52 protein-coding genes, 1 tRNA gene and 1 other RNA gene (1 of these 54 running past the window's edge) are annotated in these 55,506 nt (G+C 74.2%); 24 read left to right on the top strand and 30 right to left on the bottom strand.

The annotated features are described in order from the left end of the window. Positions 1-40: 40 nt before the first annotated feature. Positions 41-802, bottom strand: coding sequence for a bifunctional DNA primase/polymerase (locus E0L36_RS03970; RefSeq protein ID WP_180927438.1), 762 nt, complete (start codon positions 800-802; stop codon positions 41-43). A 605-nt stretch (positions 803-1,407) separates the two neighbouring features. Here E0L36_RS03970 and ddaH point away from each other — a divergent pair. Continuing rightward, positions 1,408-2,217 (top strand): dimethylargininase, encoded by an 810-nt coding sequence (gene ddaH / locus E0L36_RS03965; RefSeq protein WP_374705486.1) that lies wholly within the window; start codon positions 1,408-1,410, stop codon positions 2,215-2,217. A 126-nt stretch (positions 2,218-2,343) separates the two neighbouring features. Here ddaH and E0L36_RS03960 read toward each other — a convergent pair whose 3' ends face one another. The 4 genes from E0L36_RS03960 to E0L36_RS03945 all read right to left on the bottom strand — a co-directional run bounded on the left by E0L36_RS03960 (position 2,344) and on the right by E0L36_RS03945 (position 8,084). Further along, positions 2,344-3,351, bottom strand: coding sequence for a small ribosomal subunit Rsm22 family protein (locus tag E0L36_RS03960; protein WP_308416699.1), 1,008 nt, complete (start codon positions 3,349-3,351; stop codon positions 2,344-2,346). Positions 3,352-3,444: 93 nt separating this feature from the next. Continuing rightward, positions 3,445-4,584, bottom strand: coding sequence for a serine hydrolase (locus E0L36_RS03955; RefSeq protein WP_180927437.1), 1,140 nt, complete (start codon positions 4,582-4,584; stop codon positions 3,445-3,447). After that, on the bottom strand, positions 4,566-5,933 hold the full coding sequence (locus tag E0L36_RS03950; RefSeq protein WP_180927436.1) for a multidrug effflux MFS transporter: 1,368 nt from the start codon (positions 5,931-5,933) through the stop codon (positions 4,566-4,568). Before E0L36_RS03950 ends, E0L36_RS03955 begins: the two co-directional genes overlap by 19 nt. A 498-nt stretch (positions 5,934-6,431) precedes the next feature. After that, positions 6,432-8,084 carry an alkaline phosphatase gene (locus E0L36_RS03945; RefSeq protein ID WP_180927435.1) on the bottom strand — a complete coding sequence of 551 codons (1,653 nt, stop codon included), beginning with the start codon at positions 8,082-8,084 and terminating at the stop codon, positions 6,432-6,434. A 315-nt stretch (positions 8,085-8,399) separates the two neighbouring features. On the opposite strand from E0L36_RS03945, the gene E0L36_RS03940 reads away from it, so the two are divergent. Then, the gene (locus tag E0L36_RS03940) at positions 8,400-9,653 is read left to right on the top strand and encodes a lactate 2-monooxygenase (RefSeq protein ID WP_180927434.1); all 1,254 of its coding nucleotides are present in this window, start codon (positions 8,400-8,402) and stop codon (positions 9,651-9,653) included. A 107-nt stretch (positions 9,654-9,760) separates the two neighbouring features. On the opposite strand, the gene E0L36_RS03935 is transcribed toward E0L36_RS03940, so the two are convergent. Both E0L36_RS03935 and E0L36_RS03930 read right to left on the bottom strand, forming a co-directional pair. Beyond that, positions 9,761-12,061, bottom strand: a complete 2,301-nt coding sequence (locus E0L36_RS03935) for a N,N-dimethylformamidase beta subunit family domain-containing protein (protein WP_180927433.1) — start codon at positions 12,059-12,061, stop codon at positions 9,761-9,763. Beyond that, positions 12,048-13,544: a sodium:solute symporter gene (locus tag E0L36_RS03930; RefSeq protein ID WP_180927432.1), complete on the bottom strand. Its 1,497-nt coding sequence runs from the start codon at positions 13,542-13,544 to the stop codon at positions 12,048-12,050. The genes E0L36_RS03935 and E0L36_RS03930 overlap by 14 nt, the downstream gene beginning before the upstream one ends. 448 nt (positions 13,545-13,992) lie before the next feature. Between E0L36_RS03930 and E0L36_RS03925 the strand changes: the two genes are divergently transcribed. The 5 genes from E0L36_RS03925 to rnpB all read left to right on the top strand — a co-directional run bounded on the left by E0L36_RS03925 (position 13,993) and on the right by rnpB (position 19,712). Next, positions 13,993-14,832, top strand: coding sequence for a DeoR/GlpR family DNA-binding transcription regulator (locus tag E0L36_RS03925; protein ID WP_180927431.1), 840 nt, complete (start codon positions 13,993-13,995; stop codon positions 14,830-14,832). Further along, positions 14,829-16,262 (top strand): FGGY family carbohydrate kinase, encoded by a 1,434-nt coding sequence (locus E0L36_RS03920; protein ID WP_180927430.1) that lies wholly within the window; start codon positions 14,829-14,831, stop codon positions 16,260-16,262. The genes E0L36_RS03925 and E0L36_RS03920 overlap by 4 nt, the downstream gene beginning before the upstream one ends. Next, entirely contained in the window at positions 16,259-17,881 is a 1,623-nt protein-coding gene (locus E0L36_RS03915; protein ID WP_219636092.1) for an NAD(P)/FAD-dependent oxidoreductase, read from the top strand. Before E0L36_RS03920 ends, E0L36_RS03915 begins: the two co-directional genes overlap by 4 nt. Next, complete coding sequence (locus E0L36_RS03910) at positions 17,878-19,131, top strand: NAD(P)/FAD-dependent oxidoreductase (protein WP_180927429.1); 1,254 nt, start codon at positions 17,878-17,880, stop codon at positions 19,129-19,131. Before E0L36_RS03915 ends, E0L36_RS03910 begins: the two co-directional genes overlap by 4 nt. A gap of 187 nt (positions 19,132-19,318) precedes the next feature. After that, an RNA gene (gene rnpB, locus E0L36_RS03905) (RNase P RNA component class A) lies at positions 19,319-19,712 on the top strand. 216 nt (positions 19,713-19,928) lie between these two features. Here the strand turns inward: rnpB and E0L36_RS03900 are convergent. Then, a complete protein-coding gene (locus E0L36_RS03900; protein ID WP_219636091.1) occupies positions 19,929-20,159 on the bottom strand; it encodes a hypothetical protein in 231 nt (76 codons plus the stop codon). Between the two features lie 255 nt (positions 20,160-20,414). Between E0L36_RS03900 and E0L36_RS03895 the strand changes: the two genes are divergently transcribed. Beyond that, positions 20,415-21,356, top strand: a complete 942-nt coding sequence (locus E0L36_RS03895; protein WP_180927427.1) for an alpha/beta fold hydrolase — start codon at positions 20,415-20,417, stop codon at positions 21,354-21,356. A gap of 97 nt (positions 21,357-21,453) precedes the next feature. Here the strand turns inward: E0L36_RS03895 and E0L36_RS03890 are convergent, their stop codons facing one another. The 4 genes from E0L36_RS03890 to E0L36_RS03875 form a co-directional block, all read right to left on the bottom strand. Then, a complete protein-coding gene (locus tag E0L36_RS03890) occupies positions 21,454-21,966 on the bottom strand; it encodes an NUDIX hydrolase (RefSeq protein ID WP_180927426.1) in 513 nt (170 codons plus the stop codon). Positions 21,967-22,041: 75 nt separating this feature from the next. Beyond that, positions 22,042-22,437 (bottom strand): hypothetical protein, encoded by a 396-nt coding sequence (locus E0L36_RS03885; protein ID WP_180927425.1) that lies wholly within the window; start codon positions 22,435-22,437, stop codon positions 22,042-22,044. Positions 22,438-22,579: 142 nt separating this feature from the next. After that, complete coding sequence (locus E0L36_RS03880; RefSeq protein ID WP_180927424.1) at positions 22,580-23,203, bottom strand: hypothetical protein; 624 nt, start codon at positions 23,201-23,203, stop codon at positions 22,580-22,582. Then, positions 23,184-23,426, bottom strand: a complete 243-nt coding sequence (locus tag E0L36_RS03875; RefSeq protein WP_180927423.1) for a hypothetical protein — start codon at positions 23,424-23,426, stop codon at positions 23,184-23,186. Before E0L36_RS03875 ends, E0L36_RS03880 begins: the two co-directional genes overlap by 20 nt. Positions 23,427-23,845: 419 nt before the next feature. Between E0L36_RS03875 and E0L36_RS03870 the strand changes: the two genes are divergently transcribed. From E0L36_RS03870 to E0L36_RS03850, 5 genes are all read left to right on the top strand, one after another. Next, the gene (locus E0L36_RS03870; RefSeq protein ID WP_258015888.1) at positions 23,846-24,682 is read left to right on the top strand and encodes a helix-turn-helix transcriptional regulator; all 837 of its coding nucleotides are present in this window, start codon (positions 23,846-23,848) and stop codon (positions 24,680-24,682) included. Next, a complete protein-coding gene (locus E0L36_RS03865) occupies positions 24,679-24,876 on the top strand; it encodes a DUF397 domain-containing protein (protein ID WP_180927421.1) in 198 nt (65 codons plus the stop codon). The genes E0L36_RS03870 and E0L36_RS03865 overlap by 4 nt, the downstream gene beginning before the upstream one ends. Before the next feature lie 194 nt (positions 24,877-25,070). After that, positions 25,071-25,286 carry a DUF397 domain-containing protein gene (locus E0L36_RS03860; RefSeq protein ID WP_180927420.1) on the top strand — a complete coding sequence of 72 codons (216 nt, stop codon included), beginning with the start codon at positions 25,071-25,073 and terminating at the stop codon, positions 25,284-25,286. After that, positions 25,283-25,501, top strand: coding sequence for a DUF397 domain-containing protein (locus E0L36_RS03855; protein WP_180927419.1), 219 nt, complete (start codon positions 25,283-25,285; stop codon positions 25,499-25,501). Before E0L36_RS03860 ends, E0L36_RS03855 begins: the two co-directional genes overlap by 4 nt. Positions 25,502-25,689: 188 nt before the next feature. Beyond that, positions 25,690-25,905 (top strand): DUF397 domain-containing protein, encoded by a 216-nt coding sequence (locus tag E0L36_RS03850; protein ID WP_180927418.1) that lies wholly within the window; start codon positions 25,690-25,692, stop codon positions 25,903-25,905. Between the two features lie 61 nt (positions 25,906-25,966). On the opposite strand, the gene E0L36_RS03845 is transcribed toward E0L36_RS03850, so the two are convergent. From E0L36_RS03845 to selD, 7 genes are all read right to left on the bottom strand, one after another. Then, positions 25,967-26,482 carry a hypothetical protein gene (locus E0L36_RS03845; RefSeq protein WP_180927417.1) on the bottom strand — a complete coding sequence of 172 codons (516 nt, stop codon included), beginning with the start codon at positions 26,480-26,482 and terminating at the stop codon, positions 25,967-25,969. A 63-nt stretch (positions 26,483-26,545) separates the two neighbouring features. Continuing rightward, positions 26,546-26,728, bottom strand: coding sequence for a hypothetical protein (locus E0L36_RS03840; protein ID WP_180927416.1), 183 nt, complete (start codon positions 26,726-26,728; stop codon positions 26,546-26,548). Beyond that, positions 26,728-27,669 carry a peptidoglycan-binding protein gene (locus E0L36_RS03835; RefSeq protein WP_180927415.1) on the bottom strand — a complete coding sequence of 314 codons (942 nt, stop codon included), beginning with the start codon at positions 27,667-27,669 and terminating at the stop codon, positions 26,728-26,730. Before E0L36_RS03835 ends, E0L36_RS03840 begins: the two co-directional genes overlap by 1 nt. Further along, complete coding sequence (locus tag E0L36_RS03830) at positions 27,669-28,229, bottom strand: hypothetical protein (protein WP_180927414.1); 561 nt, start codon at positions 28,227-28,229, stop codon at positions 27,669-27,671. Before E0L36_RS03830 ends, E0L36_RS03835 begins: the two co-directional genes overlap by 1 nt. Next, positions 28,226-28,771 carry a MauE/DoxX family redox-associated membrane protein gene (locus E0L36_RS03825; RefSeq protein WP_180927413.1) on the bottom strand — a complete coding sequence of 182 codons (546 nt, stop codon included), beginning with the start codon at positions 28,769-28,771 and terminating at the stop codon, positions 28,226-28,228. Before E0L36_RS03825 ends, E0L36_RS03830 begins: the two co-directional genes overlap by 4 nt. Positions 28,772-28,775: 4 nt before the next feature. Continuing rightward, the gene (locus tag E0L36_RS03820) at positions 28,776-29,480 is read right to left on the bottom strand and encodes a hypothetical protein (protein WP_180927412.1); all 705 of its coding nucleotides are present in this window, start codon (positions 29,478-29,480) and stop codon (positions 28,776-28,778) included. A 101-nt stretch (positions 29,481-29,581) separates the two neighbouring features. Further along, entirely contained in the window at positions 29,582-30,607 is a 1,026-nt protein-coding gene (gene selD, locus E0L36_RS03815) for a selenide, water dikinase SelD (RefSeq protein ID WP_180927411.1), read from the bottom strand. Between the two features lie 140 nt (positions 30,608-30,747). Between selD and E0L36_RS03810 the strand changes: the two genes are divergently transcribed. The 3 genes from E0L36_RS03810 to selB all read left to right on the top strand — a co-directional run bounded on the left by E0L36_RS03810 (position 30,748) and on the right by selB (position 33,961). Then, positions 30,748-30,841: transfer RNA gene (locus E0L36_RS03810), tRNA-Sec, on the top strand. A 10-nt stretch (positions 30,842-30,851) separates the two neighbouring features. Further along, positions 30,852-32,162: an L-seryl-tRNA(Sec) selenium transferase gene (gene selA / locus E0L36_RS03805; RefSeq protein ID WP_180927410.1), complete on the top strand. Its 1,311-nt coding sequence runs from the start codon at positions 30,852-30,854 to the stop codon at positions 32,160-32,162. Between the two features lie 2 nt (positions 32,163-32,164). Beyond that, entirely contained in the window at positions 32,165-33,961 is a 1,797-nt protein-coding gene (selB, locus tag E0L36_RS03800; RefSeq protein ID WP_180927409.1) for a selenocysteine-specific translation elongation factor, read from the top strand. Between the two features lie 93 nt (positions 33,962-34,054). Here the strand turns inward: selB and E0L36_RS03795 are convergent, their stop codons facing one another. Genes E0L36_RS03795 through E0L36_RS03785 form a run of 3 tightly spaced genes read right to left on the bottom strand, consistent with a single transcriptional unit; the run spans position 34,055 to position 37,078 of the window. Next, positions 34,055-34,711, bottom strand: a complete 657-nt coding sequence (locus tag E0L36_RS03795; RefSeq protein ID WP_180927408.1) for a response regulator transcription factor — start codon at positions 34,709-34,711, stop codon at positions 34,055-34,057. Beyond that, positions 34,699-35,871 (bottom strand): hypothetical protein, encoded by a 1,173-nt coding sequence (locus E0L36_RS03790; protein WP_219636090.1) that lies wholly within the window; start codon positions 35,869-35,871, stop codon positions 34,699-34,701. Before E0L36_RS03790 ends, E0L36_RS03795 begins: the two co-directional genes overlap by 13 nt. Continuing rightward, entirely contained in the window at positions 35,861-37,078 is a 1,218-nt protein-coding gene (locus tag E0L36_RS03785; RefSeq protein ID WP_180927407.1) for a sensor histidine kinase, read from the bottom strand. The genes E0L36_RS03790 and E0L36_RS03785 overlap by 11 nt, the downstream gene beginning before the upstream one ends. Positions 37,079-37,269: 191 nt before the next feature. Here E0L36_RS03785 and E0L36_RS03780 point away from each other — a divergent pair, with 191 nt between their 5' ends. Both E0L36_RS03780 and E0L36_RS03775 read left to right on the top strand, forming a co-directional pair. Next, positions 37,270-38,208, top strand: coding sequence for a peptidoglycan-binding protein (locus tag E0L36_RS03780; protein WP_180927406.1), 939 nt, complete (start codon positions 37,270-37,272; stop codon positions 38,206-38,208). A 103-nt stretch (positions 38,209-38,311) separates the two neighbouring features. Continuing rightward, positions 38,312-39,277: a peptidoglycan-binding protein gene (locus tag E0L36_RS03775; RefSeq protein WP_258015887.1), complete on the top strand. Its 966-nt coding sequence runs from the start codon at positions 38,312-38,314 to the stop codon at positions 39,275-39,277. Positions 39,278-39,740: 463 nt separating this feature from the next. Here E0L36_RS03775 and E0L36_RS03770 read toward each other — a convergent pair whose 3' ends face one another. Continuing rightward, entirely contained in the window at positions 39,741-40,616 is an 876-nt protein-coding gene (locus tag E0L36_RS03770; protein WP_180927405.1) for a glycosyltransferase family 2 protein, read from the bottom strand. Between the two features lie 583 nt (positions 40,617-41,199). Here E0L36_RS03770 and E0L36_RS03765 point away from each other — a divergent pair. Both E0L36_RS03765 and E0L36_RS03760 read left to right on the top strand, forming a co-directional pair. Then, positions 41,200-42,552 carry a radical SAM protein gene (locus tag E0L36_RS03765; RefSeq protein WP_180927404.1) on the top strand — a complete coding sequence of 451 codons (1,353 nt, stop codon included), beginning with the start codon at positions 41,200-41,202 and terminating at the stop codon, positions 42,550-42,552. Positions 42,553-42,797: 245 nt separating this feature from the next. Continuing rightward, complete coding sequence (locus E0L36_RS03760; RefSeq protein ID WP_180927403.1) at positions 42,798-43,427, top strand: dihydrofolate reductase family protein; 630 nt, start codon at positions 42,798-42,800, stop codon at positions 43,425-43,427. 166 nt (positions 43,428-43,593) lie between these two features. Here E0L36_RS03760 and E0L36_RS03755 read toward each other — a convergent pair whose 3' ends face one another. Beyond that, positions 43,594-44,049 carry a MarR family transcriptional regulator gene (locus tag E0L36_RS03755; protein WP_180927402.1) on the bottom strand — a complete coding sequence of 152 codons (456 nt, stop codon included), beginning with the start codon at positions 44,047-44,049 and terminating at the stop codon, positions 43,594-43,596. 427 nt (positions 44,050-44,476) lie between these two features. On the opposite strand from E0L36_RS03755, the gene E0L36_RS03750 reads away from it, so the two are divergent. From E0L36_RS03750 to eda, 3 genes are all read left to right on the top strand, one after another. Next, positions 44,477-45,973 carry an FAD-binding oxidoreductase gene (locus tag E0L36_RS03750; protein ID WP_258015886.1) on the top strand — a complete coding sequence of 499 codons (1,497 nt, stop codon included), beginning with the start codon at positions 44,477-44,479 and terminating at the stop codon, positions 45,971-45,973. A gap of 229 nt (positions 45,974-46,202) precedes the next feature. Further along, positions 46,203-47,000 carry a peroxide stress protein YaaA gene (yaaA, locus tag E0L36_RS03745; RefSeq protein WP_180927400.1) on the top strand — a complete coding sequence of 266 codons (798 nt, stop codon included), beginning with the start codon at positions 46,203-46,205 and terminating at the stop codon, positions 46,998-47,000. A gap of 148 nt (positions 47,001-47,148) precedes the next feature. After that, complete coding sequence (eda, locus tag E0L36_RS03740; RefSeq protein ID WP_180927399.1) at positions 47,149-47,814, top strand: bifunctional 4-hydroxy-2-oxoglutarate aldolase/2-dehydro-3-deoxy-phosphogluconate aldolase; 666 nt, start codon at positions 47,149-47,151, stop codon at positions 47,812-47,814. Between the two features lie 79 nt (positions 47,815-47,893). Here eda and E0L36_RS03735 read toward each other — a convergent pair whose 3' ends face one another. The 3 genes from E0L36_RS03735 to E0L36_RS03725 form a co-directional block, all read right to left on the bottom strand. Then, on the bottom strand, positions 47,894-49,108 hold the full coding sequence (locus tag E0L36_RS03735; protein WP_180927398.1) for a bifunctional RNase H/acid phosphatase: 1,215 nt from the start codon (positions 49,106-49,108) through the stop codon (positions 47,894-47,896). Then, positions 49,105-49,848: a zinc ribbon domain-containing protein gene (locus E0L36_RS28185; RefSeq protein WP_180928579.1), complete on the bottom strand. Its 744-nt coding sequence runs from the start codon at positions 49,846-49,848 to the stop codon at positions 49,105-49,107. The genes E0L36_RS03735 and E0L36_RS28185 overlap by 4 nt, the downstream gene beginning before the upstream one ends. Before the next feature lie 384 nt (positions 49,849-50,232). Further along, the gene (locus E0L36_RS03725) at positions 50,233-51,141 is read right to left on the bottom strand and encodes a Nif3-like dinuclear metal center hexameric protein (protein ID WP_180927397.1); all 909 of its coding nucleotides are present in this window, start codon (positions 51,139-51,141) and stop codon (positions 50,233-50,235) included. Between the two features lie 278 nt (positions 51,142-51,419). On the opposite strand from E0L36_RS03725, the gene E0L36_RS03720 reads away from it, so the two are divergent. Then, entirely contained in the window at positions 51,420-53,024 is a 1,605-nt protein-coding gene (locus E0L36_RS03720) for a hypothetical protein (RefSeq protein ID WP_180927396.1), read from the top strand. Between the two features lie 66 nt (positions 53,025-53,090). Here E0L36_RS03720 and E0L36_RS03715 read toward each other — a convergent pair whose 3' ends face one another. From E0L36_RS03715 to E0L36_RS03705, 3 genes are all read right to left on the bottom strand, one after another. Beyond that, a complete protein-coding gene (locus tag E0L36_RS03715) occupies positions 53,091-53,948 on the bottom strand; it encodes a MaoC/PaaZ C-terminal domain-containing protein (protein ID WP_180927395.1) in 858 nt (285 codons plus the stop codon). Positions 53,949-54,149: 201 nt separating this feature from the next. Then, entirely contained in the window at positions 54,150-54,890 is a 741-nt protein-coding gene (locus tag E0L36_RS03710) for an SDR family NAD(P)-dependent oxidoreductase (protein WP_180928578.1), read from the bottom strand. A gap of 76 nt (positions 54,891-54,966) precedes the next feature. Next, positions 54,967-55,506 carry the end of an MFS transporter gene (locus E0L36_RS03705; RefSeq protein WP_258015885.1) on the bottom strand. The gene runs 1,050 nt beyond the window's last position, so only the last 540 of its 1,590 coding nucleotides appear in the window; its start codon lies beyond the right edge, outside the window; it ends in the stop codon at positions 54,967-54,969.

The raw sequence follows: 55,506 nt of genomic DNA, 5'->3' as shown, positions 1-55,506 counted from the left end.
GCGTCCTCGCGGGACGATGTTCGGCGGGGGCGGCGGGTGTTCAGCGGGCTGGCCAGGACTCCGCCTCGGCCGCGCCCTCGGCGGCGTACGCGCCGCAGGCGTCGGTCAGCGCCTCCAACAGGGCGAGCGGCTCGGGGAGTTCCGCCACCGTGCTGCCGGGTTCGGGCGGAAGCAGCCAGCGGACGTGCGCCCCGTAGTCCTCACCGGGCAGTACCGAGGGGGGCAGTTCGGCGGGCGGCATCAGGACGTAGCTGCCGCGGCAGTGCCAGCGCAGCCCCGGATGCTCGTCCAAGGTCTCGGGGTGGCAGTCGAGTTCGCAGGGCCACCACTCGTCCTCGTCCTCCGGGGTGCCCCGGGTGGCGGTGAAGAACATCATCCGCTCGCCGCCGGAGAGGGCCACCGGGCCGAGGGGCACCCGCTCGTCCTGGAGCCGGTCGAGCGCCGCCGACCCCGCCTCGGCGGGTACGTCCAGCACGTCGTGCACCTGGCCGGTGGCGGTGATGAAGTTCGCGCGCGGCTCGTTCCGGGCCCAGCGCTCGATCTGCGCGGCGTCGGTGGTGGCCTGGGTCTGCCAGGCGAAGGAGACGGGGTGGCGGCCGGGCGTCGGACAGCCGATCCGCACACAGGAGCAGCCGTACCCGGAGGGATGGGCGGCGGGGGCGAGAGGGTACCCGGCCAGGGCGGCGGCCAGCAGGAGCTCCTCACGAGCGCGGGCCAGCTCGGCCGCGCTCTGGTCCGGTCGGCCGGAGCCCCTGCGGGCGTGCCGGCGCAGCCAGTGGGTGAACCTGCTCTCGCGTTGCATCTACCGCCTCATTCCGCGTCCGCTTCGCAACAGACCGTGGACTGTCGAGGGTACGCAGCGGAGGCCACGCTCAGGACCGAATCCACGGATCGCCGATGACACCCCCCATCCTGCTCCTCCCCGCGGGCGAGTGCGTAGCCAGGTGGGCGTGCGAGCTCCGGACGCCATGTCTCCCGCCCGGCGCCGCTCCGGCGTCCGCCCGCCCGTCGCGCGCCCCTCAACCGCCGCTGTCCAGCGCTTTCCTCCCCGGCGCCGGACCGCGCCCGGGCGGAGGCGCGACCTCCGGCCGGACGCGCGACCACCGTGGCGCTCGTCACATCCGGCCGTCCGCACAGACGTCCCCACCGTCGGCGGAGACCGGGAAGCCGGACGAGGTGGGGCGGGACGGGGTGGGGAAGGGGATGCCGGGGGAGGATGTGGGGGGCGTCTGGCGGGGGCGCGGGTGGACAGGCGCGGACCGTGAGCGGACGGCTCCGAGGCGTCCGTCTCCGAGTGGAGCGGCTATCGGACCATCCGTCCGACATTCGGACCGACTTCTCCGCCACAGGGCCCTCACGGAGGACGATGGGCTCAGCAGTGCGCATCGACCCCGTGAGGAGCCTTCATTGTTCAAGCCCCGCCGCTACCTGATGTGCCGTCCCTCGCACTTCCGCGTCACCTACTCCATCAACCCCTGGATGGATCCCAGCAAGCCGGTGGACCTCTCGCTCGCCCTGGCCCAGTGGGAGGACCTGGCCGAGCGGTACCGCTCGCTCGGTCACGCCGTCGAGGAGCTGGACCCGCGGCCCGAGCTGCCCGACATGGTGTACTCCGCGAACGGCGGCACCGTCGTGGACGGGCGGGTGCTCGGCGCCCGCTTCGCGCACCCGGAGCGCACCGGTGAGGCCGCGGCGCACCGGGACTGGTACCGGGCACACGGCTATCCGGAGGTGCACGAGCCGGAGCACGTCAACGAGGGCGAGGGCGACTTCGCGGTCACCGCCTCCTGGCTGCTGGCCGGGCGGGGGTTCCGCAGCAGCCCGCTCTCGCACGGTGAGGCGCAGGAGTTCTTCGGGCGGCCGGTCATCGGGCTCGACCTGGTGGACCCGCGCTACTACCACCTCGACACCGCGCTCTGTGTGCTGGACGACTCGGTCGACGGGGCGGTCATGTACTACCCGGACGCCTTCTCGCCCGGCAGCCAGGCCACGCTGCGGCGGCTGTTCCCGGACGCCCTGCTCGCCGAGGAGACGGACGCCAGGGAGCTGGGGCTGAACGCGGTGAGCGACGGCCACCACGTCTTCCTGCCGCAGGCCGCCGCAGGGCTCTTCGCCCCGCTGCGGGACCGCGGTTACGAACCGATCCCCATCGACCTCACCGAACTGCTCAAGGGCGGCGGCAGCGTCAAGTGCTGCACCGCCGAGCTACGCGGCTGACCGCACCCCGGCGCGGTGACACGGGCCCAGCGCCCCTCGCCGCGCCCCTTCCCTCCCCCGCCCGGCCTTTCCCGACGCCCTCCCCGCCCCGCGCCGGACTTCCCGAGCGGACTTCCCCGCGCCGGCTCAGACGGCGGGCGGCGGACCGCCGGTGGCGGGACCGGGCGGCCAGGAGTCGCCCCAGCCGATGTTCCGCGCCGCCCGGTAGTCGGCGCCCTGCCGCTTGGTGACGGCGGTGGAGTCCAGCACCCCCTCGGCGGTGCACAGATCCAGCAGCACCTGTCCCTTCCGGACCCGCGGACGTCGCACCACCCGGGCCGGGGCGGGCGTCCCGCCCGCGCGGACGGCGGCGACGTAGCTGAACTTCTCGTCCTCGTACGGCAGCGTGCCGCCCTTGACCCTGCGGTGCAGCGCGGAGCGGGAGACGCGCGCCGCGAAGTGGCACCAGTCGGCGCCGGGCGCGATCGGGCAGGCGACACTGTGCGGGCAGGGGGCCAGCACCCGCAGACCCGCCGCGACCAGTTGCTCGCGGGCGGCCCTGATCCGCTCGAAGCCGTCCGGGGTGCCGGGCTCGATCAGCACCACGGCCTCCCCCGCGGCCTCGGCCGCGCCGCGCACCACGGCCGCGCGGTCCTCCTCGGTGAGTTCGCCGAGCACGTAGCAGGCGGTGACCAGCTCCGCGGTCCAGGGCCGGGCCACCGCGCCGAGCAGCGACCGGCGGCGCCAGTCGGTGTCCCGCACGGCCCGCGCGGTTCCCCGGGCGGCCAGCTCCCCGCCGAGCGCCAGCGCCTCCCGGGCCTGGTCGACCACGCGGGTTTGGCGCGGGCCGTCCCCCCAGGTGGCGGCGGCGGCCCAGACGGCGGCGCCGGTGCCGCCCCCCAGATCGAGGTGGCTGCCGGGGGACCAGGTTCCGGTGCGCCGGGCGAGGGCCCCGAACGCGGCGGAGGCCGCCGCGAAGGTGGCGGGCATCCGGTAGGCGGCGTACGCGATGACGTCGCCGCGGTCGCCCAGCACCGGCTCGTGGAAGGCGCCGCCGCGGTAGCAGGCCATCAGCCGGTCGACGGCCGCCGTCACCCGCCGGGGCGGCAGTCCGTCCAGCAGCGCGGCCAGGGCGCCGCGCAGTTCGTCCTCGATCACCCCGCCAGTCTAGGGAGGTCCCGGCGGGGTCCCGTCCCCCTCCCGGACGGGACGGGACGGGACCGGCGGGAGCGGCGGGACCGGGCGGGGTCAGCCGCGTACCGCGCGGGCGAGATGGGTGGCGGCCGCGGCGCGCGGACCGCTGTCCGGCGGGCGCCGCACCGGGTGCACCGTGTTCGCCAGCAGGACGAGGAAGGTGTCGGTGACCGGGTCGAGCAGCAGGCTGGTCCCGGTGAATCCGGTGTGCCCGGCCGTCCGGCCACCACTGAGGGGACCGGCCAACTCGCCCATGAAGTACGGCTGGTCGGTGGTGAAGCCGAGTCCGGGCGGGTCGAGGAGCAGGGCGACCGAGGAGGGCGCGAGGATCCGCGCCGCTCCGTAGGCGCCGCCGGTCAGCAGGGTGCGGCAGAGGACCGCGAGGTCGCGGGTGGTGGAGAAGAGGCCCGCGTGCCCGGCGACGCCGCCGAGGGCCCAGCAGTTCTCGTCGTGGACCCGGCCGTGTACCAGGCCCCGGTCGACCTTGGCCCACGGCGTGCGCTGGTCCTCGGTGGCGGCGATCCGGGGGCGCCAGTCGGCGGGTGGGCGGAAACGGGTGTCGGTCATGCCGAGCGGTCCGGTCACACCCTCGTGGAGGAGGGCGTCCAGGGGCCGTCCGCTGACCTGTTCCAGCACGCGCTGGAGGAGCAGCAGGTTGAGGTCGGAGTAGCACCGTCCGGAGCCCGGCGGGTTCACCGGCGCCTCCTCCCAGAGCAGGGGGACGCGCCGCTCCTCCGGGTGGTCGTAGAGCGGGAGTTCGGGGCGGAGGCCGGAGGTGTGGTCGAGCAGCTGCCGGACGGTGATCCCGTGGTCCGGCACGCCGCGCGGGGCGTAGCGGACGATCTCCGCCGTCAGGTCGAGCCTGCCGCGTTCGACCTGCTGGAGAGCGGCGAGCGCGGTGAAGAGCTTGGTGAGCGAGGCCAGGTCGAAGACGGTGTCCTGGTGGGCGGGGAGCCGCCGCGCGAGGGGAAGTTCGACTCCGGTGCGACTCTCCGCGTCGTACCCGGAGTAGCGCAGCGCCCAGCCCGCCGCGTGCTCCAGCACCACGTACGGGCCGCGCCCGGCCAGCACGGTGACGCCCGCGCACCAGCCGCCGCCCGGCAGCGCGTCGACCTCGTCCCGCAGGGCGGCCAGCTCCCGGCCGCCGAGTCCGGCGCGCTCCGGGGCGGCGCGCCTCAGTCTCGCGTACGCCATGGCCGGCAGAGTCCCACGAAGGCGGCGACGGCCAGCAGTACCGCGCTGAGCTGGACGAGCGCCATGGGCACGGCCGTCCCCTCGCCCGCGATTCCGACCAGCGGCGGGGCGATGGAGCCGACCAGGAACTGCGAGGTGCCCAGCAGGGCGGAGGCGGTGCCCGCGGCGTGCGGGGTGCGCAGCAGGGCCTGCGAGTTGGCGTTCGGCATCACCAGCCCCATCCCGCACATCAGCACGCAGAGCGCCACGGCGACCGGGACGAGGCCGACCCGGCCGAAGAGGCCGCTGGTCATGAGGGTCAGCGCCACGGCGGCGAGGGTGATGACGCCGAGTCCGGCGGCCAGCGCCCGGTCCAGCGACACCCGGCCGACCAGGATCCTGCCGTTGATCTGCCCGAACAGCACCAGCCCCAGGGAGTTGACCATGAACAGCAGGCTGAAGGTCTGCGGTGATCCGCCGTAGATCTCCTGGACGACGAAGGGCGAGGCGGCGACGTACGCGAACAGCGCGGAGAAGGAGAGGCTGCCGGTGACGAGGTAGCCGGTGAAGACCCGGTCGGTGAAGAGTCGGCGGATGGTGCGCAGCGCGTGCCGCACCCCGCCCCGGTGCCGCCGCGCGGGGGCGAGGGTCTCGGGCAGCCAGCGCGCGACCATCAGCGTGAGCACCGCCCCGGTGCCGGTGAGGATCAGGAAGATCCCGCGCCAGTCGGTGAAGCGGAGCACCTGGCCGCCGAGGACCGGCGCGAGGACCGGGGCGGCGCCGGATATCAGCATCAGGGTGGAGAAGAACCGGGCCATCGCCAGGCCGTCGTACAGGTCACGGACCACGGCGCGGGCGATGACGATCCCGGCGGCGCCGGTCAGCCCCTGGAGCACCCGGCAGACGGTGAGCGTCTCGATGCTGGGCGCGACGGCGCAGGCGGCGCTGGAGAGGACGTAACCGGCCATCCCGACCAGGAGCGGGCGGCGGCGGCCGAAGCGGTCGCTCATCGGTCCGGCGACCATCTGACCGAGGGCGAGGCCGAGCAGGCAGGCGGTGAGGGTGAGTTGGACGGTGGCCGCGGGGGCCGTGAGATCGCCGCCGATGTCCGGCAGCGCGGGGAGGTACATGTCCATCGAGAGCGCCGCGAGCGCGGTGAGGCCGCCCAGGATGAGGGTGATCAGCAGACCCGCCCGGCGTGGGCCGCTCAGCTCCGGCCGCCCGTCGTCCGGGGCCACGGCGGAGCGCCCGGTGGGCGCCGTGGGCCCACCGGGCGGGAGCGGGGAGCCGGGTCCGGTGGCGGCGGGCGCGCCGCCCGCTTTCTCGGACGGGGGCGTGAGGGCCGGTCGTGCGGGGCCGGGCTTGGACATGCGCCTCTCCAGGAGATTGTTAATCGCTCACACATTCTCCCAGGGAATCCGTGCCCGGCACACCGAAATTGGCCGCGGGAAACCCGCTCCGTGCGCGCCGTTCACTCTGGCCACGCGGCTCACGCCCGCGCGGCTCGGATCCGTGCGGTGGGTCGCGGCCTCGGGCGCCCCCGGCGGGACCGGAGGAATCACGCGGGCTGGTGACGACCCGTGGGGCCCGTCGGGGCCACGGTGGATCGAGCGCTCTCGGATGATCGAGATACGAGGAGGTGCGGGAGGTACGGGAGGTACGGGAGGTACGGGAGGTACGAGGCCGGGGACCGCGCGGGAGGGCGCGGCGGGAGCCGGAACCGTACGGGAAGGACCGGCCCGGATCGGTCGGCCCGGATCGGGGGCCCGGATCGGGGTGGGGTCAGGCTGGCGGGGTCCTGGTGACGCTGGGCCGGACCGGTTCGGCCCGGGTTCGGAGGGCGGGAGACCACGGAGAGTTCCGCGGGCTCAGGCGGGGCGCAGCCCCGGTGCTCCGCTGTCGGAGACGAAGGAGGCCGCGGTGGAGATCGGCGCCCCGGGTGAGAGCACCCCGCTGACCGTCCGGTAGTCGGCGCGGACCCGTTCCGCGTCGAGGGTGAGCAGCACGTAGCCGCGCCGTCCGTCGTAGAAGCTCAGGTGCGGGTTGGCCGCCATCAGCACGTCCCAGTCGTCGGGCTTCTCCGCTCCGTCGCCGCCACTGGAGATGGACGTGGTCACGAACTCGACGCCGAGCGTCGCCGAGTCGGGGTCGTCGAAGTCCCGCTTGATGTCGAAGGCGTAGTGCACGTGGACGTCGCCGGTCAGCACGACGAGGTTGGTCAGCTCCGCCGCCCCGGCCGCGTCGAGTAACCGCTTCCGGGCCGCCGGGTAGCCGTCCCAGGCGTCCATCGAGACCTCGTACGGACCGGAGGTGGCGCGGTGGCGCCGGGAGAGGACGACGCCCTGCGGCAGCAGGTTCCACACCGCGCCCGAGGCCTGCCAGCCCTCGGCCAGCCACTCCTCCTGGGCGGCGCCGAGCAGGGTGCGGTCCGGGTCGTTCGTCTCGTCGCTCGGGACCTTCCAGCCGTCGTCGTTGGACTGGTCGTCGCGGTACTGGCGGCCGTCGAGCACGTCGAGCTGGACGAGGGTGCCGAAGCGCAGGCGCCGGTAGAGCGCCAGGGAGTGTTCCTCGGGCTGCTGCGCGGGGCGCAGCGGGAGGTTCTCGTAGTAGGCGCGGTAGGCGGCGGCGCGGCGGGCCAGGAACTCGTCCTCCGGGACGTTGTCCTGGGAGTGCGCGGCCGCGTAGTTGTTCTCGACCTCGTGGTCGTCCCAGGTGGCGATCCAGGGGTGGGCCGCGTGGGCGGCCTGGAGGTCAGGGTCGGAGTGGTAGAGCGCGTACCGGAGCCGGTACTGCTCCAGGTTCTCGGTCTCGGCGTCGTGTTCGGCGGGGAGGTCGAGGTCGGGGTCCTCCCGGTCACCGCCCGCGCTGTCCACGGGGTTCTCGTAGATGTAGTCGCCGAGGTGGATGACGGCCCGGATGTCCTCCTCCCGCGCGAGGTGTCCCAGGGCGGTGAAGTAGCCGTGCTGGTAGTTCTGGCAGGAGACGAGGGCGAGGCGGAGGGTGTCGGGGCTGGTGTCGGCCGCGGGTGCGGTGCGGGTGCGGCCGACGGGGCTGGTCCACTCGCCGGTGGTGAAGCGGTACCAGTAGACGGTGTCGGCGGTCAGGCCCTCCGGGATGACGTGGACGGAGTGCTTGAACGCGGGGTCCGCGGTCTCCTCGCCGGTGGCGACGATCTCCGCGAACTCCTCGTCGGCCGCCAGCTCCCAGGTGAGCGGGACCGGATCGTCTGTCATGCCGCTGTCGAGCTGGTGGGGTTCGGGGGCGAGACGGGTCCAGAGGACCACGGAGTCGGGCAGGGGATCACCCGAGGCGACGCCGAGTCTGAAGGGATCCTTGTCTATTCTCTTCGCTCTTGTGTTCGCACTCATGTCTTCGAGTTTTGGCACAGCGTGGGCGGTATTGGGAAGGTGTGTGCCGACGGTGAGTGCCAGGGTGGCCCCCGCACCGGTCAGCAGCCTCCGTCGACTCATGTGCCGTGCGGCGCACCGGAGTTGACGGTCCGCACTGGTCAGCTCGGTCATACCGGCGGCGCACCGGCCGCGCCCCGCCACCAGTTGGCGCGTACACGATGAAAATATGTCCGGGATATGACGGTCGGGCGCCCGACGCGGTCAGCGCGGGGCCCGGCCGCCCGCCGACACCGGAGCGGTCCGGAACCGCCTCCGGACGGCGGCCCGTCACGGGGTGCGGGCGGTAGGGCCCGGTCCGCCGGAGGGGCCCGTCCCGCTCCCGGCGGTCCGTGCGCTGGCCCCCGGGCCGCGCGCACCGCAGACTCGGCACATCGGCGCCGCACCGGCACCGACGCCCCGCCCGTCCGACGAGGAGACGAGAGCCCGATGAGCGAGTCACCGCTTAGCAGTTCGGCGCCGACCCCGGTACCCGCACCGCGCCCCGTCACCGGGGCCGGCCAGTCGCCGCTCCCCCCGGCGGACTTCAGCAACTACCAGAACGAGATCTACCTGCACGGACTCGACGGCCACCTGCCGCCGTTCACCACCGACCTCACCGCGCTCGGCGCCTCGGCCCGCCAGCGGCTCGACCCCGGCGCCTACGGCTACCTCGCCGGGTCCGCCGGGTCCGGCGCCACCCACCGCGCCAACCGGGAGTCCTTCGACCGGCACCGGCTGATCCCCCGGATGCTCACCGACGCCACCGAACGCGACCTGCGCACCAGCGTGCTGGGCACGCACGCGCCCGCCCCGGTGCTGCTCGCGCCGGTCGGCGTGCAGTCGATCGTGCACCCGGACGGGGAACTCGCCACCGCCCGGGCCGCCGCCGCGCTGGGGGTGCCCTTCGTCCTGTCCACCGCCTCCTCCTACACCCTGGAGGAGGTCGCGGAGGCCGCCGGGCCCGGCGCCCCGCGCTGGTTCCAGCTGTACTGGCCGGAGGACGACCAGGTCTGCCTCTCGATCCTGGGGCGAGCCCGCGCCGCCGGGTACACCACCCTCGTCGTCACCCTGGACACCTGGACGCTGGCCTGGCGCCCGCAGGACCTCGACCAGTCGTACCTGCCGTTCCTGCGCGGGGTGGGCACCGCCATCCCGTTCTCCGACCCGGCCTTCCGCGCCGGGCTGCCCGCGCCGCCGGAGGAGGACCTGACCTCGGCGGTGCTGCACTGGGTGCCGATGTTCACCGGGCGGGACCGGAGTTGGGACCGGCTGACCTTCCTCCGAGCCCACTGGCAGGGCCCGCTGGTCGTCAAGGGCATCCAGCACCCGGACGACGCGCGACGCGCGGTGGACGCCGGGGTGGACGGCGTCATCGTCTCCAACCACGGCGGGCGGCAGGTGGACGGCGCGGTGGCCGCGCTGGACGTCCTCCCGGAGATCGCGCAGGCGGTGGGCGAACGGACCGAGGTGCTCTTCGACTCCGGCGTCCGCACCGGCTCCGACGTGCTGAAGGCCCTCGCGCTCGGCGCCCGGGCCGTGCTGGTCGGCCGCACCTTCGCCTACGGCCTCGCGCACGGCGGGGAGGAGGGCGTGCTGCACGTCCTGCGCAGCCTGCTCGCCGATCTGGAGATCACCCTCGGACTCTCGGGCCACCGCACCCCCGCCGAGCTGACCCCCGACGACCTGCGGCGGGCCCCCTGACCCGGCGGCCCCAGCACACCGCGGCCCCACCAATACCGCGGCCGGGGGCGCCTTCGGCGGAAGGCGCCCCCGGGGTCCGGCGCGGGCACGCGGCCCGCTCGCTCCGGCTACTCCGCGACGAACCGCGCGAGCACGTTCCCGGTGACGCGGGCGACGTTGTTGTCGTACCCGTTCCACGCGAGGCTGCCCGCCCAGCAGATGGAGCCGACCGAGAACACCGCTCCCCCGCCGTCGATCTCGAAGTAGGTGAGATCGGAGCGGACCAGCTCGTTCTCCGTGCCGCCCTGTCCGGGGGCGGTCATCAGCAGCTCCTCCTGGGTGATCTGGTAGCGGTCGTCCAGCTCCAGCGAGGTGGCCAGGCGCAGCGCGTGCGCGGGGGTGCCCAGATCGAAGCCGAACCGGTCGACCTCGTCCCCCGCGGCTCCGCCGAGCACGTGGCCGAAGTCCCCGATCACCTCGTCGGGGTCGAGCCCCTCGAAGACGAAGGCGGCCCGTTCGTCGTGGCTGTCGGGCAGCCTCCGGTACCCGGCGGCCTGGCCCCAGCCCTGCGAGGCCATGCCGACGCCCACCAGCCGCTGCGGTACGTACCCGTTGAACCGCCACAGGCCGCCGTGGTCGCCGGTGGCGCTGTGGTGCAGCTCGCCGGGCGGCGAGTCCCAGCAGCGGGTGCCGGAGTTGCCGCGCCGCACCTCGACCAGGTGCGGCCGGTCCTCGAAGGCGCTGGTGACCCAGTAGAAGCCGTTGCCGCCCAGGTACATCAGCCGCCCGCCGTCGCCCAGGTAGCCGGAGAGCGAGTCCATCATGTCCCGCGACCAGTACTCGGGGTGCGAGCCGGTCACCACCACGCGGTGCCCGGCGAGCAGTCGCGGGCCCTCCCGGTGCAGGTCCTCGTCGAGGACGACGTCGACGTCGTAGGCGCTGTCCGCCGCCGCGAGGGAGCGCAGCCAGCCGAGGATGAACAGGTCGGCCGCCAGGTGACGGACGTGCCCGGACAGCCAGTTGTGGTAGTGCGGCCGCAGGTTGAGCACCGGCCGCAGCCGGGAGGAGTAGGCGACGCCGCTGCCGTCGGTGTGGGTGTCGTACAGCGACTTGCCGACCTCGTCATGGCGCACGATGAACTCGTCCTGCGGTGCCAGCCGCATCGAGTGGATCATGAAGTCCTCTTGCAGCCCGGACTCGAAGAGCCGCTCGTTGGCGTACGCCTGGTACGTGAAGCTGGGTACCAGGAAGAGGACCGGCGCCGGTGCGGAGCCCACCGGGCGGCGCACGAAGAACGGGATGTAGTCGACCTCCTCCGCGCCCGCGCCGTCCGCGCCCGCGATCCGCAGCCGCAGGGCGTAGGCGCCGGGCGGGGTGTCCGGCGGGACGTCCCAGGTGAGCGAGGTGGCCCACGCGGCGTCCTCCAGGTCGTCCTCGTGGAAGTGGACGGCCGCGTACTGCTCGGGGGCGACGGCGAAGTCGGTGGCCCGGCCGTCCCACCGGCTGGAGGTCACCGCGCGCTGCGGCGCCTGCCGCAGCACGCCGTGCCGGTTGTTCCCGGAGACGTCCCGGAGCCGGGTGGTGGCGAAGTCGGCGCCGAGGTCGTAGTCGCAGACCAGCGCCGCGGGACGGACGGCTCCGCCGCCGAGCGCGAGCGCCACCTCGTCCGCGTCCAGTACCCGGGCGTAGCAGCGCGGGTTCTCGATCTTGCCGTTGAAGTGGTGGTCCAGGTACCGCGCGCCGTCGATCCACACCGGCGTCGCGGCGAGGTAGGTCTCGCCGAGCCGGGCGCCGGCGAGGTCCGTCGTGGCCGGGGCCTCGGCGGTGTCCCGCTGGACGGCGCGCTGCCAGCCGGTCTCCTGGGCCACGTCGAGCCGCAGCCAGCCGCCGTCCGGGTCGTGGCTCGCGCTGACGAAGAACCAGCAGCCGGTCCGCAGCTCCACCCCGGAGGTGACGGACGCCTCGGTGTCCCCGGCGCGGACGGTCAGGCCCAGCCGCCCGGCCTCGTCGACCGCCAGTTTCACCAGGTGCCGCCCCTCGGCGTCCCCGGAGGAGAAGAGCACCTGCTCGTGCCCGGCCTCCGGCAGCGTCGGGGAGAACCGCAGCTGGACGGTGCAGGCGCCGCCGCCCAGCCAGTCCGCGGGCAGCGGCAGCTCACCGTAGGAGCCCGGGTCGGTCAGCTGGACGTACCCGGGGTGGGTGCCCGCGCAGTCCGCCGGGACCGGGCGCACCGGCAGGTCGGTGGCGCCCGGGTCGGTCATGCCGCCGAGCAGTTCCACGACGTCCGCCCGGTACTCCGCGCGAACCGTGCTGACGTGGAAGGCGATGGCCTCCCCTGCCCGCACGCCCCAGCGGTCGGCGTAGCCGGTGATACCGAGGATGTCGCCCCCGCTGTTCAGCCGGAGGTAGTCGCCGTCAGACTTCCGCATGCTCGTGCCGTCCCTTCTCGCCGTGGGCGGTGGTCTTGCCGTGGGCGGTGGCGAAGAACTCCTCCACCCTGGGGTCGATCGGTTCCTTGTTCCCGGCGGTCTGCACCAGTGTCACCACGGTTCCCACGACCGCGCTCAGCGCGATCCCGACCGGGCTGACCAGGTGGTAGGCGAAGTCGCCCAGCAGCGCGACGACGACGTACACCACGCCCACCGACAGCGAGCTGAGCGCCGCCGCCGTGGTGAAGCGCTTCCAGTACAGGCCGGCCAGGATCGGGAAGGCCAGCAGCGCGGTGAAGACCGAGACGTAGGTGAGGACCAGCAGGATGTTGCCGACGAAGGAGAGCGCGAAGATCAGCGTCGAGGCGCCCAGCACCAGGAACACCAGGCGGCTGGACATCACGTAGAAGCGGTCGCCGCGGTTCCGGAACACGTACCGCTTGAACAGGTCGTTCACCACGATCGACACCGCGGAGTTCCAGATCGCCACCATGGTGCTGATGCCGACGAGCAGCAGCGTGACCAGCAGCAGTCCCTGGATGATCGGCGGGGTGTACTCCAGCACCAGCCGCGGCAGCGCCTCCTCCGCCTCGTCCAGGTCGGGCATCAGCACCCGGCTGAACATGGTGGTCAGGGCCACCAGGCCGTACAGCACGACGATCAGGACGGTGTTGGCCAGCATCGCCCGCTTGGCGATCCGCTCGTTGCGCGCGGAGAAGATCCGCTGCCCGTACCAGGGGGCGGCGACGTAGAGCATGATGTTCTGGAAACACCAGGTCAGGATGGCCGCGAAGCCGTAGTTCTCCAGGTCCCAGATGGGCTTGAAGGACAGGTACTTCGGCTCGAAGACCCCGCTCAGCTCCCCGAAGCCACCCGCGTTGAAGTAGCCGATGAAGAACATCACCGGGATGAAGATCAGGATCATGACGTAGGCCACGACGTCGAACGAGATGGCCGTCATGAAGCCACCGGCCAGCGCCAGCACCAGGCAGACCAGGGTGATCACGATGACCGTGGTCAGCGGGTCCACGCCGAGCAGCACCGAGGCCACCACGGAGAGCCCCGCGAGGTAGGTGGCGGGCGCGATCCAGGTGAAGGTCAGCGTGACCACGCTGGCCAGCGCCCGGGTGGTCTCCGAGAGACGGCCGTGGAAGCGGCGCTCGAAGAACTCCGCGATCGTGGATATCTCCAGGCGGCGGTAGGGCTTGGCGACCGTCCAGGCGTAGATGCCGAAGACGAACACGAAGATGAACGACGTGTACCAGAGGCCCACGGTGCCGTAGAGGTAGGCGACCGAGGCGCCGCCGATGAGCGTGGCGGTGTTGAACTCCGCGGCGCCCAGCGTGGCGACCAGGGCGGGGAACCCGGTCTTGCGGCCCGCCAGGTTGTAGTCCTGATAGCTGGTCACGCGGCGGTAGGAGCGGTACGCCAGGTAGATCAGCAGAGCGGTGAAGGCGATAACCATCGCGTACTTCTCGGTCATAACACTTCCTCGGTCATGTCATGCCTCCGCGACGAGCACGCTGGGGCCGCGGATGCGGAAGCGTCTCGAACCCGGAACCCGGGCCGTTCGGAGTCGGGCGGGGAGCCCTGGGGGAAGAGCGGGGGACGGTACTCACCGGCCCCGCACCGGCCAGTGATGACGGACGGTGAGGGCCACTGACTGGCGATGACTGGAAACGTGGGTTTCTGTCGTCTTGGCGAGCCATACTGACCGTTTCTGTGGCCATTGACAAGCCCCCCTCCGTTTCCCCCCTGGACACCGGGGCACCGTCGAACCGGCGGAGAAAACCGCAGACCCGTCCCGGTACGGACCGATATCGGACGCCTACGCAGGGCCACCCGCACCGGGGCCGACCTTGACTCCGGTCGACAACCCCGACCATAATTCCCAACAACAAACCACAAGTTTCCACAGAAATGGCCTCACCATGCTCGCAGCCGAGCGGCACACCCGTATCTCGCAGGCGGTCCAAGGGGGCCGCGTGGTGTCGACCGTCGAGCTGGCGGACTCCCTCGGGGTCTCCGCCGAGACCATCCGCAGAGACTTCGCCGAGCTGGAGGGCAAGGGCCTGCTGGTGCGGGTCCGTGGCGGCGCCACCCGCACCGACCACCTCAGCAACGAGCCCTCGTTCGTCGAGCGGTACGGCTCGGCGGGAGAGGCGAAGTCGGTCATCGGGAACCTGGCCGCCGAACTCGTCCGCCCCGGGCAGACCGTCGTCATCGACGTGGGGACCACCGCGACCCACGTCGCCCGGGCCCTGGCGAACGGCTTCTCCGGCGTCGTGCTGACCTGCTCGGTGCTGGTCGCGAACGAGCTGGCGGAGGCCACCGGCGTCGAGGTCCACCTCAGCTCGGGCCGGATGCGCCGCGGCGACCTCGCCCTGTCCGGCCCCGCCACCCAGCACTTCTTCGAGGACGTCTACGCCGACGTGGCCTTCCTCGGCTCCGGCGGCGTCCACGCCGAGGCCGGGCTGACCGACTTCTACCTCGACGAGTGCCATGTGCGGCGCACCATCATCCGGAACTCCGCCACCCACTACGCCCTCGCCGACACCACCAAACTCCAGCGCATCGCCCCGTACCGGGTGGCGCCGCTGGACGGGATCGGCGGGCTGATCACCGACCAGCGCCCGCCGGAGGAGCTGGAGCGCGCCATCACCGCCGCCGGGGGCCGGGTCATCCACCCCGGCCAGCCGTCCGGCGGCGACGGCGCGGGCCGCCCGGAGGGGCGGGAGTCCGGCAACGGCACCGAGGAAGGCAGGACATGACCACCGTTCTCGCGATCGACCAGGGCACCTCCGGCACCAAGGCGATGGTCGTGGACCCGGCCGGATCCGTACGCGCCGTCACCGAACTCCCGGTGCGGCCGCGCTACCTCCCCGGCGGCGGCGTCGAGCAGGACCCGGAGGCGCTGCTGGAGTCGGTGCTGGAGTCCGGGCGCGCGGCCGTGGCCGGGGCCGGGCTGCCCATCGACTGCGTCTCGCTGGCCAACCAGGGCGAGACGGTGCTCGCCTGGGACCCGCGCACCGGCCGCCCGCTGAGCCAGGCCGTCGTGTGGCAGGACCGGCGGGCCGCCGGGATCTGCGCCGCGCTCGGCTCCTCCGCCGAGCTGGTCAGCGAGCGGACGGGGCTGGTGCTCGACCCGTACTTCTCCGCGCCGAAGCTCCGCTGGATCCGCGACCACCTCACCCGCGAGGGTGTGGTGACCACCACGGACACCTGGCTGCTGCACCACCTCACCGGCCAGTTCGTCACCGACGCCGCGACCGCCTCCCGCTCCCTGCTCACCAGCCTGGACACCGGCGCCTGGGACCCCACGCTGCTGGAGCTGTTCGGCCTCGCCGAGGAGCCGCTGCCGCACATCGCCGCCTGCGACGAGATCGTCGGCGAGACCACCGCCTTCGGCGCGCCCACCCCGGTCGGCGGCCTGGTCGTCGACCAGCAGGCGGCGCTGCTGGCCCAGCGCTGCCTGGAGCCCGGCGAGGCCAAGTGCACCTTCGGAACCGGCGCCTTCCTCCTCGCGAACCGCGGCACCACGCCCGTCCGCTCCGGCGCGGGGCTGGCGGCCTCGGTCGCCTGGCGGGTGCGCGGGGAGCACACGTACTGCGTCGACGGCCAGGTGCCGACCGCGGCCTCCGCGATCCGCTGGCTCCAGGACCTCGGGCTGCTGCGCCACGCCAGCGAACTCGACCAGCTCGCCGCGGACGACCCCGAGGGGGTGCTGTGCGTACCGGCGCTCGCCGGGCTGTCCGCCCCCTGGTGGGAGCCGGAGGCCCGCGCCTCGCTCACCGGCATGACGCTCTCCACCACCTCGGCACACGTGGTCCGCGCCGTCCTCGACGGGATCGCCGCGCAGGTCGCCGAACTCGCGGACTGCGCGGCCCGGGACGTGGGCCAGCCCGCTCGGCGGCTCCGGGTGGACGGCGGCCTGACCCGCAGCCGGGTGCTGATGCAGGCGGTCGCCGACCTGCTCCAGACGCCGGTCGAGGTCTACCCCTCGGCGCACGCCACCGCGCTGGGCGCGGCGGGCTTCGCCCGGGCGGCGCTCCGGCCGGAGCTGCCCCTCGCCGACGCCGTCGTCGACTGGGAGCCGAGCACCCGCTACACCCCGCGCCTCAGCGCCGACGCGGCGGGCGCGTTCCGCGCGCGCTGGCGCCGCGCGCTCCAGCACGCCTCGATCGACAGGGAGACCCCATGAACAACCCGCCCCGCTCCGGGAGCGACCCCTTCGACGTGGCGGTCATCGGCGCCGGGGTCGTCGGCTCGGCCATCGCCCGGGCGCTCTCCGGCTACCAGCTGGACGTGGCGCTGCTCGACGCCCGCCGCGACGTCGGCGACGGCACCAGCAAGGCCAACACCGCGATCCTGCACACCGGCTTCGACGCCACCCCCGGCACCCTGGAGTCCCGGCTGGTCCGCGAGGGCTACCGGCTGCTGCGGGAGTACGCCCAGCGCACCGGCATCCCCTACGAGCCGACCGGCGCCGTCCTCGTCGCCTGGGACGAGGAGCAGCTGGCCGCGCTGCCCGGGCTGCGCGAGAAGGCGGAGCGGAACGGCTACCGGGAGACCGAGCTGATCGACGCCGACGAGGTCTACCGCATGGTGCCCGCGCTCGGCCCCGGCGTGCTCGGCGGGCTCACGGTGCCCGACGAGTCGATCATCTGCACCTGGACGACGAGCCTGGCGCTGGCCACCGACGCGGTCAACCGCGGTACCCGGCTGCTCCGTTCCCACCGGGTCGAGTCGGTCAGCCCCGGCGACGGGCACACCGTGCTGCACACCGGCGCGGGCGAGGTCCGCGCCCGCTGGGTGGTCAACGCCGCCGGGCTCGGCAGCGACGCGCTCGACGCCCGCTTCGGCTTCGACCGCTTCCACCTGAACCCCCGGCGCGGCGAACTGCTGGTCTACGACAAGCAGGCGCGGCCGCTGGCCGACCGGATCGTGCTGCCCGTGCCGTCCAAGCTCGGCAAGGGCGTGCTGATCAGCCCGACCATCTACGGCAACGTCATGCTCGGCCCCACCGCCGAGGACCTGACCGACCGCACGGACAGCTCCACCACCGAGGAGGGCTACGCCTTCCTGCTGGAGAAGGGCGAGCGCATCATGCCCGAGCTGCTGCGCGAGGAGGTCACCGCCGCCTACGCCGGACTCCGCGCCGCCAGCGACGTCCCCGACTACACCGTCGAGGTCAGCGCGGAGCGACGGTACGCGGTCGCGGGCGGCATCCGCTCCACCGGACTGACCTCCGCGATGGCGGTCGCCGAGTACCTCGTGGGGCTGCTCGGCGAGGCCGGGCTGCCGCTCACCGAACGCCCCGAGCTGCCCGAGCCGCCGGTGATGCCGAACATCGGGGAGGCGGCGCTCCGCCCGTACCAGGACGCCGAACGCATCGCGCGGGACCCGGAGTACGGCGCCGTGACCTGCTTCTGCGAGCGCGTGACCCGGGGCGAGATCCGCGACGCGCTGCGAAGCACCATCCCGGCGCGCGACCTCGGCGGGCTGCGCCGCCGCACCCGCGCGATGAACGGCCGCTGCCAGGGCTTCTACTGCGGCGCGGAGGTGACGGGAATGCTGGAGGACGCGCTCCGCGAGGCCGGGCCGGAGACCGAGCCGCCGACGCCCCACCCCACGGCCACCGGCTCCGCCGCCGCGTCCGGCTCCGGGGGGTGCGCGTGCCACGAGGCCGGGACACCGTGCCGCGAGGCCGGGGAGCCCCCGTCTGCGCGGCCAGCACAGACACCGCAGCCACCGCGGACGCGCCCGGGCGGCAGAACCACCGACACCACCGGCACCACCGGCAGGGAGGGCACGCGATGAGCACGGCACGTACCCGGCTCGAACCCGAGGTCGTCATCGTCGGAGCCGGGCCCGCGGGGCTGCGCGCCGCTCAGGAGCTGGCGCCCCGGGTGCCCGGCGAGGTCCTCGTCCTCGACCGCGAGCGGCGGGCGGGCGGCATCCCCCGGCACTGCGCGCACACCGGCTTCGGAATCCGCGACCGCCACCGCGTCCTGAGCGGACCGGCCTACGCGGAGCGGATGGTGCGGGACGCCGAGGAGTCCGGCGCGGTACTCCGCACCGGCGCGATGGTCACCGGCTGGTCGCCCGGCGGCGGCCTGGAGGTGACCACACCGGACGGCCTGCTGGAGGTGTCCGCTCCGGCGGTGGTGCTCGCCACCGGCGCCCGGGAGCGCCCGCGCACCGCCCGGCTGATCCCCGGCCACCGGGCCGCCGGGGTCTACACCACCGGCTTCCTCCAGAACCTCGTCCACCTGCGGCAGCGCGAGGTCGGCCGCCGGGCGGTGATCGTCGGCAGCGAGCTGGTCAGCTGGTCGGCGGTGCTGACCCTGCGCCACGCGGGCTGCCGGACGGTCCTGATGACCAGCGAACACCCGCGCCCCGAGGCGTACTCGCTCTTCTCCCAGCCGGGCAGGCACCTGCTGCGGGTGCCGGTGCGCACCCGCACCCGGGTACGCCGCGTGCTCGGCAGCCCGTACGTCGAGGCCGTGGAGGTCGAGGACCTGGACACCGGCGCGCGGGAGATCGTCGAGTGCGACACCGTGGTGCTCACCGGCGACTGGATCCCCGACAACGAGCTGGTCCGCTCGGCCGGGCTGGAGCTGGACCCCGGCACGCTGGGACCGGTCGTCGACGCCGAACTGCGCACCGACCGCCCCGGCGTCTTCGCCGCGGGCAACCTGCTGCACCCCGTCGACACCGCCGACATCGCGGCGCTCGACGGACGGCAGGTGGCGACCACCGTGCTCGACCACCTCGCCGGGCGCGTTCCCGGTGAACGGCGGGTACGGATCGTGGCCGACGCCCCGCTGCGCTGGATCTCCCCGATGGTGCGCCGGGTCGGGGACCGCACCCCGGCCCGCAACCGGCTGCTGGCCTGGGTGGACCGCTACGTTCCGGCCCCCCGGGTGGTGATCAGCCAGGGTGGGCGGGTCGTCGCCCAGCGGCGGCTGGCGTGGCCCGCGGTGCCCGGCCGGGTCTTCCGCGTCCCGGGCGACCTGCTCAACGCGGCGCGGCCGGACGGCGGCGAGGTCCGGGTGTCCATCCGCTGACCGGTCGCTCCCGCCGTCCCGGGCGACCGGACCTCCCGGGGCGACCGGGAACGTCCGGGACGTCCGGGCTCCGGCGGGCAGGGCGACGGCAGGCAGGGCGACGGCGGCCGGGGCGGCCCGGTGATCACCTGCGCCCCGGGCGGATGAACGCGCTGACCGGGTCGTCTACCATGGTCGACGCGGCAGACGAGCCGAGTGGACGGCCGCGTCAGGACCTGGTCCTGCCGAGGAACGTCCGGACTCCACAGGGCAGGGTGGTGGCTAACGGCCACCCGGGGTGACCCGCGGGAAAGTGCCACAGAAAACAGACCGCCGGGGGCCTCGTCCCCGGTAAGGGTGAAACGGCGGTGTAAGAGACCACCAGTGCCCAGGGCGACCTGGGCAGCTCGGTAAACCCCACCCGGAGCAAGGTCAAGAGGGGCCACTCGTGGCCCTGCGCGGACGATCGAGGGCTGCCCGCCCGAGTCCGCGGGTAGACCGCAGGAGGCCGGCGGCAACGTCGGCCCTAGATGGATGGCCGTCTCCCGGCCGACCGCGAGGTCGTCCGGCGACAGAATCCGGCGTACAGCTCGACTCGTCTGCCGCTTCCCACCCCGCCCCCACCGGGCCGCTCCCCGAGCCCTCCCCTCTCCCTCGTCTCGCCCCGTCCCTCCCCCGACTCCCCATCTCGCTTCCCCATCTCCCGTCCCCCGTACGGCCGTTGGCCGCCCCGCGTCTGGGATGGCCCACGTGCGGCGGACCGCCCGGCGACCCGGGGTGGGCCGCCCGGCGTTCACCGGCCGGTGACCGACGAGCCGTCAGCCACAGAACCGGTGGGGATCCGCCCGGGGTTCACCGAAGAGCTCCACGAACAGCGCACCTCCCGTCCGGTCGAGAGGGAACTCCGCGCTGTCGTACCGGAGTTCGTCGATCCAGGGCGGTCCGGACCGCCCGTCGTACGGAGGGCGTCCACCGGGGCCGCGTACCGGCCCGGCGCCGCCGTACCGGTACGTCTGCTGCTCGTACCGGCGGAACGTGCCTGATTCCACGGTGTATTCGTCTGTGTGCACAGCCGTCACTCCACTCCCCGCGAGTTGGCCCGGCCAGCATGCCAACCGGCGGGCCCGGGCGCGCCCCCTTAAACCGGCGGTGGCCGCACGGGCCCCACCGGCACCGCGCCCCGGCACCCCGGTCCCACCCCGGGCACCGGCCCCGAAACCCGCCCGGAACCGCCGGGATCGCCCAACTCACGGCGCTGGAAAAGCCGTTGCCCCGTTCGTCACGGTGCGGTTCCATCTCCGGCGATGCGTACCGAGAGCCCCGGCCCCGAATCCGCCCCGGACCACACGGAGTTCGTCACCACCCGTGCCGGGCACCTGCTGCACACGGAAACCTTCGAACCGGCCACCCCGTCCGCCTCCACACCCCGGACACTGCTGATGATCATGGGCGGTAACGCGCCCTGCTTCGCCTTCCCCAGCCCCCTCTGCCGGGCGATAGCCGACGCCGGACACCGCGTCGTCCGCTACGACCACCGGGGGGCCGGGTACTCCTCGCCCGTCCACCACCCGGCGGAGAGCTACGCGTTGGACGACCTGGCCTCGGACGCGGCCGAGGTCGTGGAGGGCCTGCGCCTCGGCGCCCCCGTTGTCTACGGGATCTCCACCGGCGGCGCCGTCGCGCAGCTCCTCGCGCTCGACCATCCCGAACGGGTCAGCGGGCTGGTACTGATGGCGACCTCACCGGACTACAACGTGACACCGAGCCTGCCCCCGGAGAGCGGACTGCCCCTGCCGGGACCGGAGTGGCGGTCACTGGTCGAGTCACTGGCGGCCTCCCCACCGACCGTCCACGCGGAGGTGGTGGAGAGCTTCCTGGACGCCTGGCGGGTCTGCGTGGGCCCGGAGACGCCCTTCGACGAGGGCCACTGGCGCGGCCTCGTCGAGCGGACGCTGAGCCTGCCCGGCAACCCGACCCCCGGCGCGCACCAGGGACCCGCCGTCGACGCCGCCCCACCGCGCACCGAACGGCTCGCCGCCGTACGCGTTCCCACCCTGGTGATCCACGGCGGTCAGGACGTCGTGCTGCCGCCCGAGCACGGCCGGGCCCTCGCCGCCGCGATCCCGGACGCCCGGTTGGTCGAGATCCCCGAACTCGGCCACATGTTCACGCCCGAGTTCGCGCCCCGCCTGGCCGAACTCCTCGTGGAACACCTGGAGTCGACACCAGCCCCGACCGTCAGCTGAGCAGGGTGGCCCCGCCAGCACCCACGGGACCACCTCCCCAGCGACGGTGGGCCCACCACCGGCGGGCCCACCTCCGGTGGCGCCCGCTTCACTGCCGTCAACAGTCATCTGTGCGGGGGGTGTTGGGGTGGGAGTGGCCGGTGATGTAGGCGGCGCGGTGGCCGTTGAGGGCGTTGCGGACGGCGGTACGGACACGGTTGAGCTGGTGGGGCGCGAGGTAGTACGGCAGTTCGTCCAGGGGGACGAACCGGTGGTCGCTCAGCTCGTGTTGGGGCAGGACGATGGGGGTGGTGGGGTGCAGTACGCCACCGTTGAAGACAAAGTTGAGCCCTTCGCGGTGGGGTGGGTTGGCGGACATGTGGTGGACGGTGAGCAGGTCACCGGGTTCGACGCGCTGACCGGTCTCCTCCAGCAGCTCACGGCGGAAGGCGTCGTGCAGGTCCTCGTCGGGCTGCGCGCAGCCGCCGGGCAGGCCCCAGGGGTGGGGGTCGCCCTTCTCCTTCCGGTAGATCTTCTCCACGAGCAGGATGTGACCCTCGGGGTTGGTGATCAGCGCGAGGGCTCCCAGGCGCCGTCCGGGCGGGTGGCTGAAGTCGTACTCGGTGTGCATGGTCCTCGATCTCGTCCTTCGTCTGTCGTGGATTGAACTGACCTGTGTGTCAGGGGTGTTGGGCTCGCGTGTGTGTCAGGGGCGTTGGGCTTGGCCTGCGGTCGGGCAGTGGGTGGGTATGTGCCCGCCGGGTGGTGGGCCGGATGGGCCGGGTGGGCCTTCTGGTGGCGCGGCGGGTCGGCAGGCGGCGAGGGCCACCGCGAGGGTGAGCAGGGCGGTCACGCAGGTCAGCGCCACCGCCAGGATCGGCCGGTCCAGCTCGGGCGGGCACCGGTAGCCGTCCGGGTCGCCCAGGACGCCGGAGCCGGGCGGCTCGGCGAGGGGGCCGGGGCAGGGCGGCTCGCTCAGGGCGCCGAGGCAGGGCGGGGTGTGTTCGCCACCTGATGGGGGCGGTGGGCCGGGGCCCGACGCGGGGGAAGGGTCCAGAACCGTCTGCCGCGAGGCGGGAGTTGGCGTGGGAGGCACGGTCAATCGCCGTTCGGTCGCCGTTCGGTCGGGGAAGTCATCGTTCAGGGGAAGTCAGAGGTAGAGCTGTCGGCCGCAGGTGCCGCAGTGGGTCTTGCCCTCGCGGACGACGGTGGTGGGGTGATCGCAGCCCGTCACGCAACGGCGGTCACAGAGACCGGTCATGGCTGCTCCTCGGGTACCACAGCGGCGAGTTCGACGAGGGACGCGAGACGCGCGCCCCGTGCGCCGACGGACGGCTCACGTCAACGTTGCGCGGCGGTAGTTCAGCTGTCGTGCGGTCCGGCTCCGGAGGATCGCCGGGGGTGGGCGTCAACTCCGGTGGTGAGACCGGCGACGGGAGTCCGGCACCGATCGGCGTGCGCAAGGGAGCGGTCAACTCCCGGTTGCGCGCCCGCTCCAGGGTGGTCAGCTGACGCAGACACGGGACACAGCCGAACAGCGCCAGCCGACCCCACGGCATCGCCACCGTCCGGAACGGCGTCACCCGCACGTCCTCCCGTCCGCAGTACAGGCCACAGCGTCCCGTGGACCACGCTCCGAACCCGCGTGGCAGGAACTCGTCCGGCGGCTCCGGCTCCCCCTCAACCGCCGCCTCCGGGGCACGAGACGACAGGGCACACCACAGGTAGACCGCCACCACCGCACCGGCCGCGACCACGTAACCGACCGCCTGCGCCCAGCCGTTCACCGTCGCCCCCAGCACAGCAACCAGCCCGCCGCCCAGATCCGGGCCACCACCCGGTACACCCTCACCACTCCGACCCCTCATCCGCGCACTTCCGCAACACGGCCGCCAACTCCCGCGCCGTCGCCAGACCGCACCGACCCAGATCAACCAGCGGACGCAGGCCCGCGCCGGTACAGGTGATCGGATCCAGCCCCAGAGTCGGCAACCGCACCCCCACCCCGGCCAACGCCTCGCGTAATTCCTCCCGCGCTTCCTCCGCCTCAGCGAGGGGCCTTTTCTTCAAACCGCCTTGGACGTCGGTCACTTCATCTCTCCCCTGTGTCTGGTGAATCACGAATGCACAAGAAGACGACTCTCGCCTCCACAGCGGGATTTCACGGCCGCTCCAGCCAGCGGCGCACCCATCCGCAGCGGGAGCCTCCACGCGCTTCCGTCGCCGCCCGTGTCGACCGGAGGTCGACTCAGGCAGGTATGGGTTCTGGAATGGCACGGTGCCCAGTTCGGCGGCCCAGGAGTGGCTGGCACGCATGACCGTGAGTTGCCGCTGATGCGGCACGGCACACAACACACGTTCGGGGGACGCCGAGTTGTACGGGTGGTGTCAGACTGACGGGCATGGCCGCTCCTCTCCGTAGTGGAAGCACTACCGAGCAGCAGCAGAGTGGCCTACTGCCAGAGGGCGTTCAACCTGTCACTTGCGAACGGAAGGAAGGTGAACGCGCGTTGAACCGAAACGAGTTGAACCCGGACGCCTCCCCTGAAGCGGCATACGGAGCACGTTTACGCAGCCTGCGAGAGGCACGCGGCTGGACTCAGGAGGAGCTGGCCGAGCATTCGGAATACTCCAGCGTCCATATCTCAGCCGTTGAAAATGGTCGCAAGCCTCCGACTCTCCGGTTTTCGCGTAGCCTGGATCGCGTATTCGACCTGGAGGGCACAGCGGACTCGTTCGAGCGCGAGTACCGCGAGATCAAGCACGGAAGTCTGCTGGAAGGCTTCCCGGAATACATCGGGTACGAGGGTCGGGCCGTAGAGATCCGAATGTTCGAGGTCGGGCTCATCCCTGGCCTGTTGCAGACATCCGCGTACGCCCGGACCGTGGCCGACGGCGACGTGCAGCGTGGGGCCATCACCCCCGAACAGGCCGAGGAGCGCGTCGCGTTCCTCGCGGAGCGGCAGGACGCGCTGGCGCGGCCCAAGCCCCCCATGGTGATGGTGGTGATGGACGAGAGCTGTCTCCGTCAGGAGGTCGGCGGCGCCGAGGTCATGCGAGACCAGCTCCAGCGACTGATCGACGTCGCCTCCCTCCCCAACTGGGTGCTCCAGGTGTCACCCTTCGACATGGGGGCACGTCGCTCGTTCAACCTCCCGATCAACCTCCTCACCCTGCCCGACCGGTCCGTAGCCGCCTACGCCGAGTCACAGGCACGGGGACATCTGGAGCGTGAAAGCTCGGCCGTGCTACCGATGTTGATGGCATACCATCAGTTGCAGGCTGAGGTGCTATCTCAGGCGGCGTCCGTGGCCATGATTGAGCAGGTACGAAAGGGCATTCCGTGACTCCCGATTCCCCCCGCTGGTTCAAGTCCTCCTACAGCAGCAACGGCGGTAACTGCGTCGAGGTCGCCGCCAACGTCCCCGGCGTCGTCCCGGTCCGCGACAGCAAGGACCCGCACAGCCCGGAGCTGAGCGTCCCCACGCCCGGGTGGTCATCGTTCGTCACCGCCATCAAGGGCGGCGAGTTCGGCAACTGAACCTCCACCGAAGACGCCCGACGCCGACCGCCGCCACCCACTGGCGCGAAAACGGCGAACGCTCTCGGTGCCGTGCATGACCACACGGCACCGAGAGCACCGTCATGTCAGGGGCACCGCCTTCCCAGCCAAAGACGACGCCCATATCCCGGAGTCGCCCCCTCCAAGGGCCACAGCGAAGGAACACAGACGACATGACGGAACACACCAACAACGCCTCCACACCGCGTACTTGGCGCACGTCCTCCTACAGCAGCAACGGCGGTGACTGCGTCGAGGTCGCCGCCAACGTCCCCGGCGTCGTCCCGGTCCGCGACAGCAAGGACCCGCACAGCCCGGAGCTGAGCGTCCCCCAGACCAGTTGGTCATCGTTCCTGGCCTCCATCAAGGAAGGAACACGGACGACATGACTGACCACATCAACAACGCCTCCACACTGCACGGTTGGCGCAAGTCCTCACACAGCAACACGAACAGCGGGAGCTGCGTCGAGATCATCGACGGCCACCCGCGAGGCATCCCCGTCCGCGACAGCAAGACCCCGAGCGGCCCCGCACTCGTCATCCCCACCACGGGCTGGTCAACGTTCGTCACCGCCATCAAGGGCGGCGAGTTCGACAACTGAACCGCCACCGAAGACGCTCAACGTCAACCGCCACCACTGGCGCGAAAACGGCAAACGCTCTCGGTGCCGTGCATGACCACACGGCACCGAGAGCACCGTCATGTCAGGGGCACCACCTTCCCAGCCAAAGACGGCACCCACACCCCAAAGTCGCCCCCCGAGGGCCACAGCGAAGGAGCACAGACGACATGACGGATCACACCAACACCGCCTCCACACCGCGTACTTGGCGCACGTCCTCCTACAGCAGCAACGGCGGTGCCTGCGTCGAGGTCGCCACCAACATCCCCGGCGTCGTCCCGGTCCGCGACAGCAAGGACCCGCACAGCCCGGAGCTGAGCGTCCCCACGGCCGGCTGGTCAACGTTCGTCAGCGCCATCAAGGGCGGCGAGTTCGGCGTCTGAGAGCGCCGCCCGCCGGTGAGCGGGCGGCCCGGATGGACGGGGCCGACCACCCGCGCAGGGCTCACTGAGCGTGGGACACCGTGAGGGCCACGACCATGGCGGCGCAGATGGTCACCTTCATGGGGGTCAGGCGGTGGGCCAGGCGTGCGTCCCAGTCCTGGACGTCGCCGGAGGCCAGGCGCGTCACCGGGGACAGCGCGCGGCCCAGCGCGAAGCCCAGGCCGACGGCGATTGGTGTGGCCACCGGGCCGCCGGTGAGCAGCACGCCGAGGGCGATCACGTAGGGCGCGCTGGCCGAGACGTAGGTGCGCACCCCGGTGCCCAGCTCGAAGCCGAACTGCAAGGTGCCGCGCATGAGGTCACGTTGGAGGACGTCCTGCGGGATCTGCCGGGCGTTCTGCGGCATCGGGAACCGGAGGACGCCCGCGTCGCGCAGCAGCGCGAGGACGGCCGCCGCGACGATCGCCGCGTGTCGCCACTCCGGTGGGACCGGTGACAGCAGCCCGGAGAACAGCCACAGGACCATGGCCGACAGCAGCGCGCCGAGGAGCAGCCCCACGGTGAGCGCGGCCAGCACGGTGGCCTGTCGATTCGGTGCCCGCCAACCTGGCGTGGCCAGCGCGTAGGCGCTGTTCCGGGTTCAAACGGAGCCGGACAGCGAGAAGCCCGCTAGGCCGCCGGTCACCGCCCAGGTCAGGGTCGGTGAGTGGAACGCGGCCAGCAGGACGGCGAGGACCAGGACGGCGGTCGGCGCCGCCGGGTCGGTCAGCCGTCCGCGCCAGGCCCCGGCGGTGGCGCCGGTGTGCCCGGAGCCGGGTGCCATCAGACGAAGCCCGTCATCATGCGCCAGGTCTCCGGTCCGACGATGCCGTCGACCTCAAGTTCACGCAGGGTCTGGAACTTGGTGACGCCGTCCTTGGTGGCCGGGCCGAAGACCCCGTCGACGGCGACGTCGTAGCCGTGTTTCTTGAGCAGCCGCTGGACGCCGCGCACCGCGTGGTTGTCGTCGCCGCTCCTGGTGGTCACCACGAGCTTGGGCCAGGTCTTGGCGTCGACCTTGCCGGTCTGTTCCAGGCTCTCGGCGGCCTGGAACGCCTTGACCTGGGTCTCGGTGTCCGGGCCGAAGATGCCGTCGGCCTCGGTGGTGAAGCCGCCGTGGGTGACGAGGTGCTGTACCGCGTAGACGTCCGGGCCCTTCGAACCGTCGCCCACCGTCGGCCAGTTGATGGCGCCGGGGCAGCCGCAGTCGGTGGTGTAGCGGCAGATGGACTTCACCCATCCCGACTCCGTCTGGCGGTACCCGTCGTGGCAGCGGCGCTCGATTCCGCAGCCGCAGTTGCCGCAGGGGTCGCTGTACCGCCACAGCCAGCCGTCGTACGTTCCCGAGTAGCACTGGTTGGGGCGGAGTATCCAGGTCACGCCGTCGTTCTTGTGGAAGCCGACGTGTTCACCGGACACCTCGCAGGCGTCCGCGAAGACGGTGCTCGGGCCGCAGCCCGGGGAGCAGTCGTGGTCGGAGGCGTAGGAGGGGCAGTCGCCGGTCCAGATGTCGTACCCGTCGGCGTACGCCTCGCGGGTCACCGAGAAGACGCCCAGGGCGGCGAATCCGACCGCGGTCGTGGCCTGGACGAACCGGCGCCGGGGCATCGCGAAGCCCGCCGGGACGCGTGGCCGGCGCGTCCCCCGGGGGCGGGAGGCGGTGGCGGAGGTGGCCGGGGCGGCACCCGGCCGTCGCAGCATCGGGACGTCGTCGAGTGTGGGCATCAGGAACTCCTGACCTGATCAGGACGGGCGGAATCCAGCAGCCCCAGCAACGCCGAGGCGGAACCGAGGGGTTCGGAACGGGCGACGCGTCCGGTGGCGTCGACGAGCACGGCGTACGGGGTGGCGATGGCGTCGTATACGTCGAAGAGGTCCAGCCGTCCGGTGAGGATCGGCACCCGGGCGTCGGTGACGGCGACCGTGGGTTCGGCGTAGACGGCCCGTATCGCGGGAAGCCGGTCGCCGCCCTCGCCCCTGAGCCGGTCGCTGGCCGCCGACAGGACGTCCTCGCAGGTCTGGCAGGTGTCGCTGAGGAAGAGGAGGAGGACGTCGCCGTCCGGGGGGTCGTCGGCGATCTCGCCGTCCCGGCCCAGGAGTTCGCCGATCGCGGGAGCGGGCTGGCCGGGCTCGATGCCCGCGCGTCGCGGGGACGCGCCCCGGGTACCGGTCCCGATCCCGGTCCTGGTCAGCTGGTGCACCTGACGGACGAGCCCGGCGACCACGAACGCCAGCAGGGCGATCGCGACCCAGGAGGCGAGGAGGGCGCTGGTCACGAAGTTCACGGTGCGGCGTCTCCTTCGGCCGGGTTGTGCAGGGCGAGCGGCAGGAACCACAGCAGCCCGGTGAACGTGAGGGTCGCCAGCGTCACCGTGGCCAGTTCGGCCGGGTCACCGAACGGCGGGCGGGCCGACCCGGCCAGCAGGGCGCCCGCCACGGCGAGCAGCGCGTAGGTGAGCGCGCGGCCAGCCGCCCAGCCGCTGAGCGGGATGTCCGTCCGGTGGCAGCCGCAGGGGCCGCCGCGGCCGCTGGCCAGGACGTGGCGGAGGTACCCGGCGTAGCCGCCGAACAGGGCCGCGCTCGCGGCAAGTACGAGGACCAGCGCGGTCCGGCCGCCGCTGACCAGCGCGACGACGCCCGCCACCCCGAGCAGCCCCTCCACCGCTGGCAGGGCCGCGGCCGCCCAGGGGATGAGGCGGCGGGGCAGGGTCCGGTGCCGCCGCAGCGCGTCCCTCAGCACGCCGGGACCGGCGATGTGCGAGCCGCAGCCGACGAGCAGGCTGAACAGCACGACGCCGGTCGCCACGGGGCCGAAGAACGTCGACATCCGGTCAGTCCGCGATGCGCAGGGTCAGCCGCCCGACCCGGTCGGGTACGCGCTCGACGTCGGTGTCCGCGAGCGGGACGACCGTCGCCCAGACCGTGGGGTTGGACAGGACGAAGAAGGGCTTGCCGTCGGACAGGGTGTCCCGGTACAGCTCGCCGGACCTGACCGAGACGCCCTTCCAGGGCGGCAGTTGGGCCGTGTCGTCGGCGGTCACCCGGGACATCTCGACGACTCCGAGCCCCGGGACCTCCTTGATGACGTTGGCCGGGCGGGTGAAGCGGCTGCCCGCGGCGGACTCGGGGTTCAGGGTGATGCCCTCGTCGTGTTCGGCGAGGTGCAGCGTGCGCAGCATGCCGAGGACGTCCCGGACCTCCATCCCGTAGACCCGGGTCACCAGCGAGAAGCGTCTGCCCTGCCAGACGACGAGCATGGGTCTTTCCACGATCTTGGACTGGGCGTCGTACTCGGGTTTCACCGCCGTGCGGAGCGTTCCGCCCCGGAAGGACAGTTCCGAGTCGAAGGTGGTGATCCCGAGCGAGGCGGCGACGTCGTCGCCCAGGGTGGCCAACCCGGCGGTGAACGCCACCAGTTTGCCGTTGACGGTCACCTCGGCGGCCGAGGTGAACGGCCGCTCCAGGTCGAGTTCGCTTCCGAGGCGGTATGCCGTGCCGTCGAGGGCACGGAGGTCGACGGTGGCGGCTAAGGCCATGGTGCCCTCCCGGTTCCGGACGGATGACGCGGAACGCTAATGAGACCCGCGGCTGACTGTCAATGGACAGTCAAGAACTTCCGGAAGCCGCGCGCCCGCCGTCAGTCCCGTACGACGAGCGGGAGGGGGCCGGGCGGGCGGATCTCGCCGATGACCGGGTGGCCCGGCAGTTCGCCCGCGAGCAGCAGTCCGCCGGAGGTCTGCGCGTCGGCCAGCAGCAGACGGTCCTCGTGGGAAACGGAGCCGAAGTCGGTGAACGGAGTGATCCATTCCAGGTTGCGCCGGGTTCCCCCGCTGACGAAACCGTCCGCGACCGCTTTCCGGGCATCCGGGAGAAAGGGGACCGCCGAGGAATGGATGACGGCGGTCACGTTCGCCGCGCGCGCGAGTTTGTACAGGTGGCCCAGCAGCCCGAAGCCCGTCACATCGGTACCGGACCTGATGCCGGACTCCACGGCGGCCCGGGAGGCGTCCCGGTTGAGCGTCGCCATGGTCTCCACCGCCTCCGGGAACACCGTGCCGGTCGCCTTGTGGCGGGAGTTGAGCACGCCGGTGCCCAGCGGTTTCGTCAGGGTCAGCGGCAGACCGGGGGTCGCGGCGTCCATCCGCAGCATCCGGTCCGGGTGGACGACGCCGACCACGGACATGCCGTACTTCGGCTCCGGGTCGTCGACGCTGTGCCCTCCGCCCACATGACAACCGGCGGCGTGCGCGACGTCCCGGCCCCCGCTGAGCACCCTGGCCGCCAGCTCCAGCCCCAGCCTCTCGCGGGGCCAGCCGAGCAGGTTGACGGCGGTGACCGGGACACCGCCCATCGCGTACACGTCGGAGAGCGCGTTGGCCGCCGCGATCCGGCCCCAGTCGTACGGGTCGTCGACCACGGGGGTGAAGAAGTCCGCCGTGGTGACGATGGCGCGTTCAGCGTCGAGCCGTGCCACCGCCGCGTCGTCCCCACCGCCGTCGAGGCCGACCAGCAGCTCCAGGGCCGGGTCCACGGGGGTGCCGTGCGCTCCGGACACCCCGGCCACCAGGGCGTCCAGCTCGCCCGGCGGGATCTTGCAGGCACAACCCCCGCCATGTGCCAGCTGGGTGAGGCGGGGGAGGTCGTCGGCGCGGGGTTCGTCCATGCGCGGTGAAGCTACCCCTCCGGTGGCCGGAGCGGGAGGGGCGAACCCCGCCGGTAGCGCCCGCCTCCCGCCGTCCGCCTCCCGCACGGCTCTCCCGGGCGGCTCGGGGCCACGGCGCGGCGGAGCCTATACTCCCCGGCGGAGGCGGGCAGGCGCCTGGTGGCCCTCACGGTCTTCAACACCGATGTGGCCGGGAACCCCGGCCAGGCGGGTTCGATTCCCGTACGCCTCCGCGGGAGAGCCGATGGACGACAGACGACGCGTACCCCGCACCGACACCGTGCTCGCGGAACCCGAACTCGTGGCCGCGAGCGAGCGGTTGGGCCGGACCCTGGTGCGCGAGGCCGTCGCGGCCGCCCTGGAGCTGGTCCGCCGGGGAACGCTGGACGCCGAACTGGCCGCCGCCACCGCCCTGTCGCTGCTGCCGCCCACCGCCACCCGGCTGCTGCCGGTACTCAACGCCACCGGTGTCCTCGTCCACACGAACCTCGGACGGGCACCGCTCTCCGCCGCCGCGCGGGAGGCGCTGCTGACCGCCGCGGGATGCGCGGACGTCGAGTTCGACCTCGCGACCGGGCGCCGGGGCCCACGCGGGGCGGGCGCCACGGCGGCCCTCGCGGAGGCGGTTCCGGCGGCCGAGGCGGCGCACCTCACCAACAACAACGCGGCGGCCCTGGTACTCGCCGCGACCGCGCTGGCCAGGGACCGGGAGATCGTCATCAGCCGGGGCGAACTGGTGGAGATCGGGGACGGGTTCCGGATTCCGGAGCTGCTGGAGAGCACCGGCGCCCGGCTGCGGGAGGTGGGGACCACCAACCGGACCCACCTCGCCGACTACGCCGCCGCGACCGGCCCGCGCACCGGCCTCGTCCTGAAGGTGCACCCCTCCAACTTCGCGACAACCGGCTTCGTCTCCTCGGTCGGCGTCCGCGAACTGGCCACCCTGGGCGTGCCCGTGGTGTTCGACATCGGCTCCGGGCTGCTCGGCCCCCACCCGGCGCTGCCGAACGAGCCGGACGCGACCTCCGCGCTCCGCGCCGGAGCGGGCCTCGTCACGGCCAGCGCCGACAAACTGCTGGGCGGTCCACAGGCCGGGCTGATCCTGGGCACCGAGGACCTGGTCGGCCGGTTGCGCCGTCACCCCCTGGCGCGGGCGCTGCGGGTGGACAAGCTCGCGCTGGCCGCGCTGGAGGCCACCCTGCGGGGACCGGAGCCCCCCGTCGCCCGGGCGCTCACCGCCCCCGCCGACGGGCTGCTGGCCCGAGCCGAGGCCCTGGCGGGCACGCTGCGGGACAAGGGCGTGGACGCGACCGCCACGGTGACCGAGGCGCGGGTGGGCGGCGGGGGCGCCCCGGACACCGTCCTGCCCAGCGCGGCGGTCCGGCTTCCGCTGGCGCTGGCCCCGACGCTGCGGGCCGGGCGCCCGGCGGTGGTGGGTCGGCGGCACGCGGGCGGACTCCTGCTCGACCTGCGGACGGTCGCCCCGGAGGACGACGACGCGCTGGCCACGGCGGTGCTGGCCGCCGCTACCGGGCGGCACGGCGCGGGCGCCTGACCGTGTTCGTCCTCGCCACGGCAGGCCATGTCGACCACGGCAAGTCCACCCTGCTGCGGGCCCTCACCGGCAGCGACCCCGACCGGCTCAGCGAGGAGCGGCGGCGCGGCCTCACCCTCGACCTGGGCTTCGTGTGGAGCGCCACGCCCGACGGACGGCCGCTGGCCTTCGTCGACGTACCGGGCCACCAGCGCTACCTCGCCAACACCCTCGCCGGTGTCGGCAGCGCTCCGGCCGTGCTGTTCGTGGTGGCGGCGGACGAGGGCTGGAAACCGCAATCCCAGGAACACCTCGACGCCGTCGACGCGTTCGGTGTCGGCACCGGGCTGCTGGTGGTGACCCGCGCCGACCTCGCCGACCCGTCCGCCGCGCTGGCGCAGTCCCGTGAACGCCTCGCGGGCAGCGGTCTCGGGGCCGTGGACGCGGTGGCGGTCAGCGCCCGTACCGGCGCCGGACTCGACGCCCTGCGGGGCGCGTTGGGGACGCTCGCCGCCGCCGCTCCGCCGGCCGACGTGGACGCTCCGGTACGGCTGTGGCTGGACCGGGCGTTCACGGTCGAGGGGGCGGGCACGGTGGTCACCGGCACCCTGACCGGGGGCCGGATCAGCGTCGGGGACGACCTCGAACTCGCCCCCGGGGGACGGCCGGTGACCGTCCGCGGCCTGCGGTGCCTGGGCGCCGAGGCGGAGACGGTGGCCGCGCCCGCCCGGGTCGCGGTCAACCTGCGCCGTACGCCCCGGGCGGTGGTGCGGCGGGGGCAGGCCCTGGTCGCCCCGGGGCGCTGGTGGCGTACCGACACGGTGGACGTGCGGCTCAACGAGGACGGGGTGACGCTCCCCGCCGAACCGCTGGTCCACTGCGGTACGGCGATGACCAGCGCGCGGGTGCGCCCCCTGGGGCCGGGGGCCGCGCGGATCCGGTTGCGGACACCGCTGTACCTGCACCTCGGCGACCGGCTGCTGCTCCGCGACCCCGGGTCCCGGCGGCTGACCGGGGCGCTGGTGCTGGACGTGGCGCCGCCGGAGCTGACCCGCCGGGGGGCGGCGGCGGACCGGGCCCGGAGGCTGGCGGCCCTGGACGGCGGCACCGAACTGGCCGTCCAGCTCCGCCGGTTGGGGCTGGGGCACCGGGACGAGCTGCGGGCGATGGGCGTCCGAATGCCCGCGGCCCACCCGCCGGAGACGGCGGACGGTCCCACCGCCGGGGACGTGGTGCGTGCCGGGGAATGGCTGCTGGACCCCGCGTACGCGGCCAGGCTGGGGGCCGAGCTGGAGGAGGCGGTGACCGCGCGCCAGCGGTCGCGGCCCCTCGATCCCGGTCTCCCGGTGACCGAGGCGCGGCGGGCGCTCGGCCTCCCGGGGGCGGAGCTGGTCGAGGCGCTGGCGGCGGAGCGGCTGCTGGTGCGCGACGGCAGGGTGTACCGGCGGGACGTCCCGGCGCCGCTGCCGGAGCCCCTGCGGGACGCGGCCCGGGAACTGGACGCCGACTTCCGGGCCGCCCCCTTCCGGGCGCCGACTGGGGAGCGGCTGCGGGAACTGGGCCTGACCCGGCGGGAGTTGGCCGCGCTGGTCCGGGAGGGCCGGGTCTCCCGCTTCGGCGACGTCCACCTGCCGCCCGACGCGGCGGACCGGGCTGCGGACCAACTCCGGGCGCTCCGGGGGCCGTTCACCGTGGGGGACTGCTGCCGGGCGCTGGACACCAGCCGCCGGGTGGCCATCCCGCTGCTGGAGCACCTCGACCGGACCGGGGTGACGCGCCGGGACGCCGTCACCGGCCGCCGTACGCTCGGGGACGGCTGACCGGCGGAGCGGCCGGTGCCGCCGCCCTCCCGCGCCCGTCCGGAGCCCGGGCCCCGAGCGCCCCTGCCGGTGGCCGGTGGTCAGGGGGACGCGTCAGAGGTCGTCGAGCTGGACCAGTCCGTCCTCGATCGCCCGCGCCAGGAGCGCGGCCTTGGTCGGCGCCTGGCGGCCGCTCATCGCGTACTTGACGCGGATGTGCTCAAGGTGGGTGTTGACGGTGTGCGGCGAGATGCCGAGCCGCCGGGCGACGAACGCCTTGGACTCGGACTGGAACCACTCGATCAGCACCTCGGTCTCCCGGGCCGACAGCGCCGGACGGCTGGCGGACCGGTCCCCGGCGAGCGCCCCGGCCAGCGCGGGCGGCGTGTACCCGCGTCCCTCCGCCGCGGTGAGGGTGGCCTCCAGCAGGTGGTCGGCGCCCTCCGCCTTCGTCAGGTAGCTCAACGCGCCCAGCTCCAGGCACTGGAGGGCCGTCGCGTCGTCGGCGCGCATCGAGTACACGACCACGCGCCGACCCGCCTGGGCCAGCCTGCGCAGCTCGCCCATGGCCGGTACCGGGCCGCCCAGGTGCAGGTCGAGGATCACCACGTCCGCGATGGCGCCCTCGCCGGTCCAGGCGGCCGAGAGGTCGTCGCCGGAGGCGGCGACCCGGATCGGCGGTGTACCGGCGCCCAGCCACTGGGCGACCCCGGCGCGGATCGCGGGGTGGTCGTCGACGATGACCGCGCTCACCGGCGTCATCCGCTCCATCGCACCTCCAGGCGAAGGAAGTCCCCGTAGTGGTCCGACGCGACCTCGACCGGTCCCCCGGCCGTGGTGACCACCCCGGGGCGGGGGCCGGTGCCCGCGTCCGTCAACACCGCGATCCGCACGTCCTCACCGGTGCTCAGCACGCTCACCCTGGCACGGCCGCGCGCGGCCGACAACGCCGCGGCCACCGGGCCGGTCAGTTGGCGGCGCACCCGCGGGGGCACGGCCACCGGCTCCCCGCTGACCGCGAACGACACGTCCACACCGCGACGTTCGGCCACGTCGACGCAGGCGGACAGCTCGTGCACCAGCGGGTCGGCGGTCTCGTCGTTCTCCGCGAACAGCCGCCGCAGCTGGGTCGCGGCGAGCGCGCAGCGGCGCCTGGTGTCCTCGTCACGCGGGTCCAGGGCGCCGTCCGCGAGCCCCGCGAGCAGTGGCAGGGTGGCGCCCAACCGGCCCGCGAACAGGGTGCGTTGGCGTTGCTCCAGGTGCCGCGCGGTGAGCACCCGCAGGGCAAGCCGGTCGTGTTCCTCGGCGGCGGCGAGCGCCTCGCGGCTGCGGTGCCGCAGCAACCGGCTGATCACGATCACCGCCGCCTGGACGCTGGCTGTGCCGAAGGCGACGGTGCAGGCGGCCCCGATCGCGAAGCGGTCCGGGTCGCCCAGCGTGAGGAACGCCCCCACGCTCGCCGCCAGATGGGCGGTCAGGACGACGACGAGGGTCCGGACGCGGTCCAGGAGCAGTAACAGCAGGTGCCACTGGACGAGGCCGAACGACCAGTCCGGAGCCTGGAACTGCCGTGCGGGGTCGATCGCGGCCGTGGCGCAGCACGCCGCGCCCAGGACGACGACGGTTCCGGCCGTGACGACGGCGGGCGGCGGCGGCCGACGGCGCAGGACCCACCAGGAGCAGACCACCGGTACACAGAGCAGCGCCGCGAAGGCGCCCGCCGCGAGCGCCGGTGACCGGTACTCCTCGGTGAGCAACGGGTCCAGGGACAGGCCGAGTTGGAGGACGACGGTGACGCACAGCAGCACGACGCGCAGGGTCGCGTCCACCTGACCGGCGGCCGCCTCGCCGGAGACTCCGGCCCGCTCCCCGCCGCCCGGCCCGGCCGCGCGGCCCTGGCCGTCCTCCGGCGCCGGTATGTCACTCGTCACCGGGCCACTCCATCCGTACGCGGGTCCCCTCGCCGGGGCGGGAGCTGACGGTCACCGCGCCGCCGACGGAGTCCAGCCGCTCGACCACCGAGGCGCGGATCCCGCGCCGGGACAGCGGCACCTCGTCCGGCCGGAAGCCCGCGCCCCGGTCGGACACCTCGACGGTGGCCCGATCCCGCCCGAGCGTCACGGTGAGGGTGGCCGTGTCGACCCCGGCGTGCCGCTCGACGTTCACCAGGGCCTCGCGGACGGCACGTACGAAGGCGAGCGCCACCGAGGCGGGCAGACAGCCGGCCCGCGCCTCCGCGCCCGACTCGTCCGCCGGGGCGTCGGGCTGACCGTCCACCGGGGTACCTGGCTGGCCGTCCACCGGGGCGCCGACCCCCTCCCCGTCCCGCTCACGGACCTCGACGCGCACGGGGCTGGCCGCGGCGACCGCGCGCAGCGAGGCCGCCAGGTCCACCAGGCTGTCCTGCGCCGTCGCCCCGCCCGCGGTCCCGGTCAGCACCGTGAGATCCCGCCGGGCGTACGCGGCGACCCGCCGTGGGTCCGCGCTCTCGCCCTGCACCGCCACCATCAGGAAGGTGGCGGCCGCCGTGTCGTGCAGCAGCGCCAGGTACTCCCGCTCCTGCCGGTGCCGGGCCAGGGACAGCGCCTCGGCGCGCGCCAGCTCCGACCGCCGCTCGCGCAGCGCGTCCGTCCGGCGGCCGGAGCGGCGCAGCAGCACGAAGCCGAGGCGGGCCAGCAGACACTCGAACAGCAGCCGGGGCACCAGCACTTCGGCGCCGTCGGCGCCCGTCGCCACCAGATCCACCGCGAGCAGCGCCGCCGTGACCGGGACGGTGACCCGTGGCGGCCACTCCCACTGGAGCGTGATCGCGGTGGTGGTCAGGGTGTTGAGCGCCCACGGGCTCTCCGGCCCGCCGGTCCACCGCTGAGTCGCGCAGACCGCCACGACCCGTGCGACGGCGAGGCACAGGGCCAGCGCGGGGGCCCGTCCCGTCAGGCCCGACCACCAGTCCACCACGGCCCCGGCGAGCATCAGGCCGAGCAGCCCGAGACCGAGCGGCAGCGCCGACGACGGCACCGAGAGCAGCGCGAACGAGCTGATGACGACCAGCGCCGCGCCGCGCACCGGAGCGGCGAACCGGCGCGCGGAGGCGATGAGCAGCGGTTCGACACCGCGTGGTGGATCCACCGCGCGCATCGGCTCACCGTCCTCCAGTCCGAGCCACCGGCGCCAAGCTGGTGACGGCGGACTATACCGAAGCCCGACCCCCGTTCCACCAGGGCGGATCGACCCGGTCGCCGCCCCATGGGTCGAACGCCCGATGTGGCCGGAACCACCCGCTGCTACGTTCGGCGCCCCCCAGTCCCGCGACGTCAGGAGTTGAGTAGATGACACCGATGAGACGGGGTCGTCCCTGGGCCGTGATCGCCGCCCTGTGCGCGGCCGTTCTGGTCACGTTCGGCCTCGCCCAGCCGGCGAGCGCCGCGCCCGGCTGGCCCGTCGTCGGCAAGGGCGCGGCGGGCCCGGACGTCCGCTCCGCCCAGTACCTGCTGGCGGCGCACGGCCACGGGATCGACGCCGACGGCCAGTTCGGCCCCGCGACCGAGGGCGCCGTCCGCGCCTTCCAGCAGGCCAAGGGATACGGCGTCGACGGGATCCTCGGCTCCGAGACCTGGCCCGGCCTGGTCATCACCGTCCGGGAGGGCGACAAGGGGCACGCGGTCTCCGCCGCCCAGACGGCGCTGAACAAACACGGCGCCGGACTCTCCGTGGACGGCCAGTTCGGCCCCGCCACCGCCAAGGCCGCCCGCGCCTTCCAGGACAAGCAGGGCCTGACCGCCGACGGCATCGTCGGGCCCCAGACCTGGCAGCAACTCGTCGGTCAGGGCGGCTCGGGTGGCGGCTACTCGCTGCCCGTCGCCCGCGGTGCCGCGTCCCGCGACGCCTACGGCGCCCCACACCACGACTATCCCGCGCTCGACCTTCCGGTGGGCACCGGAACCCCGCTGCTCGCGGTGACGTCGGGAGTGGCGGAGCGGGTCTCCAACGACCGCTGCGGATACGGCTACCAGCTGCGCGGCGACGACGGTGCCACGTACCTCTACTGTCACCTCTCCCAGCACCAGGCCGGGTCCGGCGTCCAGGTCGAAGCCGGAACCCAGCTCGGTCTCTCCGGAAGCACCGGCAACTCCACCGGCCCCCACCTCCACCTGGAAGTGAACGCCGGAGGCGCCCAGCGCTGCCCGCAGCCCTTGATGCTGGCCGTCTACGACGGCGCCGCCCCGCCCGCTCCGGGCGGTCTTCCCACCGGCGGCTGCATCGGGTAGGCAGCGCCCTCCCCGGCCCGGGGGGTGTCCCGACCAGACACCCCCCGGGCCGACCCCCACAGCCCACCCCCCACACCCCCACACCCGGTCACAGGAGCAGGTCTTGAACACCAGCGCACCCCCACCGGCGGACACCGCCGCACCGAGGTCACCGAGGTCCCGGGCCCCGCTCGTCCGTCTGGTGCTCGCCCTGACCGCGGCGCTGGCCAGCGTCGCGGTCGGCCTCGGGCTCGCCCAGCCAGCCGCCGCGGCCGACTGGCCAGCCCTGAGCAACGGCAGCAGCGGAGCCAACATCACCAGCGCCCAGTACCTGCTGGCGGCGCACGGCCACGGGATCGACGCCGACGGCCAGTTCGGCCCCGCGACCGAGGGCGCCGTCCGCGCCTTCCAGCAGGCCAAGGGATACGGCGTCGACGGCGTCATCGGCTCCGAGACCTGGCCCGGCCTGATCGTCACCGTGAAGGAGGGCGACAAGGGGCACGCGGTCTCGGCCGCCCAGACGGCGCTGAACAAACACGGCGCCGGACTCTCCGTGGACGGCCAGTTCGGCCCCGCCACCGCCAAGGCCGCCCGCGCCTTCCAGGACAAGCAGGGCCTGACCACCGACGGGGTCGTCGGGCCCCAGACCTGGCAGCAGCTGATCGCCGAGGGCGGCGGGGACGACGGCGGCGGCGGGGACTGCTACATCCCCGACCCCGACCCCGAGGTGATCCGCGTCGTCTACCGCGTCGCCACCGACCTCGGCGTCGACGACCGGGTGCTGCTCGCCGGATTCGAGGCCGGCGTGGTCGAGTCCAACATGAACAACCTGGACTGCGGCGACCGCGACTCGCTCGGCGTCTTCCAGCAGCGGCCCTCGCAGGGCTGGGGCACCCCGGAGCAGATCATGGACGTGTCCTTCGCCTCCAACTCCTTCTTCACCCGCGCCATCGAGGAGGCGGCCGCCGACCCGGACGCCAGCGCGGGCACGGTGGCGCAGCGGGTGCAGGTCTCGGCCTTCCCGGAGCGCTACGACCAGGTCGAGGGGACCGCGCGGAAGCTGATCGAGCAGGCCAAGGCCATGGACTGAGCCAGCGTCGGCCAGACCGGCCGTACTCCCGCTGAGACCCCGGGCCGGGCGTGCCGTACCCCCACGGTGCGCCCGGCCCGGACGTCTGGCGGGGCGGGCGGGTCACCGGCGGACGGGGGCCGGTGGGCGGCGGGGAGCCCACGCGGGACGGCACGGCGGGTGTGAGACCCGCCGTGCCGTCGCACGTCGTACGTGGCTCAGAGATCCAGGGCGAGGACGGAACATTGGTGCTCTATCCGTTGAGCTACGGCGGCAGGAGAGCCGCCGGTGGGACTCGAACCCACAACCTCCCGATTACGAGTCGAAGTAGCCGTCCTCTTCGCACCTGAGCCGTGTTCCACGGTAGGGCGCGCGCTCCGGCGCCGCACCCGGTTTAACGCCCCGTCCGCGCCACCGACTCCCGCCCCCTCAGGGGCGGTTGGGCTCCGGGACCGCGCGCGGCGGCACCGTCCCAGGCGGCGCCTCAGATGACGGGCGGGCGGCCGAGCCGCGTCATCCGCCACACGGTGCGCCAGCGCATCGGCCGCCGCCGCCCGCAGGGGGTGCGGACGCCCTCGGCGAACCCGCCCGCCCAGGCGCGGAGTCCGCCGAGCGAGCGCGTCCGGGCCAGGGTGAGCAGCGTCCAGCTGCCCAGGTAGGCGGGGACCAGCGGCAACGGCAGGTTGCGCCGGGCCAGCCAGACCCGGTTCCGCGCGGTCATCCGGTGGTAGACCGCGTGCCGCGCCGGGGAGGTCCGGGGGTGCTGGAGCAGCAGCTCGGGCGCGTAGCGCACCGTCCAGCCCGCGTCGAGGGCGCGCCAGGCCAGGTCGGTCTCCTCGTGGGTGAAGAAGAACTCCTCGGGCCAGTCACCGATCTGCTCCAGCATCCGGACGGAGAGGGTGTGGCCGCCGCCGAGGAAGGTGGTGACCTCCCCGCCGCGCATCGGGTCGCCCGCGCGCAGCCGGGGGACGTGCCGTCGCTGGGTGAGACCGGTCTCGTCGGCGATGCGGAAGCTGACCACCCCGAGGCCGGGGTCGGCGGCGTGCAGCGCCCGCACCCGGCTCAGCACGTCCTTGTCGACAAGGAGACCGTCGTCGTCCAGGTTGACGACCACGTCGACGTCGCCGAACTCGCGCAACCGCCGGATGGCGACGTTCCGTCCGCCCGAGACCCCCAGGTTCTCCTCCAGCTCGACCGGGGTGACGTGGTCGGGCATCGGCGGGAGCGGCGTCCCGTTGCCGACCACCACGACCCGGGTCGGCCGCACGTCCTGGGCGGCGACGGAGTCCAGCAGAGCGGCCACCTCACGCGGCCGGTTTCCCATGGTCAGTACGGCGACACCCAGACGGGGCTCGGACACGGCGGACTCCTGCGGTCGATCGGGCACGACGGTCGCTCGATCATGGTCGGCGGTGCCCGCGATGGTAGCCGTTCACCCGGTGGACGGCGGGGGTCCTCCCCCCGGTCGCCTCCCCCGCCCCACGCGGCCCGCGTCCCATGGCGGCGCGCACCGGCCCGCCCCGGTCCCGTACCAGCCCGCACCGGTCCCGCGCGGCGAACTCCCGCGGCCCCGGCGGGCGTTGCCCCTCCCCGCACGTCCCCACGGCGTCCAGTGCGTCCCCGCGCGTCCTCCGCGCCTCTCCCGGGTGTCCGCCCGGCGTCCCGCCGCCCCGGGCCGCTCCGGGCGGTCGCCACCGGCTCCCCGCCCCGGCTCCCGGGCAACGGCCGGGGCGCTCCCGGACCTCGGGAGCAACCGCCCATACCGTGCGTACCGGTACGAGTCCACACGGCGGCGCACACCGGGAGGTTCCCCGGGGCGCGGGAGGGGAGCGGGTATGCGGGCGCCGGGGGCGGCGGAGTACCGTCGGGTGGGCCGGTCCGCGCAGCGTGCGGGAAGCGTGGGGGAGTGGAGCGTGAGGGAACGTGAGGGAGTGGAATCGGTGATGGACAGCCGTACAGCCGTGGTCGAGGACCTGATGGAGCGGTTCCCGGGGGTCCCGCGGGAGGCCGTCTTCAAGGAGGACCTGCTCCGCGGCGGCATGGCGTTTGACGACTCCGCGCTCAGCGGCAACGAGGAGGGGGAGGTCAAGCCGAAGTCCTACTTCATCTTCTCGTTCGACCACCGCACCCTGCCCGAGCTGGGCCAGGCCGCGCTGCACCGCCCGCCGGAGGAGGTGGTGCTCACCGGAGGCCCCTACGACCTGCGGCGCACCGTCGTCTCGGTCCGGGTCAACCCGGACTCCCCCTACCGCGTACGGGCGGGGGACGACGGCACGCTCGGGCTCTACCTGGACGGGAAGCGCGTCGCGGACGTCGGCGTTCCGCCGATGCCGGAGTACTACCGGCACACGCTTGCCAACGGGAAGTCGGTGATGGAGGTCGCGCCCACCATCCAGTGGGGCTACCTGATCTACCTGACCGTCTTCCGGGTCTGCCAGTACTTCGGCGCCAAGGAGGAGTGCCAGTACTGCGACATCAACCACAACTGGCGCCAGCACAAGGCGGCGGGCCGCCCCTACACCGGGGTCAAGCCGGTGGAGGAGGTGCTGGAGGCGCTGGACATCATCGCCCGGCACGACACCCTCGGGGCCTCCCACGCGTACACCCTGACCGGCGGTTCCATCACCTCCCAGGTCCAGGGGCGGGACGAGGCCGACTTCTACGGCCACTACGCGAAGGCCATCGAGGAGCGCTTCCCCGGCCGGTGGACGGGCAAGGTCGTGGCGCAGGCGCTGCCCAAGGAGGACGTCCAGCGCTTCCACGACTACGGCATCCGCATCTACCACCCCAACTTCGAGGTGTGGGACAAGCGGCTGTTCGAGCTGTACTGCCCCGGCAAGGAGCGCTACGTCGGCCGGGAGGAGTGGCACCGCCGGGTGCTGGACTCCGCCGAGGTCTTCGGCCCGCGCAACGTGATCCCGAACTTCGTCGCGGGCGTCGAGATGGCCGCCCCGCACGGCTTCACCACGGTGGACGACGCGATCAGCTCGACCACCGAGGGCCTGCGCTTCTTCATGTCGAACGGGATCCTGCCCCGGTTCACCACCTGGTGCCCGGAGCCGACCACCCCGCTCGGCCGCACCAACCCGCAGGGCGCTCCGCTGGAGTACCACATCCGGCTGCTGGAGGCGTACCGCGCCACCATGGACGAGTACGGCCTCGGGGCACCCCCCGGCTACGGCCCGCCCGGCGCGGGGAACGCGGTCTTCTCCGTCAGCTCGTTCATGGACACCCTCCCGCCGGACGCCGCGTTCGAGGAGAACGCCGAGACACCGGCCGGAGCCACCCCCGCCTGAGGCCACCCGGCCCCGCCGCTCCCGCGGTCACGCCGTCCCGCCGCCGCGCCGTCGCGAGGCCCGCCCCCGCGAGGGCGGCCCCGGGGGCGCGGCGGTTCGGCCAGCGGGAGGAGTCCGGCGGCCCACCGGCGCGGCCCGGCGGGTTTCGCGGAAGAGCTGGTCCCAGCGTCCCGGACCGGGGCACCGCCCCGGTGGTGCCCCGGTCCGGTCCCCCGGACCAGCCCCGCGACAGGCAGGAGCACACCATGGCACGGCTCAGCGTCACCGCGTTCGTCTCACTCGACGGCGTCGTCCAGGCCCCCGGCTCCCCCGAGGAGGACCAGGACGGCGGCTTCACCCAGGGCGGGTGGGCGATGCCGCTCTTCGACGACCAGGCGGTCGCTCACATGGCCGCCGTCTTCGACGAGGCCACCGCCTTCCTGCTGGGGCGGCGGACCTACGAGATCTTCGCGGCCCACTGGCCCCGGGTCACCGACCCCGGGGACCCGATCGCGACGCGGCTCAACACGCTGCCGAAGTACGTCGCCTCCAGCGCCCCGGCCGAACTGGGCTGGGCGGGCGCGGCCACCCTCACCGGCGACGTGCCGGGCGAAGTGGCGCGGCTCAAGGGCGAACTGGACGGGGAACTCCAGATCCACGGCAGCGGCGTCCTCGCGCAGAGCCTGATGGAGCACGGCCTCGTCGACGTGTACCGGATCCTCACCTTCCCGGTCATCCTCGGGCGCGGGAAGCGGCTCTTCACCCACGGCGCGGCACCCGGCGCCCTCCGGCTGACCAGCAGCGTCGCGACCGGCACCGGGATCGTGATGAGCCGCTACGAGGCGACCGGCCGCCCCCCGGAGTCCGGGGACGCCACCAGCGAGACCAGAGGCTGAGCACCGCCCACCCACGGCCCGCCCGGCGCCCACGCACCCCGGTCCGCCCACACACCGGGCCCGCCCGGCCCACCCGGCGGCGGGGTGCCCAGGACCGGGGCGCCCGGAGCGCCCGGAGCGGGGGCGGACCGCGTGCGGGGGCGGGCGGACACGGGCGGGGCACCCCTCAGGGCAGGTCGCCGTCGCCCCCGAGGTTGGCGACGATCCGGCGCAGCACGTTGATGGTGGTCACGTACTCCTCCGTGGTGACGCCCTCGGTGGCGGTGGCGAGCAGCGGCCGCAGCCGCGCCCAGGCCCGCTGCCGGGTCTCCTCCCCGGCGGGGGTGAGGGTGAACGTCCCCTCCTCCTCCGCCAGCAGCCCGCGCGCGATCAACTCGTCGTAGACCGCTTCGAGTTCGAGCCCCAGGTCGTTGTAGGGCCGCAGCAGGGCGGTGAGCCGCTCCCGGTCCCAGCCGCCGGGCGCCCCGGACACCTGGCCCAGCACCCACCAGGCGGGCTGGGTCAGGTCCTCCCGCGCCAGCTCCACCCGGATCGCGCCGACCACGGCCCGGTACGCCTGTCCCGTCCAGCCTCCGACGGGCTGTGCGGCGATCCGCTCCGTCGGGTACTCCGTCAGCCGCATGGCACTCGCTCCCTCTCCTCGCTCGGTGTCGCCCCGCTCCCCCGCCGCCCTCCCAGCGCCGTCCGGCGCCATCCCGGCGGCGGGGCGGGCCGCCGTGGGGACGGCGTGGACCACCGTAGGAAGTGAAGTGCAGTTGAAGTCCAACTCGGGCCAGGGGCACCCCGGTTCCGGCCTCCGCACGGGACGGCGCGGCCGGGCACCTCCGGGGGCGGGGCGGCGCGTTGGGCGGAGGCGTCGAACTACCGGGGCTGACCTCGGTGTTGGGGTGTTCCGAAGGTCCGCGCGGTCGGCGGGGGCGAGGCGGTGTGCGCGGGACGCGCGGGGCTTACGCTTCCCCGGGGTACGACACCACACGGCACCACACGGCACGGCGCGACGGAGCGTGGCGAGGGGCGCGCGGCCCCCGCCGGGAGCGAGGGGAGGACGGTTGCGCGGAGAGACGCCCGAGCCGGGCACCACGGGACACGACACCGGTCAGGACGGGACGGCCAGATGGGCCACGGCGCCATGGGCCGCGCTGGCGGCGGGACTTGACGGCACGCTCGCACTCCCCACCGACCCCGCCTACCCGGCGGCACGGCCCCTGTTCAGCCCGCGCTTCGACGCGGTGCGGCCCGCCGCCCTCGCCTACTGCGCCCACGCCGGGGATGTCGCCGCCTGCCTCACCTTCGCCCGGCGGCACGGGATACCGGTGGCGGTGCGCGGCGGCGGCCACTCCTACGCGGGCTGGTCGACGGGGCCCGGGCTGGTCGTCGACGTCCAGCCGATGGCCGCCGTGGAGCCGTCCGGGGAGACCGCCACCATCGGCGCCGGGGCCAAACTCATCGACGTCTACGACCGGTTGGCCACCGCCGGAGTCAGCGTCTCCGCCGGGTCGTGCCCCACCGTCGGCTTCGCGGGGCTGGCCCTCGGCGGCGGCGTCGGGGTGGTCTCCCGGGCCTACGGCATGACCTGCGACCGCGTGACCGGCGTGCGGATCGTCACGGCCGACGGCACCGTCCGCGAGGTGGACGCGGAGCGCGAGCCCGAGCTGTTCTGGGCGCTCCGCGGGGCGGGGCACGCCGGGTTCGGCGTCGCCACCGCGTTCCGGGTCCGCACCTTCCCCGTCTCCGACTGCACGACGTTCGACCTGAGTTGGCCGTGGTCGCGGGCGGACGCGGTACTGCGGGCCTGGCTGGAGTGGGCGCCGTCGGCCCCGGACGGCCTCTGGTCCAACCTGCGGCTGCGGGCGACGGCGGGCGAGGGCGCGCCCCGGGTGTTCGCGGGCGGACTCAGCCTGGACCCGCGCGCCGAGACGGAGCGCCAACTCGACCTGCTCGCCGGGCTGGTCGGCGCCGCGCCCACCGAGGTCGAGGTGCGGACCGGCGGACACCTGGACGGTATGCGGGAGATGGGCGGCGTCCGGGGCTGGACGACGGCCGAAGCGCACCTGCCCGGGACACTGCCCGGCCGCGACCCGAACGGGCGTGCCGCGCGGGAGAGTTACGAGGCCCGCTCGCACTTCTTCGCCCGGCCCCTGCCGGAGGCCGGGCGCTCCGCGCTGCTGCGCCGGGTGGAGTCGCTCGGCGAACTGCCCGCTCCGGGCTGGGGCGGGGTGGTGTTCGACGCGCTGGGCGGGGCGGTGAACCGGGTAGCGCCGGACGCCACGGCGTTCGTCCACCGCTCGGCGCTGGCGCTGACCCAGTACCTGGGGCACTGGCCCGAGGACGCGGATCCGCCCGCAGTCGCGCGGATCCGGGACTGGCTGGACGGCACCCGGGAGGCGCTGCACCCCTGGTCCAACGGGCACGCCTACCAGAACTACACCGATCCCGGGCTGGCCGACTGGCGATGGGCGTACTACGGCGCGCACGCCCCGCGCCTGGCGGCGCTCCGCGCCACGTACGATCCCGGCGGGCTGTTCACCTTCCCGCAGGCCCTGTGACACCCCGGCCGCCGGTTCGCCCCCGCGCCCTGGGCGAGCGGAACACCGCGGGCTGAACGTCCGCTCGGTCCGGCTTCGGCCAGCTTCGGCGACTGGCCACCGTCCGCGCGGGGTGGCACCGCGCGGGCCCGGAGCCGCGCGCCCGCGCGGGGACCTCGGGGACGGGTCCGCCGTCCGTTCCGGATACCGTCGCTCGGACGTCGTACGAGCCGTATGTGAGGAGATCGCCGTGCTGGTGCTGCTGCCCCCTTCCGAAGGCAAGGCCGAGGGGAAGCGGGGCCGGCCGCTCGACCTCGGCTCCCTCTCGCTGCCCGGCCTGGCCGGGGCGCGTGAGCGGGTGCTGGACGAGCTGGTGGAGCTGTGCTCCGGAGACGCCGGGAAGGCCCGGCGCGTGCTCGGGCTGAGCGAGGGCCAGCGGGACGAGGTGGCGAAGAACGCGGCGCTGCGCACCGCCCCGGCGCTGCCCGCCGCCGAGCTGTACACCGGCGTCCTCTACGACGCGCTGGGGCTGGGCTCGCTGAGCACGGCCGCGAAGCGCCGGGCGACCGGCTCGCTGCTGGTCTTCTCCGGCCTGTGGGGGGCGGTCGGGGTACGCGACCGGCTGCCGTCCTACCGCTGCTCGGGCACGGTGAGGCTGCCCGGCGCCGGGGCGCTCGGCGCGTACTGGCGGGCACCGCTGGAGGCCGAACTCCCCGTCGCCGCGGGCGGCGGGCCGCTGCTCGACCTGCGCTCCACCCCGTACGCCGCGATGTGGAAGCCGACGGGCGAACTGGCCGAGCGCACCGTGACGATCCGGGTGCTGCACTCGACGACGGTGAACGGGGTGGAGAAGCGCTCGGTGGTCAGCCACTTCAACAAGGCGACCAAGGGCCGGATCGTGCGCGGGCTGCTGGAGGCGGGCGGCACCCCCCGAACCCCGGCCGCGCTGGTCGATGCGGTGCGGGCACTGGGCTACCGGGTGGAGGGCGAACCACCGTCCCGCGCCGGGAAGCCGTGGCCGCTGGACGTGGTCGTCACCGCGCTCTGACCGGCGGCACGGCCCCGGCCGCCGCGCCCCGCCCCGGTGTGCCCCGACCACCGTGCCCCGCCCCGGTGTTGAGCCGCCCCCGGGAGCAGTGTTGCGGAGCGCGCAACACGCGTTGTGGGGATCGCGGGGCGCCGGGCAGGATGGCCGCATGACGTCCCCGCCACCCGCCTCCCGCCCCTCCCCCGGACCGGCCGCCCCCGGGGTGCTGGACCTCGCGCCGGTCCTGCCGGTCGCGGTGATCGACGAGGTGGCGCACGCCGTTCCGATGGCGCGGGCGCTGGTGGCGGGCGGGCTCCCGGCGATCGAGGTCACGCTGCGCACCGACGCGGCGCTGGACGCGGTGCGCGCCATCGCCTCCGAGGTGCCGGAGGCGGTCGTCGGGGTGGGCACCGTGCGCACCCCGGAGCAGACCCGGCGGGCGGTGGCGGCCGGTGCCCGCTTCCTGGTCAGCCCGGGGTGGACGGAGCGTTCGCTGGCGGCCCTGCGGGAGTCGGGGCTGCCGTTCCTGCCCGGCGTCTCCACCGTCTCGGAGGTGCTGACGCTGCTGGAGCGCGGCGTGCCGGAGATGAAGTTCTTCCCCGCCGAGGCGGCGGGCGGCCCCGCCTTTCTGGCCGCGCTGGCCTCCCCGGTGCCGGAGGCCCGGTTCTGCCCGACCGGCGGGGTGACGCCCGAGCGGGCCCCCGGCTATCTCGCGCTGCCCAACGTCGGCTGTGTGGGAGGCAGTTGGATGCTGCCGAGGGAGGCGGTCACGGCCGGGGACTGGGACCGGGTCCGGCGGCTCGCGCGGGACGCGGCGGCGCTGCGCACCGGCTGAGCCGCGCCAGCCAGGCCCGTACCGGCGTGCCCGTGGGACCCGGGCACCCACCCGGCAGGCCGGGCTCCTGCCCAGCCGGTCAGCGGAGGTGGGCGGTCTCGTTCAGCAGCCGGAGCGAGGCGTTGCCGTCCGCGAAGTAGGCGACCTCGGAGAGCGAGGCGGCCGACAGCTCCATCCGGTAGAGCGCGGCGGGCGGGGCGCCGAGCGCCAGCCGGACCAGCGTCTTGACCGGCGTGACGTGCGTGACGAGCAGCACGCTCCGGCCCGCGTACCGGGCGATGAGCCTGTCCCGGGCGCGCGAGACCCGCCGGGCCACGGCGGTGAACGACTCGCCGCCACCGGTCGGTTCGACCTCGGGCGAGCCGAGCCACGCCGCCAGGTCGTCCGGGAAGCGCTCCCGGACCTCCGCGAAGGTCAGCCCCTCCCAGGCACCGAAGTCCGTCTCGCGCAGCCCGTCCTCCGTGCGGACCTCCAGCCCGAGCCGGTCGGCGACGGCGGTGGCGGTCTGCTGGCAGCGGCGCAGCGGCGAACTCACCACCGCCCGCAGGCCGCCCCGGGCCGCGAGCGCGGCGGCGACCGCCTCGGCCTGTCGCCGTCCCACGGCGGAGAGTTCCGGGTCCGAGCCGCCGCTGCCCGAGAAGCGCTTCTCGGGGGTGAGGAGCGTCTCGCCGTGGCGCAGCAACAGGAAGGTGGTGGGGCTGCCCAGATCGGCGCCCCAGCCAGCGGCGGGAGGGGGAACGGACTCGGCGGGCTCGTGCTCCTCGGCGAGAGCCGAGACCGCGCCGGAGGCCGGTGCGGGGGCCGACGCCGGGACGGCCCCGGCGGGGGCGGCGTCGAGTTCGGCGCGGGAGGCGCCGGGCTCCCAGCGCTCCCCGCGCTTGCCCGCGTCCATCGCCTCGTTGGCCAGCCTGTCGGCGTGCTTGTTCCGCTCGCGCGGGATCCACTCGTAGCTCACGGCGCCCGGGGGGAAGACCCGGGCGGCCTCGGCCGCGAGGGGCCGCATGTCCGGGTGCTTGATCTTCCAGCGGCCGGACATCTGCTCCACGACCAGCTTGGAGTCCATCCGCACCCGCACGTCGGCGCCGGAGTCCAGCTCGTACGCGGCGAGCAGCCCGGCCACCAGACCCCGGTACTCGGCCACGTTGTTGGTGGCCCGGCCGATGTACTCGGCGGTCTCCCGCAGCGTCTCCCCGGTCTCGGCGTCCCGCACCACCGCGCCGTACCCGGCGGGCCCGGGGTTGCCCCGCGAGCCGCCGTCCGCCTCGACGACGAAGACGCGGCCGCCGCCCGTCACAGCCCGGAATCCTGGGTGCGGACCAGGATGCGGCGGCAGTTCTCGCAGCGGACCACGGCGTCGGACGGGGCGTCACGCACCTCGTTCAGCTCGGTGATGTTGAGCTCCAGGCGGCAGCCCTCGCAGCGGCGCTGGAACAGCTTGGCCGCGCCGACGCCGCCCTCCCGCTCGCGAATCCGGTCGTACAGCTTGAGCAGGTCCCCGGGGACGCCCTCGGCCAGGGACTCGCGCTCGGCGCGGGTCTCGGTGACGGACGCGTCGATCTCCGCGAGGGTGGCGTCCCGACGGGCGGTCACCTCGTCCAGCTTGGCGGTGACGGAGTCGACCCGCTCACCGAGTTCGGCGGCGCGCTGCTGCGCGCTCTCCCGCCGCTCCATCACCTCCAGGACGACGTCCTCCAGGTCGCCCTGGCGCTTGGCCAGCGAGGCGATCTCGCTCTGGAGGCTCTCCAGGTCCTTGGGGTTGCTCACCGCCCCGGAGTCCAGCCGCTGCTGGTTGCGGGCGGCGCGCTGGCGGACCTGGTCCACGTCCTGCTCCGCCTTGGTCTGCTCGCGGCCGGTGTCGCTCTCCTCGGTCTGCGCGGCGACCAGCAGGTCGCGCAGCTGCGTCAGATCGGTCTCCAGCCGCTGCACCTCCTCGTGCTCCGGCAGGTTCTTCCGCCGGTGCGCGAGCTGGGTCAGGCGGGTGTCCAGCGACTGGACCTCAAGGAGGCGGATCTGGTCGGCGGGGGCGGCGTTCAGTTGGGGGCTCCCGTGGTGAGTCGGCGTTGGGGACGGACGGTGCTGACGTACGAACTGCTCCGGAACGGGCCCGCGCTGGTGCTGACGGACGCGGCGGGCCGGGCGGACCGCCGGAGCGGGGCGCACGAGGGCGGGCCGGGCGGACGCGGCGCGGTCCCGGCCGCCGCTGGGGCGCGGACCCACCGTGCGGACGCCCACCGGGCTCACCCTACCGCCGGACACCTGGACCCCTCACGTCCGGATGACGCCGACGGCACGGCCCGATCCGGGGTGGCGAAACCGCCCGCCCCACCGGGCCGAAGCCGCGCGGACGGCGGCCGCGAGCGCGCGCACGGGGAGGGCACGCGGGGCGGGCTCCCCGCGCCGCCCCTCGGTTCTGCGGGCTCAGTCCTCGGGGGCGGGGAGGGGGGCGTCCGCGACGGCCGGGGCGCCGGGGGTTCCGGAGGCGCCCTCCGCGCCGAAGCGGGCGGTCCAGGCGTCGGTGACGGTCGCCGAGACGTGCGTCCGCAGGTCCCAGCCCTCCCGGTCGGCGATGGCGTCGAGTTGGGCGGCGGCCTGCTCGCACCACGGCCACTCGGTCGCGAAGTGGGCGGCGTCCAGCAGCGCCAGCGGGGACTGCTCGCGCGCCTCGGACGACGGGTGGTGGCGCAGGTCGGCGGTGAGGTAGGCGTCCACCCCCGCGGCCCGGACGACGCCGAACAGGCCGTCCCCGGAACCCCCGCACACCGCGACGGTACGGACCGGGCGGTCCGGCTCGCCCGCCAGCCGGACGCCCTGCGCGGTGCACGGCAGCGCCCGGGCGGCGCGTTCGGCCAGCTCGCCCAGGGTCAGCGGGGCGTCCACCGCGCAGATCCGGCCGAGGCCGCGTCGGCCCTCCGGATCACCGGCGTCCGGCACCAGCGGGGACACCACCCGCAGGCCCAGCGCCCCGGCGAGCGCGTCGGACACCCCGGGGTCGGCGGTGTCCGCGTTGGTGTGCGCGACGTGCAGCGCGACGCCGTTCCGGATCAGCGTGTGGACGACACGGCCCTTGAAGGTGTCGGCGGCGACGGTGGTGGTGCCGCGCAGATACAGCGGATGGTGCGTGACGAGGAGTTCGGCGCCGAGCGCGACGGCCTCCTCCGCGATCTCCTGGACCGGGTCCACGGCGAACAGCACCCGGGACACCCGCGCCCCGGGATCGCCGGGGTCCCCGCAGACGGTGCCGACGGCGTCCCACCCCTCGGCGCGCTCGGGCGGCCAGAGGCGGTCGAGGGCGGTCAGGACGTCGCGGAGCGTGGGGTGCTGGGACACGGGCTCAGGCTACCGGCCTCCGGACTCCGCCCCCGAGCGGGCCGCTCCCCGCCCCAGCCGCACCGCTCCCCGCCTACCGCGCTGTCGTTCGGCGGCCGGGCGGCGGGGCCCCCGCCGCGCCGCCGCGTTCAGCGCCCGACGCGGGGCGGGCCCAGCACAGTTCGGGGCACGGATGGCGACATCCCCGCCCAACATCACCCTTATGCGTGAAGTGCCGCACCGTGCGTTGTTCGGCCGGAAGTACGAGACCTAGCTTCGTCGCTGGAGGTGATCGAATCATGACGTTCCGTGTCGACACGATGGCGGTCGGCGAGGGGGATCAGGCGAACCGGGGCGGTCTCACCATCGCGGCCGACGGCTCGTACGCGGCCCGGCTCAACACCCGGGGCGGCCGGGGCTGTTACCCGGAGCGCTGGACGCTCTCCGGGCCGGAGCCCTACGTCGTCCCGCTGCCCGGCGGTCAGCCGGAGTCGCCCGACAGCCCGCTGCTCCCGCTCGCGGACGGGCATGTGCTGATCGCCCGACGCGGCGTGGGCCGGCACCGTCTCGCGCTGCTCTACCCCACCGGGCCGGGCACCGGGGAGCGCCCGCTCGGGATGGTGCGGGGCGAGCGGCTGCGGCTGCTGCCCCCCGCGCCCTGCGGGCGCCGGGCCTACGCGGTCACGATCGGCGAGTTCTCCACCAGCGTCTGGCTGCTGGTGGGCGGCGCCACCGGCGCCCCCGAGCTGGTGGCGGACGTCGCCGGGCAGTGCGGCGGCGGCTCCTGGCTGGACCGGGACGGCAGGCTGCTGGCGCTGGACCGCCGCGATCCGCACGGCGCACACGGCTCCTCGCCCCTCAAGACCGTCGTCGTCGACCTGGCCCGCGGCGGGGAGACCTCACCGCTGCTCCAGATCTCCGAGGAGAGCGACGACCAGCTGCTGCTGGCCGATCCGGACACCGGGCTGGCGCTGATCCGCTCGAACGCGCCCGGGGAGGAGCGGCTGGGCTGGGGTGTGCTCGGGAGTCACCGTCCGGTGCGGTTCCCCGAGGGACTGCGCTCACCCCGGGTGCGGCTGACGCCCTTCGCCGTGCAGCCCGGGCAGCAACTCCAGCCGGAGAGCTGCGCGGTCGCCTTCCGCGCCGAGGCGGTGAGCGAGTCGGCCGAGCCCCCGGAGCGGCCCTCCGCGCGGGATCCGGAGGCAGCGGACCACCGGCCGGAGGCGGGGCCCGCGCCGCGCCGCCCGTGGCTGGCGGTGTGGCGTCCGGACTGGCGGGAACCGCTGCACCTCACCGCGCCGGAGGGCTGGCTGACCGGCAGCGGGCTGTGGACGTCGGACGGGGAGCTGCGGCTGCCCCGCGTCACCGCGAGCACGCCGTGCGAGCTGTCCCGCTTCTCGGCGGCGGCGCTGGAGGCGGCACGGCGCACCGCGCGGGAGACGGCGGTTCAGGAGGCGGCGGCCCGGGAGCCGCTGGCGGCTCCGGAGGGCCGGGCGCCGGACGGCGAGACGGCGGCCGAGGGCGCGGCGAGCGACATGGCCGCCCGATGGCCGCGGACGCCCCCGGGGGCGACGGAGGCCGGTCCCCGCCCGGAGCACCCTCCCGATCGGGCCCAGCCCCCGGAGTACGGGTACGGCGCCACCTCCGTCACGGCCACCGCGCAGCTGCGGATGTCGATCCGGGTGCGGGAGTGGGCGGCGGGGCGGGCCGAGGCGGCGCGCGTCCGGCGGGTCGACGCCCGGCCGGAGGGCACGCCACCGCGCGAGGTCACCCCGGAGGGGCTGGACGGGCCGGACCGGCCCGACTCCCCCGGCCAGGAGGCGAATCCGTGGTTCTCACCCGGCGACACGGAGGGGTTCCGCCCGGTGCCGCTCCAGCAGGCGCCGGTGGCGCTGAACTCCTAGCCGCGCGGCGGGGCGGGGCGCCGCGCGCCGCCCTCGACTGACGGCCCGGAGGTGGGGAACGGGCCGTCAGTCGTGGGTGATCTCGGTGTCGGTGAGGACCGGGGCGTCCTCGCGCTCCACGACGTGCGCGGTGGCGTGCACGCGGTGCGCGTCCCGCCGCCACATCCGCACCCGCAGCGTCTCGCCGGGGAAGACCACCCCGGCGAACCGGGTGCGGTAGTCGCGCACCCTGGTGACGTCCCCGTCCAGCGCGGTGTCCACCAGCGCCTTGAGGACCACGCCGTACGAGCACAGCCCGTGCAGGATCGGCCGGTCGAAGCCCGCGAGCTGGGCGAACTCCGGGTCGGCGTGCAGCGGGTTCCAGTCGCCGGAGAGGCGGTAGAGCAGGGCCTGGTCCTCCCGGGTCCCCTTCTCCACCACGTGGTCCGGTTCCCGGTCGGGGGCCTCCAGCCGGTCGGAGGGGCCGCGCTCACCGCCGAACCCGCCCTCCCCGCGCACGAAGATCTGACTCTCGCAGCTCCACAACGGCCCGTCGCCGTCGGCCACTTCGGTGCCGAGCACGATGACGGCGGCCTTGCCCTTGTCGTACACCGCGCGGACGCGGGAGGTCTGGGTGGCCCTGCCGCCGACGGGGATGGGCCGGTGGCTGCGCACCGTCTGCCCGCCGTGCAGCACGGCGGCGAGGTCCACCTCGACGCCGGGCGCGGTGAGGCCGTGCGCCAGCGCCATGCCGCCGCCCGCCACGGTGGCGAAGCTGGGCAGCACCCGCAGCCTGCTCTCCAGGGTGTACCGCAGTTCACCGGGGTCGGTCGCGGGGACTCCGGCGCCCACGCCCAGGTGGTAGAGCTGCACGTCCTTGTGGTCCCAGGTGATCTCGCCGGTGGCGGGCTCGGCGGCGATCGCCGCGACTGCGTCTATCGGCATCGGGGAGGGCTCCTCCGTCGGGGGTTCGGTGGGCCGTGAGGACTCCGGCCCGGCCGTCCGCACCGTCGTCCGGGCCGGAGTCGCGCGCGGTCGGCGAACGGTACGACGAGAACACGTTCTAGACCGACGGCTCCTGTATAGCCCACCGTTCTCCCCCTGGGAAGGGCTCATCCGCCCTTGGTTACCGGTGAGTTGACTTCGTCAGGTCCGCAGGTGGGAGGCGCCGTTCAGATCGAGGACGGTGCCCGCGGCCCACTCCGCCCCCGGCGAGGCGAGCCACAGCACCGCCTCCGCGATCTCCGCGGGCCGGGCCACCCGGCCGAACGGGCTCTGCGCCCGGATCTCCGCGCCCCGCTCCCCCGCCAGCCGCTCCGCGACCCGCTCGGTCTCCACGAAGCCGGGCGCCACCGAGGCGACCGCGATCCCGTACGGCGCGAGCGCCACCGCGAGGGACTGGCTCAGCGCGTGCGCGCCCGCCTTGGTCGCGCCGTAGGCGGGGTGGTCCGGTTCACCCCGGAAGGCGCCGCGCGAGCCGACGGTCACGATCCGGCCGCCCCGGCCGCCCTCGATCATCCGGTGCGCAGCCTGGTGGCTGAGCGCCGCCGTCCCCAGCAGGTTGACGTCCAGGTGGCGCCGCCAGGCCGCGATCCACTCCCCGTACGAGGTGCGCGCCGGCGGGTGCGGCAGGTTCACCGCCGCGTTGTTGACCAGCACCTCCAGCCCACCGAGCCGTTCGGCGGCCCCGGCCACCAGCGCGGCGGCCTCGCCGGGGTCGGCGAGGTCGGCGGGGAGCAGCGTGTGCCCCTCGCCCGGCAGGCTCTCCAGGGTGCGCTCCGCCTCCGCCCGTCGGCTGCCGTAGTGGACGGCCACCCGGTCCCCGTTACGCGCGAACGCCCGGGCCAGCGCCCGGCCGAGCCCCCGGGAGGCACCGCTGACCAGCACCCGCCGCCCGGTGCCGGGAAAGCCGGAGGGGGCGGGGGCGTCAGCGGATGCGGAGGTGTGCGGGGGTGCTGGGGTGTCAGGGGGTTCGGGGGCCGCCGCCGGGCGGGGGGTCTCGGGTGTCGACACGCGCCGTGTCCTCCGGATCCTGTGGGTCGTGCTGGTCGCGCTCGTCCCGCTGACCGGGTTCGGCTCGCTCGCCCGGGGGGTGGGACCGCTCAACGGCCCCGTGCGTACGGGGCAGTACGACGAGCATCAGTATCACGCAGCCGAACAGCACCAGCGCGGCGGTGCGGAAGGCCGCCCCGTACCCCGCGGTGAGCGCCGCACCGCTGGTGCCCGTCCCGGTACGCGCCGAGGCGACGGTGGACAGCACCGCCAGACCCAGCGCCCCGCCCATCGTCCTGGCGGTGTTGACCAGGCCGGAGACCAGCCCGGCCTCCCGGGGCGCGGCCCCCGCCGTGGCCACCGCGGCGAGCGGGGTGGACGCCATCCCGGTGCCGAAGGCCATCAGCACACCGGGGCCGAGCATGGTGTCGAGGTACCCGCCGTCCGCGCGCATCGCGCTCTGCCAGAGGAAGCCGCAGCCGCTCACCGCCGCCCCCGCGACGGCCGGGAA

Origin of the sequence: Streptomyces sp. AJS327, from assembly GCF_013450295.1 — a bacterium.
Lineage (GTDB): Bacteria > Actinomycetota > Actinomycetes > Streptomycetales > Streptomycetaceae > Streptomyces.
This window is presented reverse-complemented; position numbering and strand designations above follow the sequence as displayed.

Bases quoted from the DNA above. Each gene is read 5' to 3' on its own strand.
- E0L36_RS03925 (WP_180927431.1), top strand. From the start codon at position 13,993: ATGCTCGCAGCCGAGCGGCACACCCGTATCTCGCAGGCGGTCCAAGGG.
- E0L36_RS03780 (WP_180927406.1), top strand. From the start codon at position 37,270: ATGACACCGATGAGACGGGGTCGTCCCTGGGCCGTGATCGCCGCCCTG.
- E0L36_RS03785 (WP_180927407.1), bottom strand. From the start codon at position 37,078: ATGCGCGCGGTGGATCCACCACGCGGTGTCGAACCGCTGCTCATCGCC.
- E0L36_RS03890 (WP_180927426.1), bottom strand. From the start codon at position 21,966: ATGCACACCGAGTACGACTTCAGCCACCCGCCCGGACGGCGCCTGGGA.
- E0L36_RS03860 (WP_180927420.1), top strand. From the start codon at position 25,071: ATGACGGAACACACCAACAACGCCTCCACACCGCGTACTTGGCGCACG.
- E0L36_RS03715 (WP_180927395.1), bottom strand. From the start codon at position 53,948: ATGCCGATAGACGCAGTCGCGGCGATCGCCGCCGAGCCCGCCACCGGC.
- selA (WP_180927410.1), top strand. From the start codon at position 30,852: ATGGACGACAGACGACGCGTACCCCGCACCGACACCGTGCTCGCGGAA.
- E0L36_RS03970 (WP_180927438.1), bottom strand. From the start codon at position 802: ATGCAACGCGAGAGCAGGTTCACCCACTGGCTGCGCCGGCACGCCCGC.
- E0L36_RS03915 (WP_219636092.1), top strand. From the start codon at position 16,259: ATGAACAACCCGCCCCGCTCCGGGAGCGACCCCTTCGACGTGGCGGTC.
- E0L36_RS03855 (WP_180927419.1), top strand. From the start codon at position 25,283: ATGACTGACCACATCAACAACGCCTCCACACTGCACGGTTGGCGCAAG.
- E0L36_RS03840 (WP_180927416.1), bottom strand. From the start codon at position 26,728: ATGGCACCCGGCTCCGGGCACACCGGCGCCACCGCCGGGGCCTGGCGC.
- E0L36_RS03895 (WP_180927427.1), top strand. From the start codon at position 20,415: ATGCGTACCGAGAGCCCCGGCCCCGAATCCGCCCCGGACCACACGGAG.
- E0L36_RS03955 (WP_180927437.1), bottom strand. From the start codon at position 4,584: ATGGCGTACGCGAGACTGAGGCGCGCCGCCCCGGAGCGCGCCGGACTC.
- E0L36_RS03930 (WP_180927432.1), bottom strand. From the start codon at position 13,544: ATGACCGAGAAGTACGCGATGGTTATCGCCTTCACCGCTCTGCTGATC.
- E0L36_RS03945 (WP_180927435.1), bottom strand. From the start codon at position 8,084: ATGACCGAGCTGACCAGTGCGGACCGTCAACTCCGGTGCGCCGCACGG.
- E0L36_RS03825 (WP_180927413.1), bottom strand. From the start codon at position 28,771: ATGTCGACGTTCTTCGGCCCCGTGGCGACCGGCGTCGTGCTGTTCAGC.
- E0L36_RS03935 (WP_180927433.1), bottom strand. From the start codon at position 12,061: ATGCGGAAGTCTGACGGCGACTACCTCCGGCTGAACAGCGGGGGCGAC.
- selD (WP_180927411.1), bottom strand. From the start codon at position 30,607: ATGGACGAACCCCGCGCCGACGACCTCCCCCGCCTCACCCAGCTGGCA.
- E0L36_RS03940 (WP_180927434.1), top strand. From the start codon at position 8,400: ATGAGCGAGTCACCGCTTAGCAGTTCGGCGCCGACCCCGGTACCCGCA.
- E0L36_RS03880 (WP_180927424.1), bottom strand. From the start codon at position 23,203: ATGAGGGGTCGGAGTGGTGAGGGTGTACCGGGTGGTGGCCCGGATCTG.
- eda (WP_180927399.1), top strand. From the start codon at position 47,149: ATGACGTCCCCGCCACCCGCCTCCCGCCCCTCCCCCGGACCGGCCGCC.
- E0L36_RS03820 (WP_180927412.1), bottom strand. From the start codon at position 29,480: ATGGCCTTAGCCGCCACCGTCGACCTCCGTGCCCTCGACGGCACGGCA.
- E0L36_RS03910 (WP_180927429.1), top strand. From the start codon at position 17,878: ATGAGCACGGCACGTACCCGGCTCGAACCCGAGGTCGTCATCGTCGGA.
- E0L36_RS03760 (WP_180927403.1), top strand. From the start codon at position 42,798: ATGGCACGGCTCAGCGTCACCGCGTTCGTCTCACTCGACGGCGTCGTC.
- E0L36_RS03920 (WP_180927430.1), top strand. From the start codon at position 14,829: ATGACCACCGTTCTCGCGATCGACCAGGGCACCTCCGGCACCAAGGCG.
- E0L36_RS03755 (WP_180927402.1), bottom strand. From the start codon at position 44,049: ATGCGGCTGACGGAGTACCCGACGGAGCGGATCGCCGCACAGCCCGTC.
- E0L36_RS03795 (WP_180927408.1), bottom strand. From the start codon at position 34,711: ATGGAGCGGATGACGCCGGTGAGCGCGGTCATCGTCGACGACCACCCC.
- E0L36_RS03720 (WP_180927396.1), top strand. From the start codon at position 51,420: ATGACGTTCCGTGTCGACACGATGGCGGTCGGCGAGGGGGATCAGGCG.
- E0L36_RS03765 (WP_180927404.1), top strand. From the start codon at position 41,200: ATGGACAGCCGTACAGCCGTGGTCGAGGACCTGATGGAGCGGTTCCCG.
- E0L36_RS03835 (WP_180927415.1), bottom strand. From the start codon at position 27,669: ATGCCCACACTCGACGACGTCCCGATGCTGCGACGGCCGGGTGCCGCC.
- E0L36_RS03850 (WP_180927418.1), top strand. From the start codon at position 25,690: ATGACGGATCACACCAACACCGCCTCCACACCGCGTACTTGGCGCACG.
- E0L36_RS03950 (WP_180927436.1), bottom strand. From the start codon at position 5,933: ATGTCCAAGCCCGGCCCCGCACGACCGGCCCTCACGCCCCCGTCCGAG.